Genomic DNA, 54,924 nt, shown 5'->3' with positions numbered 1-54,924 from the left:
CAGTTCAGCACCGTTAGGCCGGCCGGCCGGCCTTCGAACGCGTCGTGGGTGATGAAACGCGCCGCGGTGAACCCGGCCCAGAGGATCACCGCCGTGATCAGGCTGTTCGCCAGGAAGTTGCCGCCATAGAAGTGCTGCGAGATGGCGGCGGACCCTGCCAGCACCCAGGCGGTGACAAAGCTGACCACGAGGGTGATCAGGATGGGCTTGACGGCGGCCTTGGAATCCCCGCCCGGCGTGACTTTGGCGACGCGCATCCAGTAGTTGCCGAACACCTTCGGCGTGTACCAGGCGGACCCGACCACCATGCTGGACAAGGTGGCCACCAGCACGCCCCAGAAGTTGATCTCCGGAATCATTGTGTTCTCCTCAGTCGGTGAAGTCGCCGGCGTTGCGGCGGAAAGTTCCCAGGATCCGGATCAGCTCGTCAACGTCCTGCTCCGCGAACCCGGACCGGCCAAAGACCTCGGAGTTCAGCACCGCGGTGGCACTCTTGGCCAGGGTGCGGCCCTCCGGGGTGAGCTCGATCAGCGTGGTCCGCCCGTCGGTGGGGTGCGGGGAGCGGAGCACCAGCCCGGCGTCCTGCAGCCGGTCGACGGCGTTGGTCACCGAGGTGGGATGGACCTGCAGCAGCGCACTCGCTTTGTTCATCGGCAGCGCGCCGCTGCGGGCGAAACTCAGCAGGGCCAGCAGTTCATACCGGGCGAACGTCAGGCCGAACGGCCGGAGCGCGCCCTCGATCCGGGCCAGCAGGATCTGCTGGGTCCGCATGATGGCCGTGATGGCGGCCATCGGGGCGGCGACGCCGGACCAGCCGTGACGCTCCCAGTTCAGCCGGGCATCCGCGATCGGATCGCGCGGCAGCGGCGTGCCCACAGCTACCCCTGGCCCTTGAGGCCGGGGAAATCGGCCTCCGAGTATTCGGTCCCGAGTCCGGCCGGAACCGTTCCGCCGCCGTGGCGTACTTCCTCGCTGTGCCGCAGCTCCACGCGCCGGATCTTGCCGGAAATCGTCTTGGGCAGCTCGGCGAACTCCAGCCGGCGGATCCGCTTGAACGGGGCCAGGTGGTCGCGGCAATATCGCAGGATTTCCTCGGCCAGCTCCGGGCCGGGCTGATGCCCGGCCGCCAGGACCACAAACGCCTTGGGGACCGAGAGTTTCATCGGATCGGGGGAAGGCACGACGGCGGCTTCCGCCACCGCCGGGTGTTCAATCAGCACGCTCTCCAGCTCGAAGGGGGAGAGCCGGTAGTCGGAGGACTTGAAGACGTCGTCGCCGCGGCCCACGTAGGTGATGATGCCGCGCTCGTCCCGGCTCGCCATGTCCCCGGTGTGGTAATAGCCGTCGCGGAAGGCCTCCGCGGTCTTCTCCGGGTCACCGTAGTAGGCCTTCATCAGCCCGACGGGCCGGGGGTCCAGGCGCAGGCACAGCTCGCCGTCGTCGGACTCTTCGCCGGTGGCGGGGTCCACGAGGACGACGTCGTAGCCCGGCAGCGGCTTGCCCATGGCGCCGATCTTGATCGGCTGGCCCGGGGTGTTGGCGATCTGGACCGTGGATTCGGTCTGGCCGAAGCCGTCCCGGATGGTCTGGCCCCAGGCGTGGTGGACCTGGTCGATCACCTCGGCGTTGAGCGGCTCACCGGCGGAGACCACCTTGGTGGGCGGGTTCTTCAGCAGGGTCAGGTCGGCCTGGATCAGCATCCGCCACACGGTGGGCGGCGCGCAGAAGCTCGTCACGGACTCGCGGTCCATCTGTTCCATCATGGCCTTGGCGTCGAAACGCTCGTAGTTGTAGATGAACACGCAGGCCTCGGCGATCCACGGTGTGAACACATTGGACCAGGCATGCTTCGCCCAGCCCGGCGAGGCCACGTTGAGGTGCACATCGCCCGGTTCCAGCCCGATCCAGAACATCGTGGACAGGTGGCCCACCGGGTAGGACGTATGCGTGTGTTCCACGAGCTTGGCCTTGGAGGTGGTGCCCGAGGTGAAGTAGAGCAGCAGGGTCTCATCCGCCAGCGTCGGCCCGTCCGGAGTGAAGGCCGCGTCGGCGTCCTGGGAATCGGTGTACTGCAGCGCGCCGGTGCTGCTGCTCCCGCCGGCGCCGACCTCAATCAGGGTGTAGCGGCCCGGGACGTCCGCGAACTTGCCGATATTGGCGCTTCCTACGGCGGCCCAGTCCGCCTCGCCGCGCTCCACCCGGTCCTGCAGGTCAGCGGCGCCCATCAGCGTGGTGGTGGGAATCATCACGATGCCGAGTTTGATACCGGCCAGCATCAGCTCCCAGAGCTCCACCTGGTTGCCGAGCATGATGATCATCCGGTCGCCGCGCCGCACGCCCTGGCTGCGCAGCCAGTTGGCCACCTGGGCGGAGCCGCGGGAGAGGTCCGAGAAGCTGCGCCGCGTCGCGGAACCGTCCTGCTCGACGATCACGAGGGCGGGCCTGTCAGCCTTGGCCGGATCCGCGGCGATCTGGTCAAACCAGTCAAGGGCGAAGTTGAACTCCTCGAACCGTGGCCACTGGAATTCGCTGCGCGCTGCGCCGTAGTCCTTGCGGAGGTCAAGCAGGTGGTCGCGTGCGGCGCGGAACGCCTCAGTGACTGTCATGGTGCACCCTTCGAAGTCCGGTGGCGCGGCCGTCCGGGCCCGGCGCCGTTGCCCCGGGGACCACCAGTCGCCTAGTGATCCCCATCACTTTGCAATATACTAGGACATCCAAGGGTTTGGAAGAGCGACGCTGCTCCAGAAGCGGCACATGACGAAGGGATACCTGCCCGTGCAGCCACAACGACGTGCCAGCGGAGCGACCACCGAGAGCAAGGCCAATACCGGTCTCGCCGCGGAGATAGTGCTGGCGCCGCCGTTCCCGGACGCCGACCTGATGTACATCGTGGATCTCTTGCCCCCGGCGGAGCGGGCCCGGTACCAGGAGGTGCGCGATTTCCTGCAGTCCCGCATCCGGGCGGCCTCGATCGATTACTGGAACCGCGAGGAATTCCCCTTCGGCCTGCTCGCCGAACTCGGCAAATACGGCCTCGGCGGCCTGCAGACCGACGGTACGTCCAAGCTGTTCAAGGGGCTGATGTATGTCGAGGTGGCGCGTGCCGACGTCTCGCTCTCGGCGCTGGTGGGGATCCACAATGAGCTGATCGTCGGGATGATCGACCAGCTCGGCTCGGAAGAGCAGAAAGCGCGCTGGCTGCCGGGGCTCACGGCCTTTACCCGGCTTGGCGCCTTTGCCCTCACCGAACCGGACCACGGCTCGGACATCGCCGGCGGGCTGGCCACCACCGCGCGGCTCGAGGACGGGGAGTGGGTCATCAACGGCGCCAAACGCTGGATCGGCGCCGGCACCATCGCGGACTTCGCCCTGGTCTGGGCACGGGACGTCGCGGACCAGCAGATCAAGGGCTTCATCGTGGAGACGGACCGTCCCGGGTACACGGCCACGAAGATCGCGAACAAGATCGGGCTGCGGATCATGCAGAACGCGGACATCGTCCTCGACGACGTGCGGATCCCCGCGTCCAACATGCTGCCGGGGGCCACCGACTTCTCCAGGGCGAACGAGCTCCTGCGGGATTCGCGCGCCTGGGTGGGCTGGCAAGGTGCCGGGATCCAGCTGGCGGCGTTCGACGTCGCGCGCGCCTACTCGCTGCAGCGCAAGCAGTTCGGCAAGGAGCTGGCGCGCTTCCAGCTCATCCAGCAGCAGCTGGCCGAGATCCTCGGCAATGCCACCGCCTCGCTGGCGCTTATGGCGCAGCTGGCCAGGATCCAGGAGGAGGGCAAGCTGGAGATGGTCCAGGCGGCGATGGCCAAGTCCACCACCACCCGGCTTGCCCGGGCGTCGGTGGCCATGGGCCGGTCCCTGATGGGCGGCAACGGCATCAGCAGTGACTACGAGATGGGCAAGCTCTTCGGCGACGCCGAAATCCTCTACACCTACGAGGGCAGCTACGAGATTAACTCGCTGATCGTGGCCCGGGCGGTGACGGGGAAGTCGGCCTTCGTCTAGGCCGTTCCGTCAGGTTTTCGGGACAGCTGTGAGCATGACCCCGCCGGCCGGGTAGCCGTACCTCAGGGTCCGGTTGCGCCCGCCGTTCTTGGCCGCGTACAGCGCCCGGTCCGCGCAGGCCAGCAGCGTGTCCGGCCCCGCGTCCCGTAAGTCGCAGACTCCGGCCGAGACGGTCAGGTAGCCGGCGTCGCCGAAGGGCTCGGACGCGATGGCCGCGCGCGCCCGCTCCGCGGCCTGCAGTGCCTCGGCGCCGTCGGTGCCGGGGAGGAGCCAGACGAACTCCTCGCCGCCGAAGCGGGCGATGACCTCCGTCTGCCGGGCCACCTCCCGGAGCCGGGCCGCAACCTCGGCCAGGACCACGTCGCCCATCAGGTGGCCGAAGGTGTCGTTGACCTTCTTGAAGTGGTCGATGTCCAGGACGACGGCGCTCAGGCTCGTCCCGCGGCTCCTGGCCAGCTCCGTCTGGTGGCTGAGGTGGTATTCCAGTGCGCGCCGGTTGGGCAGGCCGCTCAGGGCGTCGGTGGTGGCCTGCAGTTCCAGGCTCGCCCTGGCCTCGGTGTTGCCGATGGCGATCTCCACGAGCTCGGCGAACTGGGTCAGCCGCACCAGCATGTCGCTGGTGACGCCGGTCCGGGACTTCGACGTCAGGCTGACCGCGCCCCACAGGCTGCCCCCGACCCGGACGGGCGCCGCGGCTGCGGACTGGAACCCGCCGGCCCGCATCTGTTCCGCGGCTGTGCCGCCGGCCGGTCCGTAGACGACCAGGGCGGGCTTGCCGGTCACGGCGACCCGGACGTTGGCAGATTCGTCAGTCGGGGAAAAAATGTGTTTGCGGCTCAGGGTCGGAGGCATGGCTGGTGCCATGGCAATGACCTCCGCCGACGTCGGGCCGGTAAAGCGGACGACGGCGGCGGAGTCCACGGCGAACAGCTCGCGAACTATGACGGCGACCTGCTCGGAGATGGCAGCGGGGGCCTCGTTGCGGGCGACTGCGGTGGCTATCTGGTGCAGTGCCTCCCAGATCTGCTGCTGCTGCAGCCGTTCGGTGACGTCCACGGCCACCACCATGCCCGCCGTCGCGTCGTCGTCGGAGTAAACGGGTCCGGCCGTCAGCCGGTAGGTGCGGTGACCGATCCGGCGGCTCCATTCCGACTTGGATCCGGCCAGGGCGGCGCGGTACCGGGGCTCCAGCTCGTTGGCCAGGGAGTCGTCCAGGACCTCGTGGATACGCCGGCCCTCCAGCTCGCCCGAGCGGTAGCCAAAGGCCTCGAGCTCCTGGCCTTCGGCAATGAGGTAGCGCAGGTCGGCGTCGAAGAGGAGGACAAAGACGCCCGGCACGCTGCGCGCGAGTGCACGGTACCGGTCCAGGTCGCGTTGCTGCCGCCGTTCCGCCTGCACTTTTTCGGTGACATCGGTGACAATGACGAAGAAGCCCCGGAGCTCACCGTCCCGCGTGTCCGGCCGGTAGGAGACCTCGGTATGGCGCGCCGTGCCGTCAGCGTCCACCAGGGTCCGCTCGAACGTCTGCGGCTCGCCGTTGAGGACCTTGGCCAGGTAGGGGCGGTTCTCGCTGAAGACGGACTCGCCCAGCAGCTCGCGGAGGTGCATGCCCCGCAGTTCCCCGGCAGCGACCCCAAACCAGGCGCAGTAGGGCTCGTTGGCCATCCGGTTGCGGAGCTCCGGATCCCAGTAGGCCACCATCGCCGGAATGCCGTTGAGGATTGCGCGCATCTGCGCAGAAAGCTCCTCCACCTGCGGCAGCAGTGCGTCGTCCTCGTCCGGGACCCTGCGAATCGTCATGGCCCAAGTATCCACGGCGCGGGGGACAGGGAAAACTGTCAGGGCCGGAAGCGGTAGCCGATCCCGGCCTCGGTGATCAGGTGGCGGGGGTTGGCGCTGTCCGGCTCCAGCTTGCGCCGCAGCTGCGCCATGTAGACCCGGAGGTAGTTGGTTTCCTTGGCGTAGGCCGGTCCCCAGACCTCGGAGAGCAGCTGCTGCTGGGTGACGAGCTTTTCGGGGTTCCGGACCAGCACTTCGAGCATGTGCCATTCGGTGGGGGTCAGGCGGACCTCCTGGCCGTCTCGCTGTACCGTGCGCTTGCCAAGGTCCACGGTGAACGCGTCCGCGGTGATGACCGGGGACTGCTCCGGATCGATGCTGCGGCGCAGCAGCGCCCGAAGGCGGGCCAGGAGCTCATCGAGTCCGAAGGGTTTGGTGATGTAGTCATCTGCGCCGGCGTCCAGGGCCTGCACCTTGTCCTCGGAGCCGTGCCGCGCGGAGAGCACGAGGATCGGGACCTCGCTCCAGCTCCGCAGCTCCCGGATGACGCTGGTGCCATCCATGTCCGGAAGGCCCAGGTCCAGGATCACCACTGCCGGGGCGTTCTGTCTGGCGGCGAGCAGCGAGGAGCGTCCGTCCGCGGCCGTGCTGACGGCGTAGCCGTGGGCCTGCAGGGTGATCCGCAGGGCGCGCAGGAGGTACGGGTCATCATCAATCACCAGCACGGCAGTCACGGCGTGTCCGTCCCGGAGCTGAGGATCGGCGGGGCGTGGTGGCGCCGCAGAATGGCCGATTGCGGCTCCAGCGGGGCCTGTTCCGGCGGCGCGTCGAACGGTACGCCTGAGGACAGCGGGAGGCTGATGGCCATGGTCAGGCCGCCGCCGGGGGTGGGTTCCGCGGTCAGCCTGCCGCCCATCGCCTCGGTAAACCCCTTTGCCACGGCCAGGCCCAGCCCGACGCCGGCGGCCGGCGAGGCGTCGTCGAGACGTTGGAACGGCCGGAACATTTCGACGACCCGCTCCGCGGGGACGCCCGCGCCGTGATCGATGATGCGCAGCTCGCCGACCGGACGGCCGGCCAGGGTGGCCTGGCTCAGGCCGCCGGCGGCACCGGCCAGGACGACGTCGGAACCGGGGGCGTACTTCACGGCGTTTTCGACGATGTTCGCAATGACGCGCTCCAGCATCCCCGGGTCCGCGTCGACCTCGGGCATGTTGGCGGGCAGCTCGGCGCGCACCCGGTCCGGGGCGACACCGTGCAGGCCGCCGGGGATGACTTCCTGCCAGCGCACCGGCCGCAGCAGCGGCACGATGGCATCGGACGTGATCCGGGACATGTCCAACAGGTTCCCCACCAGCACGTCCAGCCGGTCCGAGCACTCCTCGATGGTTGCCAGGAGTTCCTGCTCTTCCTCGGCGGTATAGCTGACGCCCTGCTGGCGCAGGCCGCCCACGGCAAGTTTGATTCCGGCCAGGGGCGTGCGGAGATCGTGCGAGACGGCGCGGAGGATCGAGGTCCGCATGGTGTTGCTCTCGGCCAGTCGCTGGACTTCGTTGCGGCTGGCCAGCAGCCGCTGGCGTTCCAGCTGCGCCACCAGGTGCACGCCGAAGGCCCCGAGCAGACGTCGGTCGCTCGCCGGCAGGACCCGCCCGGAGAGGACCAGGCATGTGGTGGCGTCGATCTGTTCCACGTTGTCGCCCTGGATGCCTGCGGTGCCGGGGGCGCCGCCGGGCCCGGCCGCGGTCGACGGAATCTCGCCGGCGCTTGCCACCAGGCGCCAGCCGGGCCGGGAACCGTCAGTACGGGTGCCGCCGCCCTCACTTTCGACGTCGTCGGGCAGGCTGAACAGCGCCGCGCCCCGGACCTGGAACACATCCACGGCCTGTTCCAGCAACCCGACGACGGTGTCCTCCGCGTCGGCCGCGCCGCGGGAGAGGTCCGCCAGGGTGGTGGCTTCGGCGCGGGCCAGAGCGGCTTCCTTGGACCGCCGGGCCGAGACGTCAACTACGGTGGCTACCGCGGCTGATACTCCTACAAAGACGAGCAGGGCGAGCACATTCTCCGAATCGCTGATGGCCAGGTTCCCCAGCGGCGGCGTGGAGAAGTAGTTCACCAGCAGGCTGCTCCAGAGCGCCGCGAGGATTGCCGGCCACAGCCCGCCGATGAGCGCCACGGTGACGGAGCCCGTGAGCTGGACGAGGACGGACGTGGCCAGGTTCTTTTCGGGGCTGTCCGCGAGGACCCACTGCAGGAGCGCCGGCAGGAAAATGGCCAGCGCAAATCCGACGGTGACCCGGGCCCGGCCCAGGTCCTGTCGGCGGCGCAGGCCGCCTGCGCCGCCGTCGCCGAGCGGATGGGACACCATATGGACATCGACGTCGCCGGAGTTCCGGGCCACCCTGGCACCCGTGGCACCGCCGCGGAGCCCCTTCAGGAGCCCGTGGACCTTGCCCTGCCGGGAGATGCCGAGGACGATCTGGCTGGCGTTGACGCTCCGGGCGAAGTCCAGCAGGGCGGCGGCCGGGTCCTCCCCGGCCACCACGTGGTAGCTGCCGCCGAGATCCTGGACCAGACGCCGTTGGGCTTCCAGGGCTTGCGGGGACTCGCCGGCGACGCCCTCCGTCGCCCGGACATGCACGGCCAGCAGGTCACCGCCGTTGACCCGGTTGAGGATCCTCGCCCCACGGCGGATCAAGGCCTCCCCTTCCGGGCCGCCTTTCAGCCCGACGACGATGCGCTCGCGGGCCAGCCAGCTGTCATCGATCCCGTTTCCCTCCCGGTAGCTGGCCAGGCTCTCGTCCACCCGGTCCGCGAGCCACAGCAGTGCGAGTTCGCGCAGTGCCGCCAGGTTCCCCGGCCGGAAGTAGTTGGACAGGGCCGCGTCGATCCTGTCCGCCGCGACGATCTTGCCGTCCGCGAGCCGCTGGCGGAGGACGTCGGGGGAGATGTCCACGAGCTGGATCTGATCGGCGCGCCGGGCGACCTCATCCGGAACGCTCTGGGCGGGGCGGACCCGGGTGATGGCGCTGACGACGTCGCTGAGGGAGGCGAGGTGCTGGACGTCCAGGGTGGAGAGGACGTTGATCCCGGCGTCCAGCATCTCGTCGATGTCCTGCCAGCGGTGCGGATTCCGGCTGCCGGGGACGTTCTGGTGCGCGTACTCATCCACCATTGCGGTGACGGGGGAGCGCTGAAGCACCGCGTCCAGGTCCATGCCTTCGACCAGAACCCCGTCAATCAGCACCTGGGAGACCGGGATCGGCTCGAGTCCTTCCAGCAGCTCCCGGGTTTCCCTGCGGCCGCGGTCCCTGGCTGCGGCCACCACCACGTCCTCGCCGTGGCTGCGCAGCCGGTGCCCCTCACGGAGCATCGCGTAGGTCTTGCCGACGCCGGGTGCTGACCCCAGGAAGATACGCAGCGTTCCACGTGCCATGCAGTCATTCTTCCAGTTTCCGCACTGTGCGTCCGGCCACATCGGCGTCAAGGATTCGTCAAGATGGGCGCCCGGCAGGGGTCAGCGGCGCCAGCCGCTGCTAGCTTCGCAAATAGGAGCAATGCGGCGCACGGCGTCGCGGGGAAAGGAAGATATGACCACGCTGAGCAGGCCACCGGCCGATCCTTCGGCTGTCCGGCCGCCGCGGAACACTTTGAAGAACTGGCTGCTGTTCGGCTTGCAGGACAGCAGGGGGAGCCACCAAGGCCCAGGCGGAGTGCCGGCAGCCCAGGAGAAGAAGCATCCCTGGTGGCAGGTCATGTGCCTCACCGGTGTGGACTACTTCTCCACGCTCGGTTACCAGCCCGCGATCGCGGCGCTCGCCGCCGGAGTGATTTCGCCGCTGGCAACCCTGGTCCTTGTGGCCATCACGCTCCTCGGCGCACTGCCCGTCTACCGCCGTGTGGCGGGGGAGAGCCACCGCGGCGAGGGCTCCATCGCCATGCTGGAGCGGCTGATGCCACGGTGGGGCGGCAAACTCTTTGTCCTCGTGCTGCTGGGCTTCGCCGCAACGGACTTCATGATCACCATGACGCTGTCGGCAGCGGACGCCACCGCGCATCTGGTCCAGAACCCGATGGCGCCCGGCTGGCTGCAGGGCCAGAGCGTGCCGGTCACGCTGTTCCTGCTCGCACTGCTGGGGGCTGTCTTCCTGCGCGGCTTCAAGGAGGCCATCGGCATCGCCGTCGTGCTGGTCGCCGTCTACCTGGGACTGAACCTCGTGGTGGTCGCCGCGTCCCTCTTCGAAGTGTTCACGCATCCGCTGGCCGTGGGCAACTGGTGGCAGGCGATCTCCACCTCGCACGGGAATCCGCTCCTGGCCGTCGGTTTTGCCCTGCTCGTCTTTCCCAAACTGGCCCTCGGCCTGTCGGGGTTCGAGACAGGCGTGGCCGTCATGCCGCAGATCCGCGGCCATGCCAGCGACACCGAAGAGCACCCCGCAGGCCGCATCCAGGGCGCGCGCAAGCTCTTGACGACGGCCGCGCTGATCATGAGCAGCTTCCTCATCGTCACTAGTTTCACCACCGTGGTCCTCATCCCGGAGCACGAATTCCAGCCCGGCGGGCAGGCGAACGGGCGCGCGCTGGCCTTCCTGGCCCATGAATATCTCGGGAACGGCTTCGGCACCGTCTATGACCTCAGCACCATCGCCATCCTCTGGTTCGCCGGCGCCTCTGCCATGGCGGGCCTGTTGAACCTGGTGCCGCGCTACCTTCCCCGCTATGGGATGGCCCCGGGCTGGGCCCGGGCCGTGCGCCCGCTGGTGCTCGTCTTCACCCTGGTCGGGTTCCTGATCACGTGGCTCTTCGACGCCGACGTCGACGCCCAGGGCGGCGCGTATGCCACCGGCGTCCTGGTGCTGATGACCTCCGCGGCGGTCGCCGTCACGCTGTCGGCCCGCCGCCGGAAGCAGCGCAAACGCTCCTTCGGCTTCGGCACCATCGCCGTGGTCTTCATCTACACGACTGTCGTGAACATCATTGAACGGCCCGAAGGCATCCGGATCGCCTCGGTCTTTATCCTGGGCATCATCGTCATCTCGCTGCTCTCGCGGGTCCGGCGCTCCTTCGAGCTGCATGCCACCCACGTGCATCTGGACCGGGAAGCCCTGGAGTTCATGTCGGATGAAATGGACGGGCCCCTGCGGATCATTGCCCACGAGCCCCTCCGGCTCAGTGAAGAGGCCTATCGGCAGAAACTGGACTCCGCTATCGAGGTCAGCCATCTGCCGCTCGACTACCAGGCGCTCTTCCTCGAAGTGGTGGTTGACGATTCCTCGGACTTCGAGACGGAACTGCAGGTCCGCGGCATCACCCGGCACGGCTACCGGATCCTTGAGGTGCACGGCCCCGTGGTCCCCAACACGATCGCCTCGGTCCTGTTCCATATCCGCGACGTGACGGGCCTGATGCCGCATATCTATTTCCGCTGGACCGAGGGCAACCCGGTCACCAATCTCCTGCGCTTCCTGGCCTTCGGCGAAGGCGAGATCGCCCCGGTCACCCGAGAAGTGCTGCGCGAAGCGGAACCGGACATCACGAAGCGCCCGTGGGTCCACGTCGGCTGAGCGCGTAGGGCGGGCGGCGCACACCACAAACGCCCCTCCGGAGGAATCCGGAGGGGCGTTTGTGGCGTTCACGGAAAGCGTCCCGGCGTGGCCGGTGCTGCCTTCCTAAGTCATTAGAGCGGTCGGATGTTCTCGGCCTGCGGGCCCTTCGGACCCTGGGTGACGTCGAACTCGACCTTCTGGTTCTCGTCCAGTGAGCGGTAGCCGCTGCTGGCGATTGCCGAGTAGTGGGCGAAAACGTCGGCTGACCCGTCATCCGGGGCAATGAAGCCAAAACCCTTTTCGGCGTTGAACCATTTAACTGTGCCTGTAGCCATGCCATATCCTTCTGAAATGCTGCTGATCTCCGGCGGCCATGAGGCCAACGGCTGCGGAGACATTCGTCCGCTGTCCCCCAACGTACGGGGCGGCGGGCCGTGGTGCAAGGGGCAAATGGGCCCATTTCCGTCATCCGGCGCCGGCGTAGAGGGCGATCAGGTCCCTGCTCATCTGGTGGGGCGAGGTTTCACTGGGGCTGTGCCCACCCCGGTACACAGCAATCTTCGCGCCGATCGACTGCGCGAAGCGGCGGTGCAACGCGAGCGGCCAAAGGTCGTGTTCCCGGACGGCGACAAATTTCGGCAGCGACGCCGCGGCCAGGACCGGCCTGAGATCGGGCGCGTGCCGCATCAGCCCGATGATGTCGCGCACTGACTCCCGGCGGGTGAGACTGAACCGCTGGTTCACAAAGCGCATCCGGTTCGGCGGCACGCGGATGACGTTGCTTCGGATGCCCCAGATCATCAGCGCTGCACCGAGCCGGCCGTCGACCCACTTGCTTAACCGTCCCACCCGTTGGACGCTGCGGAAGCACTGGCCGGGCCCCGGCGGGCAGCTGAGCAACGTGAGGCTCCGGAACAGTTCCGGCCGCTGCGAAGCGCGGCATCCAGCCGGGCGGCCTCATCGATCAGCCCCGGGCCGAACACCCCGGGGTCCGGCTCCGGAACCCCCGGGGCGTTGTGGCCTGTAGACACCAAGGACTTAACATAAGCCCGATCGCCGGCCCGCGGGGAGGGCCCGCCGGATTCCGGATCCGCCTGGCACAGCTGTGCTAACTCCGTGCTGGACGGGCAACCGTGACTGTGCCGGCGGAGCCGTCCACCGTGACGGTCTGGCCGGTGTGCAGCCGGGTGGTGGCGTCCGGCAGGCCCACGACGGCGGGGATGCCGTATTCGCGGGCCACGACGGCTCCGTGCGAGATGACCCCGCCCATTTCCATGACCAAGGCCCCTGCGGTCATGAACAACGGGGTCCAGCCCGGATCGGTGGAGGGCGCCACCAGGATTTCGCCGGGCTCAAGCCGGGCGCCCACGGGGTCCAGGATCACCCGCACCTTTCCCGTGGCGGAGCCGGCCGAAGCCGGGGTGCCGGACAAGCCGTCGGAGGCGCCGGACTTGGCCATCATGGCCGCCTCGACGTCTGTGCCGTCGGACAGCAAGAGCCGGGGGATATGCCGCCGTCGCAATTCCAGGTCATAGAGCCGCCGGCGGTCCGCGACCACGGCCCACAAGCCGGCGCCGCGCAGGCCGACGCGGATCTCGTCGAAGTCCAGGAAGAAGACGTCGTCCCGGCTCGCGATGCAGCCGGTCCGGGCCAGTTCGGCGCCCACCCCGGCGAGCTGCCGGTGCATTTCCGCCAGCACCATCACGATGTAGAACTTGGGCAGTTCCCGCAGCCCGGACAGTTCCCGGGCCCGGCGCAGGCACAGCCGAACGAGCCGCGCCCGCCAGCGGCCACGTGCCGCCGCCCGCTCCACGAGGCTGCGGATCCGGGCTTCGGCGTGTTCCGCCGCGCGGGCGAACTGCCGGTCGGGAGCCTGCTCGGGGTCCTCGACGTGCAGATAGTTGGTGATCATGCCGAGGATGTGGTCCGGTTCCTCGGACCACCGCGGCATGCCGGGGTCGATCTCCGCCACGGCCCGGTGGCCGTACTGCGTGAGGAAGGTCCGGACGCCGGCCTGTGCCGGCGCGGGCAGGGCGCCGGCGCGGAACCGGCGGGCGAGTTCCTCCGGGCGTTGCCGCAGGAACGCCCCGCGGGACGCCGGGTCACGGCCGACGGCGACTGCGAGGTCCCAGAGTTTCAGGTCCATCTCGGTGGTCACGTTGTGTGGCAGTCCGCGCAGTACTGCTTCCAGCTCGCGTGGCTGGGCAATACCGCGAAGCAGCCGTCAGGCCCCGGCCAGCATGATGTAGCCGACGACGGGTGCGGGCAGGGTGGCCTGGATCAGCCCGTCGACCATCCGGTCCATGCTGCGCTCGGCGTAGTCCAGCCGTTGCAACGCGGTCGCGGGTGACGGCAGCGCCAGTTCAGCTTCGAGCCGCTTCCCGAACGCCTTGGCCCGTCGCAGTTCCGCCTCGGGCCGGAACGCAGCCCGGAGCAGCGCGCGCAGCAACGCGAGCATCCGGCGCAGGCCGGCCGTCGTCCCGGGACCCCGTCCTGCCGCCTTGTCCGCAGGGTTTTTGTCCGCAGGCTTCGGTTTGGACGGGAATTTTCGGGACCGCCTGATCACCCGGAATCTTGGGTCAGCCAGGAGCACCGGAATTACGCTCGCGGACCGACCGTCCACCAGGGGCAGGAACCGGAGCAGATAGCGTCGGCCGAATCTGCTGCGCAAAGCGGGGGTTAAATCGACGTACATGCGCAGCCCGGGATTGAAGTACTTCCAGGTCCCCTTCCCGTTGCGCATTCCACCGAGGACCGAGAGTCCCAGCGGCGTGATCGGGCGGGTGAGGCCCTGAAGCAGGGTGCCGCAGAGGTAAACACGCGTTCCGTCGGCCTCCGATGCCATGGCCGTCGGATCGCTGGAGAGCGGGTCTTCCAGCGGATAGAGCGTGGTGATCGGCCGCGACTGGGTCAGCCAGAGCTTGCCCGACGCGTCGATGAGCCACTCCACATCCTGCGGGCAGCCGAAGAGGCTCTGGACGGCGTCGCCTGAGGACGTGAGCCGGCTCAGCTGCGCATTGCTGAGGCTTGGTTTGCGGCCGGGTTCCGGTCCGCCGGGGGCACGGAGCAGGACCCAGGCCGTGGCCGTGTCCAGCACAAAGTGGTCGGGGTTGACCGCCCCGGAGACGACCGCCAGCCCTGGGCCGGGGCTGGCGTCGATGACTGTCTCTGTGCGTGTTCCGGTGACGGGGTTGGCCGTGAAGAGGACGCCGGCGGTCCCGGCGCCGACAAACCGTTGGACCACGACGGCGAGGCCGACGTCGTGGTGGCTGATTCCATTGGCTGACCGGTATGCGACCGCCCGCCCGCTCGCTCCAGAGCGAGGCCCAGCACTGCCGGACGGAGTCGATCACGGCTTCGGCGCCGACAACGTCCAGGTAGGAGTCCTGCTGGCCGGCGAAACTGGCGAACGGCAGGTCTTCCGCAGTGGCTGACGACCGTACAGCGACCGCGGGTTCGTCGCCCGGTTCGTCGCCCGGTGCGTCGCCGAGCGCGGCGTAGGCCGTGCGGAGCGCCGCCGCCACGTCCGGCGGGACCGGCGATGCTGCAACCAGCTCCCGGGCGCGCTGGGCATATGAGCGCGACGCGGCACTTTGCGGTGCGGCCCCGTCATTCTCCGCATCGAGTTCGGCCGCGATGGTGCCGAGGCCTGCCTGGGCTGCCAGTTCGTAGGCATTCGTGGTCAGGCAGAAACCGGCCGGGACGGGGAAACCGGCCGCCAGCAGCTTGCCGAGGTTCAGGGCCTTGCCGCCCACGAGGCCCGGCGGAGCCGACCCGGCCTCCTTGAGGTCCATGACGAGGGGCGCGGCCGACGTGCGCCTGACCGGGGGAGTACGGTCTGCAGCAACCACGGTCCCGCTCCTAGGAATGCTCCGCGGCGCCGCCGGTGTCCTCCCATATGACGTCCAGATTGCGGAAGACAGGAGGGCCGTCGCACAGGGCGGCCATCTTCGCGGCGAAGTCCGACGTTTCCGGCCGGCCGGAATTCTCCATGGCCGACTCGTAGGACTCGAACTCGACGATCGTGAAGTACGTTCCGGGACGATCGCGGTCCGCGGTGGCAACGATGCGGCCGAACGTGGGGGCCGTGCTTCCGTCCGTCCTGGAGGGGCGGCCGAGCTCTTCAATTTCCTCGATGCGGGAGGTCTGAAATTCGATGATCTGCACAAACCTGGCCATGATGGCTCCTCGACGGCGGCGGACGCTGATGCTGATGCGCATCACGGTAGACCCGCCGTGTTGGCAGTGCAAGAGCCGGTGCAACAGCTCCCGCAAAAGCCGGCCGCCGCCGTCGTGAGCGCCCGGCTAGGGGGTCAGCAGGACCTTGATCGCGCGCCGTTCGTCCATGGCCCGGTACGCCTCGGGCGCTTCCTCCAGCGGCATGACGACGTCGAAGACCCGGCCCGGATTGATGGTGCCGTCGAGCACGTCCGCCAGCAGCTCCGGGATATAGGTCCTGGCCGGAGCCATGCCGCCCGCGATCGAGATGTTGGTGTCGAAGAGGTAGCGCAGCGGGGCTTCGGCGCCGCCGGTCGGGACGCCGACAAAGCCCAGGGCGCCGCCGGGACGCACGCTGTGGAGGGCCTGCTCCATGGATTCCTTGGTTCCGACGCACTCCAGCACGGAGTCGGCAAGTACTCCGCCGAGGAGTTCGCGGACCTTGGCGACGCCGTCCTCGCCGCGTTCGGCCACGATGTCGGTCGCGCCGAACTCGCGGGCGATCGCCTGCCGGTCGGCGTGCCGGGACATGGCGATGATCCGTTCCGCCCCGAGGCGCTTTGCCGCCAGCACGCCGCAGAGCCCCACCGCGCCGTCGCCGACTACGACGACGGTCCGGCCGGGGCCGGCCTTCGCGGCGAGGGCCGCATGGTGGCCGGTGGCCATCACATCGGAGAGGGTCAGCAGGCTGGCGCGCAGGGCGTCGTCCGGCTCGGTGACGCCGGGGACCTTGACCAGGGTGGACTCGGCCAGAGGCACACGGACTGCCTGGCCCTGGCCGCCGTCGATCGCGAGGCCGGTGTCGTCCTTGCCGCCCCAGCCGGCGAGGTGGTCGCAGGCCACCGTGACGCCGTCCAGGCATTGCGGGCATGCGCCGCAGCTGACCACGAAGGGCGCGATCACGAGGTCGCCGACGGCCAGTTCGGTCACGTCGTCGCCGACGCTCTCCACCAGGCCGATGAACTCGTGCCCGATCGCCGACGGCTTGCGGGTGGGCTTGACGCCGCGGTACGGCCAGAGGTCGGACCCGCAGACGCAGGACGCGGTCACCTTGACCACGACGTCGGTGGGCAGCTGCACGGCGGGGTAGTCCCGGTCTTCCACCCGGATGTCTCCGGGGCCGTGGATGATGGTTGCGCGCATGGAAACTCCTTGAAAGATGGGTGCTGGGCTCGATTCGAGTCTAGTCCCGGGGGCAGCACCCACGTCCTCCTAGCGCATCCCTTCCCGCCGGATGGCCGTGGCGATCGCGGCGGCCCGGGTTTCCACACCGAGCTTGGCGTAGATGTGTGCCAGGTGGGTCTTGACGGTGGCCTCCGAAATGAACAGCCGTTTGCCGAGCTCGCGGTTGCTCAACCCTTGGATCAGGAGGCTGAGGAGTTCGGCCTCGCGCGGGGTGAGGACCTCATCAGGGTTGCGCAGTTGCTGGAACAGCCTGCTGGCCACGGGGGCGCTCATGACGCTTCTGCCCTGTATCGCGCCCCGGACGGCCGCGAAAATCTCCTCGGGTGCCGCGTCCTTGAGCAAATAGCCCATGGCCCCGGCGTCGACGGCACGCACAATGTCCGCGTCGGAATCGTAGGTGGTGAATACCAGGATGGCCTGTTTGCTGTTGCGCCGGCGGAGCCGCTTGATGGCTTCGATGCCGTCCATGCCTGCGCCCATGGCGAGGTCCATCATGACGACGGCGGGGGAGAACTCGTCCACCGCAACGAGCGCTTCCTCGCCGGAGGCGGCCTCCGCGACGACGGCGATGTCCGGCTGGGTGCCGAGCAGCGCCTTGAGTCCGCTGCGGACCACCAGATGGTCGTCCACGAGCAGCACGGAAATGGGATTCATGCAGTCTCCTCGCCACGGACGGGAGGCAGCGGCAGCTGGGCGGCCACGATGGTTCCCTCGCCGGGGGAGCTTTCCACCGAAAAGACGCCGCCCAGCTGCTCCACCCGCTGCCGCATGGCCCGTAGGCCGTACCCGCCCTTGTCAGAGGGTGCCGGTACTGTCCCGGGATCAAAGCCGCGGCCGTCGTCGAACACGTCCAGCGTCACCGCATCCGGGAGGAACCCCAGCGTCAAGCTTGCCTGCTCCGCCCGGGCGTGCAGGTTGATGTTGGCCGCCGCGCTCTGGGTCACGCGCAGCAGGGCGTGGCGGATCTCGGCGGGAAGCTCGCGGGGGACACCTGTGACCTGCAGGCGGACGTCGTCGAGGTAGAGGAGCGCGGTTTGACGCAGGGCCTCGGGCAGCGGGCCGCTTTCCAGGCCCGGGGCGGAGAGTTCGTGGACCAGGCTGCGGGTATCGGCCAGGTTCTGCCGCAGCAGGCTGCCCGCTTTCTGGACCTCCAGCTTCGCGCCGGCGTCGGGCCAGGAGCGTTGGGCGGCCTCTAAGAGGAGCAGGCTGCTGGCCAGGCCCTGGGTGATGGTGTCGTGGATTTCGCGTGACACGCGCTCGCGCTCGGCGGCAATCCCGGCGGCGCGTTCACTGGCTGCAAGACGCTCCTGGGCCTGCGAGACCTCGGCGTACAGCCGGCGCTGGAGAGCGGCGTCGTGCTCGATCCTGTCGTAGATCAGCGTCAGCAGGATGCCGGCGGCGATCGGGCCAAGCAGCATGGCGACGTCGGTGTCCCCGCTGAGCCGGTAGAGCCCGACGGCGGTGGCCACCGTTGTCACGCCCCCCGCCAGGTAGGCCGCCCAGCCGCGGAAGGCCGCGCGGGACAGGAAAAAGAGGGCGAACGAACACCAGGCGAAACTCGGTGCCGCGATGACCAGTGCGGCCCAGGCGGCCACGAGCGCGAACATCCACAGCAGCCAGGGCTGGCCCCGCTTCGCGAGCACCGCCACCACGCCGTAGAGGACGCACACGGCACCGGCCAGGGCCACGGTCCAGAGATTGTCCGCGGGACTGTGCCGCAAAACGTACCGCACTCCGGATGCCACCATCAGCACACCGAAACTCAAGTGCACGACGGCGTCGATCCGGCCCATCCCGGGCCGGTCTGCGGCGGGGGTGCCCTCGGCGGTTCTGTCTGCGGAGGGGCTGCCCACGGTCCCGCTCGGCGTTGCTGGCATGTTGTTCCTGTCCGGTGTGTGGCGCTCCCCTAATGCTAGGCGCCCTGCCGATGCTGGTCTCTCAACCTTTTGGCTGATGCCCCAAGCGGAACGGATGAGGGGCGGCGAGGCGTTGGACCGATCCCCTTCTGCGCGGGGACCGGGAGCATGGAACCGTACGAACAGACGGACTCATAGAAGGAAGCACCATGAAGAAATCCACCAAGATCTACGCCACCGCCGCGGCCGGAGCGTTGCTCCTGACGGGCGTGGCCACGGCTGCCGCCAATGCCGTTGCCCCCGAAGCGGTCGCGGCCTCCAAGTCAAGCACCGCCACGGATGTCCAGCCGGTGCCCGAGACCGTGGTGTCCCAGAACCGGATTACCGTGGGCGCCTCGGGCAAGGCCGTGAATGCTGCCCTGGCCAAGTGCCAGGCTGACAAGCTCCCGTTCGTCACCGTGGCGCTGGTGGACCGCTTCGGCACAGTCCAGGCACTCCTCCGCGGGGACAACGCCGCTGAGCACACCATCGAGGCGGCCAGACAGAAGGCCTACACCGCGGCGGCGTTCGGTGCACCCACCAGTGAACTTGCCAAGCGCGTCAACGGCAACGGACCGTCGATTGCCGACCTCCCGGGCACCCTGTTCCTGCCCGGCGGCGTGCCGTTGAAGGTCAACGGCGTTTCCGTGGCCGGCATCGGTGTCGGTGGCGCCCCGGACGGCATGATGGATGAAGCCTGCGCGGCGGCCGGTGCCGAGGCGATCGCCGGAACAGCGAAGTAGTCTTCCAGTATGACCGGTCTCTGGAAGGCTGTGCTGATCAGCGCGGCGATGGTGGGCCTAACTGCTTGCAGTCCGGAAATCGAAAGGCCCCTCCGCCTGGAGTCATCGCCGCCAATGGTCCAGGTGACTCCCGGACACGGCGCGTCGTCGCCGGCGGCTGCAGCAACCTCTGCGCAGCCGTCGCCGTCCACGCGAGCGGCACTGTCTGCGGAGGCGCAAGCCGAACTGGACCAGGCGCTGATCCGGGCCGCCAAGGCCAACGATCTTGCGCTGGTCGGGGAGCTGATCAGGGCCGGAGGCAACGTCAACGCCAAGGACGCAATCGAGGACTCGGCGTTCCTGTATGCCGGCGCGGAAGGATTCAACGAGATCCTGCAGCTGACGCTCGCTCACGGTGCCGATGTTGCCAGTACCAACCGCTACGCCGGCACGGCACTGATTCCGGCGAGTGAACACGGCCACGTGGAAACGGTCCGGATCCTGATCGCGGCGGGGGTCCCCGTCAACCATGTCAACAGGCTGGGCTGGACCGCGATGCAGGAAGCAATCCTGCTCAATAACGGAGGTCCCCGACAGCAGGAGGTGGTGCGGCAGCTCCTGGAGGCCGGCGCGGACCCCGGCATCCGCGATCCCCAGGGCCGCACGGCCCTGGAGAACGCCGAGCGGCTGGGCTTCGGCGGGATTGCCGCCCTCATCCGGGCCCGCGGCTGACCCCCGCTCCGGGCCGCGGGCTGGTTCAGCTGACTTAGACGGCTTCGAGCACGCTGACGTAGTTGGCGATCCCGACGCCGCCCATGTTCTGCACCGCGGCGCGGCGGGGGGTGCCCAGCTGCATGTCCCCCGCGGTGCCGGTGAGCTGCATCGCGGCGATGACGTGCTGCGAGACGCCGGTGGCGCCGACGGGGTGGCCCTTGGCCTTGAGGCCGCCGGAGACGTTGACGGGGAGCTTGCCGTCCTTGAAGACCCAGCCTTCCTCGAGCGCCCGGGCGCCCTGGCCGGGTTCGGTCAGGCCCATGGCCTCGTACATCAGCAGTTCGGCGATGGTGAAGCAGTCGTGGACCTCCGCGAAGTCGAGGTCGTCGAGCCCGACGCCGGCCATCCCCAGCGCGCGCTGCCAGGAGACCCGAGTCGCGGCGAAGGCGGTGGGATCGCGGCGCTCGGCCGGGAAGAAGTCGCTCGCCTGGCCGAAACCTGCCAGCCGGACCGGGGCGGTTGCCCCGCCCGTCGGCGCGACGCTCAGCACCACTGCGGCGGCGCCGTCGGACACGGGAGAGCAGTCGGTGCGGCGCAGCGGATCGGCCACCATCGGGTTCTTGTCCGAGACGGTGCGGCAGAACTCTTCGCCGAGGTCCTTGCGGAGCTGGGCGTAGGGGTTGTCCACGCCGTTGCGGTGGTTCTTCGCCGCGATGGTGCCCAGGACGTCGCCGAGACTTCGGGCGCCGGCCCGGTAGCGCTTCTCGTAGTGCTTGGCCACGTCGGCGAACAGCCCCGTGAAACCTGTTGTGGAGGCCTTGCCGGCCATGTCGTAGTCGGCGCCCAGCAAGGCCGCGCCCACGACGTCGGCCCCGGCGTGGGTCATCTTTTCGGCGCCGATCACGAGGACGGTCTTGGCGGTGCCGGCCAGGAGGGACTTGGTGCCCTGCTGGAAGGCGGCCGAGCCGGAGGCACAGGCGTTCTCGACCCGGGTGGACGGTACGTTGGCGAGCTGCTCCGAGACCTGCAGCGCCAGCGAGGACGGGAAGGCCAGCGGCATCATGCCGGAGTTGAACTGGCCGAGGTAGATCTCGTCGATCTGGCCGGGCTCGATGCCGGCGTTGCCGATCGCCTCCGTGGCGACCTGCACGATCAGGGATTCGAGGGTCTCGTCCGTGAGTTTGCCGAAGGGGCTGTGTCCCCAGCCGGTCAGCAGGACGTCCTTGCCGAACTTTTCACGCAGGCTCATGCCGGTGCTCCTTCGAGCTCGGGTGCTGCTTCCGGGGTGTCCTCGAGGGCGACGTCGAACTCCGCCTCGGTCTTCTCGCGGATCTCCTCCACGGTGACGCCCGGGGCCAGACGCGTGAGCGTGAGCCGCCGGCCGCCGCTTGTTTCCTGTTCCTGCTTCACAAGGTCGAAGACAGCGAGGTCACTGATGATGCGGTCCACGCAGCTCAGCCCGGTCAGCGGGAGGGTGCATTCGGTGACGATCTTGGCCGTGCCGTCCTTGGCGTTGTGTTCGGTCAGCACCACAACGCGCGGAGTGCCGGCGACGAGGTCCATGGCGCCGCCCATGCCCTTGACCATCTTGCCGGGGATGGTCCAGTTGGCGAGGTCGCCGTTGCCGGAGACCTGCATGGCGCCGAGGATGGCAACCTTCACGTGACCGCCGCGGATCATGCCGAAGGACATGGACGAGTCAAAGATGCTGCCGCCGGGAAGCACGGTGACCGTCTGCTTGCCGGCGTTGATGAGGTCGGCGTCCTCCTCGCCCTCATAGGGGAAGGGGCCCATGCCGAGCAGGCCGTTCTCGCTCTGCAGGACGACGCGGACGCCCTCGCGCAGATTGTTGGCGACCAGCGTGGGGATGCCGATGCCGAGGTTGACGTAGTCGCCGTCGTTCAGTTCTTCGGCCGCGATCGCAGCCATTTCGTTCCGGGTCCAAGCCATGATGTTTCTCCTGAAAAATTGTGGGGGCGGCGCGGGTGCCGAATTAGACGGTGACGGCGGCGGACGCTGCGTCGGCCGTTGCCGGGCGGGGGCGCACGGTGCGTTGTTCGATGTCCTTCTCGCGGCCGCTGGCCTGCACGATGCGCTGGACGAAGACCCCGGGAGTGATGATGTGGTTCGGGTCGAGATCGCCGGGTTCCACGATTACCTCGGCCTCCGCGACGGTCACGGCACCGGCGGCTGCCACCACGGGGTTGAAGTTCTGCGCGGTGTAGCGGTAGATCAGGTTCCCGTCGGTGTCCGCAGTGTGTGCGTGGACAAGGGCGACGTCGGCCTTGATGGCCCGCTCCTGGACGAAAGTCTCGCCGTCGAATTCGGCCAGCGGCTTGCCTTCGGCGACGAGGGTTCCGACGCCGGTCTTGGTGTAGAAAGCGGGGATGCCGGCGCCGCCGGCGCGGAGGCGCTCGGCGAGGGTGCCCTGCGGGGTGAACTCGACCTCGAGCTGGCCGGCGAGGTACTGCTCGGCGAAGAGCTTGTTCTCGCCCACATAGGACGCGATGACCTTGCGGACCTGGCCTGCCTCGATCAGTACCCCCAGGCCCTTGCCGTCCACGCCCATGTTGTTGGAAACGACCGTGAGGTCCCTGACGCCGGAATCTCGCACGGCCTCGATCAGGTCCGCGGGAATGCCGCTGAGGCCAAAGCCGCCGACGGCGAGCGTCATGCCGTCACGCAGCACGTCCTGCAGCGCAGCGGCCGCACTGGATTTCATCTTTGACATTTGCTTCTCCTCATTGAGCTCTCGCCACCAATCCACGTTGTGGACTGTTCGTCTGAAGAAGGAGCCTATGGTGTGTCGCTGACCACTGTCAACGCCGTCATTCCGCTACATCTTCTGCATTTTTACAGTGTGGACGCTACGATGGGCAGTGTCCATAATATGGATACTATTGAGGAATCCAGAGGTGAAAGATGAACTCCGCACCCGTCCAGGGCGCCCAAGTGGTCAGCCGGGTCGCGGCGCTGCTGCGCATTGTCGGACGCAAGCCCGAAGGCTCCCCGCTCGTGGAACTGGTCCGCGAATCCGGGCTCACCCGGCCCACCGCGCACCGGCTGCTGAGCTCGCTCGCGGCCGAAGGCCTGCTGGACCAGGAACCGCGCAGCGGCAACTGGGTGCTGGGGCCCGAGATCCTCTTGATGGGTTCGGTGGCCTCGGCGCGGTTCCCGCTTGAGGACATCGCCCGGCCCAGCCTCCGGCGGCTGGCCGAGGAGACCGGCGAAAGCGCGTTCTTCTCCATCCGCCGCGGCGCCGAGACGGTGTGCCTGTTGCGCGAGGAAGGGAGCTTTCCGGTGCGTTCCTTCGTCCTGCACGAGGGAGTCCGTTTCCCGCTGGGAGTGGCCTCCGCCGGCACCGCCATCATGGCGTTCCTCCCCGCGGAAGAACAGGACCAGTTCCTGGCGGACTGGGCCGCGCACGCCGGCAGCTTCGCCGCGGCCCACACCCAGGCGGTGGTCCGGAAAAACCTGGCGGCGACGCGCGAGGCCGGCTACTCGGTCAATCCGGGGCTGGTGCTGGAAGGGAGCTGGGGGATGGGCGCCGCGGTGTTCGACCAGCGCGGCCGGCCCGCCTGGGCGCTGTCCCTGACCGGTATCGAGCCGCGCTTCCGGGAGGAGCGGCGCGAGTTCCTGGGCCGCCTGCTGATGGACGAGGCGCACCGGATCTCAACCCTGCTGCAGGGCGCCCGGTAGGCGGCCCGGCACGCGGCCGCCGTCCGGGGGCACATTGGCGCGGACACTCCGGACCCTGGCGCCGAGGCGGTCCAGCCAGGGCTCGAAAGTGCCCCCGGAGGGAGTGTTTCCTTGGCCCGGCTACTTCCACCACGTATCGCCGATGGTGACCGGGACGGTGCGCTTGTGCCGGGTCCGGAGATACTTCTGTTCGATCCGTTCAGCCACGTCGTCCGGGACGTCGCGGCCCTCGAGGTAATCGTCGATCTCGTCGTATTTCAGGCCGAGTTCATCCTCATCGGTGCGGCCCGGCTTGCCGTCGAGCAGGTCGGCGGTGGGCACCTTGTCCCAGATCCTCGCCGGAGCGCCCAGTTCGGCCAGCAGGGCCCGGTTCTGGCGCTTGTTGAGCCCGAACAGCGGCAGCACGTCCGCGCCGCCGTCGCCGAATTTGGTGAAGAACCCGGTCACGGACTCGGCGCCGTGGTCCGTGCCGATCACGAGATAGTTGTGCTCGCCGGCGAGGGCGTACTGCGCAATCATGCGGGAACGGGCCTTCATGTTGCCCTTGGTGAAGTCGGAGACCTCCTCGCCGGTGGTCTTCTCGAACTCCTGCTCGAAGCCGTCCACGGCGGGAGCGATGTTGAACGTCCATTCCGTTTCCGCGCCGATGAAGTCCAGGGCGGCCTGGGCGTCGTGCTCGTCATGCTGCACGCCGTAGGGCAGCCGGACGGCCACGAAGTTCGCGTCCACCCCTTCGGCTTCCAGCTCGTTGACTGCCAGCTGGGCCAGGCGCCCGGCCAGGGACGAATCGAGGCCACCGGAGACTCCCAGCACGAACCCCTTGGTGTGGGTCGCCTTGAGGTACTCCTTCAGGAACGTGACGCGTTTGCGCACCTCCCCGGCGGGGTCGATCCGGGGCTGCACGCCCATTTCTTCAATGATGATCGCCTGGAGTTCACGCATGACTCAAAGCCTAGCCAGCGGTGTCAATTGGACTCAACTGCGTCCGCCGGATGGCGTCACGGACAGCGAAGGGCGCTACGCGCAAAACGAATGGCGCTGCGCAAAATACCCTGGGCTACGCGAATCCGCGCAGCGCACGGTATTTTGCGCAGCGCCGGGCCGAATCCGCCGCGAAAACCTTGCCGAAAACCGCTCCCGTCCGGCGCCGCAGCGGCGTACCGTGGGGCCATGGAGAAGACCGGATGCGCGGTGGTCGGCGGCGGACCGGCCGGCATGATGCTGGGACTGCTGCTGGCGCGGGCCGGTGTGCAGGTGACAGTGCTGGAGAAGCACGCCGATTTCTTCCGGGACTTCCGGGGCGACACCGTCCATGCGTCCACCATCCGGCTGATCGACGAGCTCGGCCTGGGCGAGGAGTTCCGCCGGCTGCCGCAGAGCAAACTGAGCAACGTCGCCTTCCCCGTGCCGGGAGGTCCGCCCGTGACAATGGGCAACTTCGATTCGCTGCCCCCGCCCTACAACTACGTCGCCATGATGCCGCAATGGGACTTCCTGAACTTCCTGGCCGCCGCGGCCGCGCAGGAACCGTCCTTCACTTTACTGATGGGCCACAAAGCCACCGCCCTGATCCGCAACGGCGGCCGGGTCCGGGGGGTCCGGTACCGCACCTCGACCGGCGACGAGGGCGAACTGCTGGCCGATCTGGTGGTCGCCACGGACGGCCGGCATTCAGCGCTGCGCCGCGCAGCCGGGCTGGCGCCGAAAGAGTATCCCGTGCCCTTTGACGCCTGGTGGTTCCGGCTGCCCCGCTACGCCTCCGAGCACGGCGAAGTGGCGGGCATCGTGCCGGCATTCGGCCGGGGCGAGGCCCTCCTGGCCCTGTTCCGGGACGACTACTTCCAGATGGGTTACCTCGCCCCCAAGGGTACGGATGTGCGGATCACGGCAGAAGGCATCGAGGGGTTCCGGCGGCGGGTTGCGGCGCTGCGTCCCGACCTTGCCGACAGGGTGGACTCCATCGCCTCACTGGAGGACCTGCACTGGCTGGACGTGCGCCTGGACCGGCTGCGCGAATGGCACATTAACGGACTGCTCTGCATCGGAGACGCCGCCCACGCGATGTCCCCGGCGGGTGGGGTGGGCATCAACCTGGCCATCCAGGACGCTGTTGCCGCGGCGGACTGCCTTGCCCCGGCGCTGCTCCGCGGGCGGGTGTCCCGGGCGGAGCTGGCAAAAGTCGAACGACGACGGCGGCCCCCGACCGTCGTCGTGCAGACGGTCCAGCGGGTCATGCACCGTGTGGTGTTCGGGCCCATCATGACCGGACAGCGGTCCGGCGCTCCGGCCGTGCTGCTGTTCCTGGCCCGCCGGATCCCGGCGGTCGGCAGGCTTGTGCCGCGTTTCGTCGCGTTCGGGCCCCGCCCCGAGCATGCGCCGGCCTTCGCCCGGCGCGCCCCGCAACACCTGTGAGCAAGGAGCGAGCAACCGATCATGGGTCAACTGGTGGTCCAGGAATTTGTGACGGCCGACGGGTTCGCCGCCAATATCGACAACGAATTCACCGCCTACGAACTGCTCCAAGGCGGCACCGCCGAGTTCGACCAAAGCCAGCAGGAGTGGCTGGCCACCGTCGAGGCGGTGGTGCTCGGGGCAGCCACCTACCGGATGTTCGTTGAATTCTGGCCGACTCCCGCATCCGACGGCGAGATCATTGCGCCCGCACTCAACGCGCTCCGCCGCTACGTGTCTTCCCGGCAGCTCCAGAGGGCGCCGTGGGGCGGACTGGCCGAGGCAACCATTGAATCGGGCGACGCGGTCGAGGCGATCCGACGCATCAAAAGGGAGGTCGCGGGCACCATCGTGCTGTGGGGCAGCCTGACCCTGAGCGAAGCGTTTTTTGCGGCCGGCGAAGTGGACGCCATGCGCCTCGTTGTCATGCCGGTGGCGATCGGCGCGGGGCGCGGCGTGTTTCCGGCCGGCCAGGACCCGACCCTGTTGAAGCTGCTGAGAGGGAGACGTACGACGCCGGGCTGGTCGAACTCGAATACGCGCTTGATGCCCGCCGTCCCCCGGAAGCCCCGGTCCGCACCTGAGCGCCAGCCGGCCCTGCGTGGTGCGGCGGGCCTGGGCCCCTGCGTCGTCATCTGGGCGTCCGTCTGGATTCCCGTTGCGCGCCGCCCACTAAACTGGGTCCCATGACTGCCACCCTTGACTCTGCCTCTGACACTTCCGCTGCCCGTGCCCGCCTGCTGGAACTGATCAAGGAACTGGCCGTGGTCCGCGGCCAGGTAATCCTCTCCAGCGGGGCGGAAGCCGACTACTACATCGACCTGCGCCGCATCACCCTGCACCACGAGGCGTCCAAGCTGGTCGGGCAGGTCATGCTCTCGCTGCTGGCCGACGCCGGGATCGACTTTGAGTGCGCCGGCGGACTCACCATGGGCGCAGACCCCGTGGGCACCGCCGTGATGCACGCCGCCGTCGACGCGGGCCGCCCCATCGACGCGTTTGTGGTCCGCAAGGCGCAGAAGTCCTACGGCATGGGCCGGCAGGTGGAGGGCCCCTCCGTCGAGGGCCGCCAGGTGCTGGTCCTGGAGGACACCTCCACCACGGGCGGCTCCGCGCTGACCGCCGTCGAGGGCGTCCGGAAGGCCGGCGGCAACGTCGTGGCCGTCGCCGTGATCGTGGACCGCGACACCGGCGCCAAGGAAAAGATCGAAGCCGAAGCCGGGGTTCCCTACCTCTTCGCGTTCGGCAAGGACGAGCTCGGCCTCGACTAGGGACGCCGCCGGGCGGGCCGGGGCATGTGGACGGGCACAGGGGGGTGACTTATCATTTCTTAACTAACACCCAGTACCCGCCCCTTGGAGAACACGCGCCATGCTCCCGTCCGAACATCCCCTGAGTCCCGGCATGTCCCCGGGTGCTGACCTTGAGTTGAGCAGTGTCGACCAGATCCAGAACCTCATTCTGGACAGCGCGGACTTCGAGGTGTTCCTCAACGAACTCGCGCGGTTCTCCGCGCACCAGGTGGCGGGCTCCGGCGATGATGCACTGTGCGGAATCACTCTCCTGCGGGACCGGAAGGCCGCCACGATCGGCTGGAGCAGTGACTCCGCCCGCGAAGTGGACGAGATCCAGTACTCACTGTCGCAGGGCCCCTGCCTGACCGCGGCAAAGGAAGAGCGCGAAGTCTACGTCCCGGACCTCTTTGAAGAAGACCGCTGGGGACCCGACTACGCCGACGCCGTCGCCTCGCACGGGCTGCGTTCGGTGCTGTCCGTGCCCTTCCACCTACAGGGCGACGCCCAGGCGGCACTGAACCTGTACTCGGACGTGCCGCGCAAGTTCGACGGCGACGTCGCTGCCCGGGCTCGCGGTTACACCCGCGAGATCTCCCAGGCACTCCGGCTGGCGGTCCGCTTCTCCCTGCACACGGACAGCGCCACGAACCTCCGGGCCACCCTCGAATCCCGCACAGTCATCGACATGGCCGTCGGGATTGTCATGGCGCAGAACCGCTGCAACCAGGAGACCGCCGTCCGGATCCTCACCGACGCGTCCAGCAACGGCAACGTCAAACTGCGTGACATCGCGAGCTCGCTGGTGCAGTCGGTTGGCGGCGCCGCGACCCGCACCCACTTCGAAGAGCCCGGCCGGAAAGAGGCAGTCTGACCCTGCCGCTCATCCGGTAGTGGCGTATGACTTGTGCCCGGTCCCTGCTGCCGTTACGCTGAATGAGGTTGAGCCGTCGGCCATAGACACCCTTTTTTGGAGTACCTATGGACCAGAATCTCAACGCCCACGTCAAACTCGACATCGCCTCGGATGTTGTCCGGATCGACGTCCGAGGGAGCCTCACGCAGGCATCGCGACCATTTCTCCTGCAGATCATCCAGCGCGTCCGCCAAATGGGCATCAGCTCCCACATCCGCGTTGACCTCGGCCGTGCCGGATTCGTTGAATCTGTGGCCCTCGCCGGTCTGCGGAACGACCTCAACACGATCGACGGCGGCGCGGCCCGGCCGGACGTGGCGGGCGCCGTTTCGGCGGCCACCGGAGTCTCGCTGGACCTGAACCCTGACCGCGAGGACCCCGCCGCCGTGCTGCGCTCCATCGATATCTCGGGCGATTTCACGGCGTCCCTCGACTCCTCGGGAACGCGCACGCTGACCGGCTTCACCGACGATGAACTCCTGGCCGCGAGCGACTCCGTGTTCGGCAGGCTCGATGACCCCGCCGACATGGCCAGCTCGGAACTCCTGGCCTCCTACGACGAGATCGGCCTCGAAATCAGCCGGCGCGAGGTCGGCCGCGAGCCCGAACCCGCCTAGGCCCGGCTGCGTCCCCGGAGACCGTGGCTGAGCTGTTATCCGGCCCGGTTACGGATCCGCGATCGGCAGTGGATACGGTAGGGGTGTGCCGCGTGAGAGCGAAGAAAACGATGCGTGCGGCCCCGGTTCCGCCGGGGCCCGCATACTCCGGCACGCCGCAGAACTGAAGCGTTTCTCGCGCCGGAATTTCCTCATCGGCACCGGTACCGCGTCGGTCCTGGCCGCGGACATGCTGCTCACCCGCCGCGTCCAGACAGCCCGGCGGGTGAACGACATTCTCACCGTTCCGGACGAGACCGCCGAAAAGTACTTCCCCAAGGCCAGCTGGATCCTGTTTCCCGGCTACAAAACCAGCTGGGAGGAAGCCCAGTGGATCCTCAACGCCCTCCGTGGTGCCCTGAACAAGCGTGGCCAGCTGGCCGCCGTCGGCTATTCGAACGTGGGCCTGGACATCGACCAGATCGTGATCGCCGTGATTGAATTCGTGCGTGCCCGGAACCTCACCACGCTGTATTTCTACGGCCACAGTTTCGGCGGCATGGTGGCCACGCAGGTCGCGGCCCGGCTCCGGGAACTGCACGGATTCGAAGTGGCGTTCATACTGCTCGATTCCAGCCCCAACAGCAGACACGACGTGCTGGACCAGAGCTGGTTCGAGGGGGTGGTGTTCCTCTATGAGACCGGATTCCGGTTCCCCTCTGTGCTGCGCGGCGGGTACGAACTTGGTGAGCGGATGCTGCACAAGGACGAACGCAGCTGGGGTCAGGTCCTGGACCAGACGCTGGAGCAGCTCTCGCCGATTGCCCCTTCCAGCGTCCTGATCCAGTCGGAGTCCGCCTACATCTACCACTACGATGCCAGCCGCTTCGCCGGGAAGCTCGGGGATACGCGGATGGCGTTCATCGGGAACCCGCGCGACCGCACCGTGGACTACGAGACCGCACGGGATGCGTGGATGCTGACCTTCAAGGCCAACATGGTTTCCGACGAGCTGCGCACCGACGGCGCCCGGCCGGCGCACGCCAGCCCGGGGTGGAATCCCGCCGTCTACCGCCCCCTGATCGAGGAGCTGCAGGACGAACTGTTCCCGCTGCCCTCCGGCGGAGGCAAAAAGACGGCGTTCTAGGGCCCTCCCCGGCGCAGCACGGCTAGATCTGGTTCTTCAGGTCCGCCACGGAGTTCAGGATCTGGTTGGGCCGGAACGGGTAGGCCGCGATGTCGTCGCGCTGCGTGATGCCGCTGAGGACCAGGACCGTGTGCAGCCCGGCTTCCATGCCGGCGATGATGTCGGTGTCCATCCGGTCACCGATCATCGCCGTGGTTTCGGAGTGCGCATCGATCTGGTTCATCGCGGAGCGGAACATCATCGGGTTCGGCTTGCCGACGATATAGGGCTCGCGGCCGGTTGCCTTGGTGATCAGCGCGGCGATGGCGCCGGTGGCCGGCATCGGTCCATCCTTCGAGGGCCCGGTAGCGTCCGGGTTGGTGGCGATGAACCGGGCGCCCCCCAGGATCAGGCGGATGGCCATCGTGATCGCTTCAAAGGAGTACGTGCGCGTTTCGCCCAGCACCACGAAGTCCGGGTCCTGGTCGGTGAGGATGAAGCCGGCCTCGTGCAACGCCGTCGTGAGTCCTGCTTCGCCGATGGTGTAGGCGCGGTTGCCGGAGTCCGAGCCGCGCACTTGGTCCTTGAGGAACTGGGCCGTCGCCAGGGCGGAGGTCCAGATATTCTCCTCCGGGATTTCCAGGCCGGAACTCTTCAGCCGCGCCGCCAGGTCCCGCGGCGTGAAGATGGAGTTGTTGGTCAGGACCAGGAACCGCCTGGAGGTGTCCACCCAGCGCTGGATCAGTTCCGCGGCGCCGGGGATGGGCTGGTTCTCGTGCACCAGGACGCCGTCCATGTCCGTCAGCCAGCACTCGATGTCCTGGCCGCTGCGGTACTTCGACGCCGTTGAGCGCACCTCGTCCGGATCTGTTCTTTCGTGTGTCCGCTGGTCCGCCATGGTGCCCTCCGCCGATAGTGTGCCGCTTCCTGTGTCCCAGTCTAATGTTGAGTGGTGACTGAACCCGAGACCTCCAGCGAACCCACTCCCGGCCCTGCGTCCGCGACAGAATCCGGGGGAGTAGCCGAGCCGGAAGCCGGGGCGGAATCCAAGGCGGAGGTCGGTGTCGGGCCGTGGGAGGGCGAGCTGCCGCCGGGGGACCACTGGGACCCTGACCTCCTGGCCGACGGGGACCGCCGCAACGTCGTCGACAAATACCGCTACTGGAAGCACGAGGCGATCGTGGCGGATCTCGACTCCCGGCGTCACAATTTCCACATCGCGATCGAGAACTGGCAGCACGACCTCAACATCGGCACCGTGGTCCGGACCGCCAACGCCTTCCTCGCCAAGGAAGTCCACATCATCGGACGACGCCGGTGGAACCGCCGCGGGGCCATGGTCACCGACCGCTACCAGCACGTCCGCCACCACCCCACCGTGGACGACTTTGTGGCCTGGGCGCAGGGGGAGGGGCTGGCGATCATCGGGATCGACATCTTCCCGGACTCCGTCCCGCTGGAGACCTACGAGCTCCCCAGGGACTGCGTGCTGGTGTTCGGCCAGGAGGGCCCGGGGCTGACGCCGGAGGTCCACGATGCCGCCCTCGCCACTCTCTCGATCGAGCAGTTCGGTTCCACCCGGTCCATGAACGCCGCTTCCGCCGCGGCCATCGCGATGCACGCGTGGATCCGCCGGCACGTGTTCGGCCAACTCCCGGGGTAGGGACGTTCGCCCAACACTGCCGCGATCTGCCGTCTGGGCCGGGGCCACAGGCGGGTGAGGGGTAGGCGGAGCCGCCGGGGCGCGAGTATTACACGGGCGCAGTGACCGCAGACACGGCCCCGGCGCAGGAATGACTAGGATGGTTCCTAGCCGACGAGGTTCCCTCCAGGATCACCAGCCCGTAGACGAAATTCACTTTAGGAGTCAGCATGCCCATTGCAACCCCAGAGATCTACTCCGAGATGATCGACCGCGCCAAGGCGGACGGCTTCGCGTTCCCGGCTGTCAACGTCACCTCCTCCCAGACCCTGAACGCCGCCCTCCGCGGCTTCGCCGAGGCCGAGTCCGACGGCATCGTCCAGGTCTCCACCGGCGGCGCTGCCTACTGGTCCGGCGCCTCCACCAAGGACATGGTTGCCGGTTCGCTGGGCTTCGCCGCGTTCGCCCGCGAAGTTGCCAAGAACTACGGCGTCAACATCGCCCTGCACACGGACCACTGCCCCAAGGACAAGCTCGAGGGCTTCGTCCTGCCGCTGCTGGCTGCCTCCGAGGCTGAGGTCAAGGCCGGCCGCAACCCGATCTTCAACTCGCACATGTGGGATGGCTCCGCCGAGACCCTGCAGGAGAACCTGCGGATCGCCCGTGAACTCCTCGAGCGCACCGCATCCGCCAAGATGATCCTCGAGGTCGAGATCGGCACCGTCGGCGGCGAGGAAGACGGCGTCGAGAACGCCATCAACGACAAGCTTTACACCACCGTCGAGGACGCCCTTGCCACCATCGAGGCCCTCGGTTCCGGCGAAAACGGCCGCTACATCACCGCGCTGACCTTCGGCAACGTGCACGGCGTCTACAAGCCCGGCGGCGTCAAGCTTCGCCCGGAGATCCTCAAGGACATCCAGGAGCAGGTGGGCGCCAAGATCGGCAAGGCCAACCCGTTCGACCTCGTTTTCCACGGCGGTTCCGGCTCCTCCGAGAAGGAGATCGCCGACGCCGTCTCCTACGGAACCATCAAGATGAACATCGACACCGACACGCAGTACGCCTACACCCGCCCCGTTGTGGACCACATGCTCCGCAACTACGACGGTGTGCTGAAGGTTGACGGCGAGGTCGGCAACAAGAAGCTCTACGATCCCCGAGTCTGGGGCGCGTCGGCCGAAGCCGGCCTCGCGGCCCGCGTCGTCGAGGCAGCCCAGCAGCTCGGCTCGACCGGCAAGTCGCTCAAGTAATGTCCGACGAGTTCCGCAAGAACCTGATGGGCCCCGAGCCCACGCTCCTGCCCGCTGAGACCGAGGTCTACGCGGCGCTGGACGCGGGCCAGGAAGCGCTGGATCTGGTGGAGAAGCACCCGACGTCCTCGCTCCTGTGGGCCGTCCTGGCCGAGGAAGCCTGGAGCGAGGGCCGGACCATCGATTCCTACGCCTATTCCCGCGTCGGCTACCACCGCGGCCTGGACTCGCTGCGCCGCAACGGCTGGCGCGGCGTCGGGCCCATCCCGTGGGAGCACGAACCCAACCGCGGTTTCCTGCGCGCCCTGTATTCGCTGGGCCGCGCCTCCGCGGCGATCGGCGAAGCCGAGGAACCGGAACGGATCCAGAAATTCCTCAACGACTCCGATCCCGCGGCCAAGGCAGCGATCGAAGCAAAGTAACTGCCTTAACGACGACGGCGGCTGCCACCGGAAGGTGGACAGCCGCCGTTTTCGTGGGGTGGGCCCACGCCCGCAGGGTGCGGGTGGGGACTAGTTGGTCTTGGTCAGGCCGGTGCGCGCCATGGCATCCAGGTAGACAGTGTGCATCTCTTCGAGGTACTGCTCCTGGCGGGCCGGGGTCCCGGCGAACGCGCGGCCGCTCAGCGAGCGCACCTTGTAGGTCTTCAGGCCGCGGCGCCAGATCATGGGCACCTCGGTCTTGAGCAGCAGGTTGGCGAGCCGGTTGGCCTCCGTGCCGTGGGCCACGATCACCGAGGCGCGGGGAACGACGGCCAGGAACTTCAGCAGCGGCTTGAGCCCGGCAGAAATCTGGTCCGGCGTGAACTTGCCGTTGGGCTCGCCGGGAACGTGCCACGGGTGGACGTTCCAGGGCATCACGAACTCGGGACGCAGGCCCAGCTTCCACTGGACACCGAGCATCCGGGTGGCGGCTTCCTCGTCGCCCGCGGTGATGAAGCCGGACGGGTCATCGGTGCCGATATTGGAGAAGAGGCTGATGATGCGGCACTCGTCGATGTCGTGCATGGGGTCCACGTAAGGGACAGTGGTGCCAGCTTTGGTGGCCTGCAGCGTGTCGCACAGCTCGTTGACGGCTGCGACGCTAGGTTCGTAGCGGCGGCTCAGGAGCTGCTCGCGGAAATTTTCAGTGGCCAAGGCTGTCATATGTTGCTGTGTCTCCTGCGGGATTGGTAAAGCTGCCATACCGGACGCGGGCACGCCAAATACAGGGCACGCTGGATCCGGTGTGGTTTGAAAATGTGGTGTGGACCGATTCCTGGTCGGTCCTAATCAGTCTATCAAGCCCAGCGAAATGCTGGACCGCGGCCGGGGTGATGCTGTCCCCGTCCCGACTAATGGCGGCCCGGTGCCGGCCTGGTGGATGATGCAGCTATGACGAACGCTATGAAGAAGAAGGAATCCTCCGCCGCCGCCGTCGTGTCCTTCGAAGGAGTGGCAGCGGACCTGGCCGGGGCCGGCGTCGTCCTCGGCCAGACGTTTGGGGCGCGGGCCCTTGTGGTGAACCGCAAGGCCATCGCCTGCCTGAACGGCGATGAGATGGCGTTCAAGCTGGGCCGGGACTCGCCGGGGCCGCCCTGGCGTTCACCGCAGCCTAGCGGGCCGCCGCCATGCACCGCCGGCAAGTCCATTGGGCGGTCGAATGAGTGACCGGCACGGTGATCGGCTAAACTTGGGTGGTAAGAGCCCCGGACTCTGGCGTTGATGGTAAGAGCACAGCGGTAGATTCGGGGCATTCTCATGAACGGCGCTGACCTCCGGCGACCCACCTTGGTGAACCAGGCACGGTGGATGAAACGGGAGTCGGCCCGAACGAATGGGGGAGGATCCCATGCCAGCAATCGTGATCGTCGGAGCCCAATGGGGCGACGAAGGCAAAGGTAAGGCCACTGACCTGCTTGGCGGCCGCGTCGACTACGTCGTCAAGCCCAACGGCGGCAACAACGCCGGACACACGGTCGTCGTGGGCGGTGAGAAGTATGAGCTTAAGCTCCTTCCGGCCGGCATCCTGAGCCCCAACGCGGTTCCGATCATCGGCAACGGCTGCGTGGTGAACCTGGAAGCCCTGTTCCAGGAGATCGACGGCCTGGAAGCCCGCGGCGCGGACACCTCCAAGCTCCGCGTCTCCGCCAACGCCCACCTCGTGGCGCCCTACCACCAGGTCCTGGACAAGGTCACCGAGCGTTTCCTCGGCTCCCGCGCCATCGGCACCACCGGACGCGGCATCGGCCCGGCCTACATGGACAAGGTGGCCCGCCTCGGCATCCGCGTGCAGGACGTCTTTGACGCCTCGATCCTGCGCCAGAAGGTCGAAGGCTCGCTGCGCCAGAAGAACGAGCTCCTGGTCAAGGTCTACAACCGCCGCGACATCGAGGTGGACGAGATCGTGGAGTACTTCCTGTCCTTCGCCGAGCGCCTCCGCCCGCTGGTCATCGACAGCACCTACGTCCTGAACACCGCCCTGGACGAGGGCAAGGTGGTCCTCATGGAGGGCGGCCAGGCCACTTTCCTGGACGTTGACCACGGCACCTACCCGTTCGTGACGTCCTCAAACCCGACGGCCGGCGGCGCCTCCGTGGGCTCAGGCATCGGCCCCACCCGGATCTCGCGTTCCATCGGCATCATCAAGGCGTACACCACCCGCGTGGGCGCCGGGCCGTTCCCCACGGAGCTCTTCGATGAGATGGGCATGTACCTGCAGAAGACCGGCGGCGAATTCGGCGTCAACACCGGCCGTCCCCGCCGCTGCGGCTGGTACGACGCCGTGCTGGCCCGCCACGCCTCCCGCGTCAACGGCTTCACGGACTACTTCGTGACCAAGCTGGACGTGCTGACGGGCATCGAGCAGATCCCGGTCTGCGTGGCCTACGACGTCGACGGTGTCCGGCACGAGGAAATGCCGATGACGCAGACCGAATTCCACCACGCCAAGCCGATTTTCGAGTTCTTCGACGGCTGGACCGAGGACATCACGACCGCCCGCACGCTGGAGGACCTGCCGGAAAACGCCAGGAACTACGTGCTGGCACTGGAAAAGCTTTCCGGCACGCGTTTCTCCGCGATCGGCGTCGGCCCGGACCGCGACCAGACCATCGTGATCAACGACCTGATCCATGACTGACACTGACTGACTGAACTACGACGGCGGCGGGTCACCTGGAAAGGTGGCCCGCCGCCGTCGTCGTGGTTAAGCAAACCCGACCGTCAGCCGGGACTACTCCGCGGACGTGAAAGCCAGCGAAAGCCAGTTCTCGCGGCACAAACGGGCGGCCGCTTCGGCGTCGCCGAGGCGGGCGAGCCTGATGATTTCGGCGTGCTGCGCCACCGAACCCCGGGCGGCGAAGGAACCGAAGCGCATCCGCTCCACCCGGCGCAGCACCGGCGTGGTCTGCTCAAGGAGCCCGTGGAGCACCGGGTTGCCGCTGACCGTGACAAAGACGGCGTGGAATTCGTCGTCGGCCCGGAGCGCCGACTCGACATCCGCATCCTGCAGGGCCTGTTCGAAGCGTGAGTTGGCCTCGGCCATGGCGGTAAGGTGATCCTCCGTCAGGAGCGGGACGGCCAGGCGCGCGGCCAGCTCGTGCAGCCCGGCCACCACCTGCTGCGTGCTGACGGTCGACGCCTGGTCGTAGGGGGCGACGATGGTTGCCTTGCCCGGCAGCGCCATCACCAGGCCGGCGCGTTCCAGCCGCAGCAGGGCCTCCCGGATGGGGGTCCGGCTGACGCCCAGCCACGCTTCCAGCTCCGTGTCTTTCAGCCGTTCGCCGGGCACGAACGTGCCGTCGACGATCGCGGTCAGGATCGATTCGAAGACGTTGTCCCGGAGCAGGGGCCGCTTGTGGACTCCGGAGAGCGAGGGGACAGGCATGCAACATATCGTATATCGCCCTTGTTCTCCCGGGACGCGTATCGGACAATGCAATATATTGCATATTGAACTGCAGATGCCGTTTCCCACCACGAGCGAAGGACCGTCGATGGCCATCACCGATTTCGAACGCTACCCCCTGATGTTTGGACCGAGCCCCGTCCACCCGCTCCCGCGGCTCAGCGCGCACCTCGGCGGTGCCCGGATCTGGGCGAAACGGGAGGACGTCAACAGCGGCCTCGCGTTTGGCGGCAACAAGACCCGCAAGCTGGAGTACTTCGTCCCGGAGGCCCTGGCGCAGGGCGCCGACACGCTGGTCTCCATTGGCGGCTATCAGTCCAACCACACCCGCCAGGTCGCGGCCGTAGCCGCGAAACTCGGCCTCAAAGCCCGGCTGGTCCAGGAAAACTGGGTCGACTGGCCGGATCCGCTGTCCGACCGCGTGGGCAACATCCTGCTCTCGCGCATCATGGGGGCCGACGTCAGGCTGGACAGTGCGGGCTTTGACATCGGCATCCGCAGCAGCTGGGAAAGCGCCATCGAAGAGGTCAAGGCCGCCGGCGGCAAGCCGTACGCCATCCCGGCCGGCGGGTCCGACCACAGGCTGGGCGGGCTGGGCTTCGCCAACTGGGCCTTCGAGGTGGAAGAGCAGGAACGCGAGCTCGGCATTTTCTTCGACACGATCGTCGTCTGCACGGTCACGGGGTCCACCCACGCCGGGATGATCGCGGGTTTTGCCGGCCAGGACAAACCGCGCCGCGTGATCGGCATCGATGCCTCGGCCACACTGCAGAAGACCCGCGACCAGGTTGAACGCATAGCCCGGAACACTGCCGGGCTGATCGGCCTCGGCCGGGAGCTCCGGGACGACGAAATCAACGTCTTGGAAGGCTGGGCCGGGGACCGCTACGGCATCCCCGTCGAGTCCACCCTGGAAGCCATCCGCCTGGGCGCCTCACTCGAGGCCATGATCACGGACCCCGTCTATGAGGGCAAGTCCCTCGCAGGGCTGATCGACCTCGTGGAAAGCCGGGAGATTCCGGCCGGCAGCAATGTCCTCTACGCCCACCTGGGCGGCCAAATCGCCCTCAACGCCTACAGCGGGCTCTTCCGTTCCTGACACGGCGCCCACCGTCCCGGGCAGGGATCCGCCGGCGATCCCGGAAGTTCTTGACCATGGAGCCAGTCCGAGCCACCATGAGAAAAAGCAGTACTCCCGGCAAATCCATGGCCCCCGATGCAGACCTCCGGGAAGCCGTCTGGGGAAGTGTCCGGGGAAGCCACACGAAAGGACGCGACATGAGCGAAACGCCTGAGGGATTCGAACGCCGACACAGCGAGGCGCCGGCCGAAGGAGATCCGACGGCTGACGTGTCCGAGATCCGGGTCCATTCCCAAGAGCCCGCCGAGGGCGCAGACTTCCCGGACGCCACCCCTGACACTTCCCCGGCAGCCGGGCGCGCCGGGGAGGAGGACGCCAGCCCGGCCCCGGAGCCTTAGGCGAGGACCTGCCGCTTGGAGGAAATCACCCCGGTGTCGAACCCGGCGAGGTGCAGGCCGCCGTGAAAGCGGGCATGCTCAATTTTCACGCAGCGGTCCATCACAACGTCGAGTCCGGCCGCTTCCGCCTCCTTGGCAACGTCCTCGTGCCACGAGCCCAATTGCAGCCACAGCGTTTTGGCGCCGGCCGCGATGGCCTCGTCCAGGACACCCGGCAGGTCATCATGCTTGCGGAACACGTCCACAATGTCCGGGCTCTCCGGCAGATCCGCCAGCGACGCGTACGTCGGCTGGCCCAGGATCTCCTTCACCACCGGGTTGACGAAGTACACCTTGTACCGTGTCGAGGACTGCAGGTAGGTGGCCACGAAGTAGCTGGCCCGGGACGGCTTGTCCGAGGCGCCCACAATCGCGATCGACTTCGCCTGCCGCAGCAGATTCAGGCGTTCCGGCGCTGACGGCCCGGCCCAGGTTCGTGCTTCCGTGCTCATGCGCGTGCTCCGATCGTGCAGGTGTCGGCCGGCAGCACATCCGCGGAGGACTCTACGTCTGCTCCCTCCGACGCGGCGTCCAGTGCCTGGTCGAGGTCCCAGAGGATGTCGTCGATGTCTTCGAGCCCGATGGAGATCCGGACGAGGTCCTCGGGGACCCCGGCGGACTCGAGCTGCTCGGGGCTGAGCTGCTGGTGGGTCGTGGAACCCGGGTGGATCACGAGGGTCCGGGAGTCGCCAACATTGGCCAGATGCGAGGCCAGCTGCAGGGACTCGATGAACTTCTGGCCCGCGGCACGCCCGCCCTTGACGCCGAACGAGAAAACCGAGCCCGGACCCAGCGGCAGGTACTTCTTCGCCCGCTCGAAGTGCGGGTGGGAGGGCAAGCCGGAGAAGTTCACGTAGGCCACGCGCTCGTCCGCCTCGAGCCATTCGGCGACGGCCTGCGCGTTCTTCAAGTGCTCGTCCAACCGCTGGGGGAGCGTTTCGACGCCCTGCAGCAGCTGGAAGGCCGACTGCGGGGAGAGCGCCGGGCCGATGTCGCGCAGCTGCTCGCAGCGCAGTTTGGTCAGGAAGCCGTACTCGCCGAAGTTGCCCCACCAGGACACATTCCCGTAGGAGGCCACCGGCTCGGTCATGGTCGGGAACTTGCCGTTGCCCCAGTTGAAGCGGCCGCTTTCCACGATCACACCGCCCAGGGTGGTGCCGTGGCCGCCGAGGAATTTGGTGGCGGAGTGGATCACGATGTCCGCCCCGTGCTCGATCGGCCGCACGAGGTACGGCGTGCTCAAGGTGGCGTCGACGACGAGCGGGATGCCGGCGTCGCGCGCGACTTTGGCGAGCCCCTCGAGGTCCTGGACTTCCGAGGACGGGTTGGCCACCACCTCGACGAAGATCGCCTTGGTGTTCTCCCGGACCGCGGCGGCGTAGTCCGCCGGGTCGGTGCCGGGGACGAAGGTGGTGTCCACGCCGAAGCGGCGCAGCGTGACGTCGAGCTGAGTCACCGTGCCGCCGTAGAGCTGGGAGGCGGCCACGATGTGGTCGCCGGCCTGGGTCAGCGCGGCGAACGTGATGAACTCCGCGGCCATGCCCGAGGACGTGGCCACGGCACCGATTCCGCCCTCCAGGGAGGCGATGCGCTCCTCGAACGCGGCCACCGTGGGGTTGCCGATCCGGGAGTAGATGTTGCCGTACTTCTGCAGGGCGAAGAGGTTGGCGGCGTCCTGGGTGTCCTTGAACACGAACGACGTGGTCTGGTAGATCGGCACGGCCCGGGCGCCGTGCTCGGCGTCGGGCGTGCCGCCGGCGTGCAGGGCGCGGGTGCGGAATCCGAATTTGCGGTCGGCCATTACGCTGCCACCTCCACGTTGGCGACCGGGGTTCCGGAGAGGTCCAGCTCGGTGCCGTTCTTGCGTGCCAGGTCCGCCTCGAGTTCGCGGACGATCGGCAGGATGTCGCGGCCGAACCCGGCGACTTCCTCCTGGAAGTGCAGGTACCCGGTGAGGAACAGGTTCACGCCGATCCGTTTGTACTCCACGATCCGTTCGGCGATCTGCTCCGGCGTGCCAATCAGCTGGGTCTTGAAGCCGTCGTTGTACTGGACCAGGTCCTCGAAGCTCGAGTCGGCCCACATGCCCTTGCCGTCCTTGGTGGATGCGCCGGCTTCCTGGACTGCGTCGCGGAACCCCTGGACCGCCGGTTTGTGCGCCTTGGCGACGATCTCGCGGAGCGTCTCGCGGGCTTCCTTCTCGGAATCCCGGGCGATGACGAAGCCGTTGAGGCCAAACTTGGGGGAAGCCAGGGAGCCGCTGCGCCCGCGCCCGCTTTCTCCTCCGGCGGCCACGACGCCGGCGATGTTCTCCTTGAAACCGTCAAGGTCCTTGCCGTTGGAGAAGTACCAGTCAGCCACGCGACCGGCGGTGGCCTGGGCCGCTGTGGAGTTGCCGCCGAAGAAAATTTCCGGGTGCGCCCGGCCCGGCACGTCGACCGGCGCTGGCTGCAGGGTGAAGTTGTTGATGTTGTAGTACTTGCCGGACTGGCTGTATTCCTGCTCCGTCCAGAGCCCGCGGAGGACCTTGATGAATTCCTCGGTGCGGACGTACCGTTCGTCGTGCTCCAGCCATTCGAGGCCGAAATTGGTGAACTCGTCCTTGAGCCAGCCGGAGACGATGTTCACGGCGGCGCGGCCGTTGGAGATGTGGTCTGCCGTGATGATGAACTTCGCCAGCACGCCGGGGTGCCACATGCCGGGATGGACGGCGGAGATCACCTTGAGCCGCTCGGTGGCGGCCAGCAGCGCCAGGCTGAACGAGGTGGCCTCGTGTTGCTTGTCCGCCCCGTAGGAGGCGGCGTAGCGGGTCTGGGTCAGGGCGTATTCGAAGCCGGAGTTCTCCGCGATCCGGGCGAGTTTCTTGTTGTAGTCGAAGTCCCAGCCGGTGCGCTGTTCGATGGTGGAGACCACCAGGCCACCGGAAACGTTCGGCACCCAGTACGCGAACTTCAGGGGGTCGGCAAGACGGGCGATGTTGCTGATCTCAGTCATGGTGTTCCTTCACTTCCGGGCGTAACGGTTCCGCAGGACATCCTGGATGTCCGCGATGGATGGTTCGTTCTGGAGCGAGGTGGTGTCCCCGAGCGCTGTTCCTTCGAACAACTGGGTGAGCAGCCTGCGCATGATCTTGCCGCTGCGGGTCTTCGGCACATCGGGTACGACGACGACGTCCCGCGGCTTCGCGATCGGGCCGATCTCCTTCGCGACGTGCGCCTTGAGCCGGTCCTGGATTCCGTCGGCGCCGGCGGTCCGCTTGAGTACGACAAACGCGACGACTGCGTGCCCCGTTTTGGCATCGGTGACAGGGCAGACGCCGGCCTCCACGACGTCGGGGTGCGACACGAGCGCCGACTCGATCTCGATCGTGGAGAGCAGGTGTCCGGAGACGTTGAGGGTGTCATCCACCCGCCCGAGGATCCAGATGTCGCCGTCGGCATCGTACTTGGCGCCGTCGCCGGCGAGGAACCAGCCCTGCCCGGCGTATTTGCGCCAGTACGAATCGAAGTAGCGGCGCGGGTTCCCCCACACGGTGCGGGCGATCGCGGGGCCGGGGGAGTCCACCACGATGAAGCCCTGCACGCCGGGCGGAACTGTGTTGCCGGCGTCGTCCACGATGCGGGTGCTGACGCCGGGCAGCGGCCGGGCCGCGCAACCGGGTTTGAACTCGGTGTCCGTCGGCGCGGGGGAGAGGATGGTGGCGCCTGTCTCGGACTGCCACCAGGTGTCCACCACGGGGGCCGTGCCGGCGCCGACGTTGTTCCGCAGCCAGCGCCAGGCTTCGGGGTTGACGGCTTCGCCGACGGTGCCGAGCATCCTGATGGAGGAGAGGTCGTAGGTGTCCGGGACCCCGTCCGGGAACCAGCCCATGAGGGACCGGACCAGCGTGGGGGCCGTGTAATACTGCGTGACCCCGTAGCGTTCGATGATTTCGAAATGCCGGCCCGGATGCGGGGTGTTCGGAGTGCCCTCGAAGATCACCTGCGTGACGCCGTTCGAGAGCGGGCCGTAGATCTCGTAGGTGTGGGCAGTGACCCAGGCCAGGTCAGCGGTGCACCAGTGCACGTCCTGGTCCCGGAGGTTCGGGTCCGGGTGGCTGAAGAGGTGCTCGAAGCTCCACGATGCCTGCGTCAGGTAGCCGCCGGAGGTGTGCACCAGGCCCTTGGGCTTGCCGGTGGTGCCGGAGGTGTACATGATGAACAGCGGCGTCTCGGCGTCGAACGCCTCGGGGGTGTGGAGGCCGGAGGCCTGCCCGACGGCGTCGTGCCACCACACGTCGCGGCCTTCGGTCATGGGCGCGGTCTCGAGCTCGTCCGCCGGAGTGGTCCTGTTGACCACCAGGACGTGTTCGATGAAGTTGTCTCCGGACACGGCTGCGTCCGCGTTGTCCTTGACCGGCACGGCGGTGCCGCGGCGGAACTGGCCGTCGGTGGTGACGAGCAGCTTCGCGCCGGTGTCCTCGACCCGGAACTTGAGTGCCTCGGCGGAGAAACCGCCGAAGACCAGCGAGTGGATGGCGCCGATGCGGGCAACAGCCAGCGTGATGATGACGGTTTCGGGGATGACCGGGAGGTAGATGACCACGCGGTCGCCCTTGGTGATGCCGAGGGCCAGCAGGGCATTGGCGGCCTTGGACACCTCGCGCTGGAGTTCGGCGTACGTGATGGAGCGGCGGTCGCCGGGTTCACCTTCGAAGTGGAGGGCCACTTTCTCGCCCCGGCCGGCGTCGACATGGCGGTCCACGCAGTTGTGGGCCACGTTGAGCTTGCCGCCTTCGAACCACGTGATGTCCGGGCCGGTGCCGGCTTCAAGGTCGGCCGGCACGCGCCGGTGCGCGGTGTGCCAGGGCTTGCCGCCGTACGAATGGCCCGTGGGCACCTCCGCCCAGTCCAGGCGGAGGGCCTGTTCTTCCCAGAACGCAACTGTGTCTGTGCCTGGGTCTGCGCCTGCGGCTGGGTCTGCGCCCGCGCCCGCGCCTGCGCCTGCGGCCGCGGGGGTGGTGCTGCGGTGACGCGCCGGTCCGCCGGTGGGGACGCCGTGCACTGCGCCGTCCGTGGGCTCTGTCAGGGACCATCCCGAAGAGCCGCGAGAGGAGCCGGGCGCGTCACGCAGCCCTGCTTCGTTCGCCGTCGCGTCCGAAGTGGTTTGTGGGGATGCCTCGGACGGAGTCCGGGCAAAGGTGGGCAGGGCGGAAGAATTCTCAGGGGTCATTGTGGCACTCCATCGGTCCTGGCAGTAGCACCCTGGTTCCTCCAGTTCCCTCGAATTCATCGAAAGAGAGAGGAACAGTTCCGTGGGAATGGTCGTCTCACGTCACCGGGGGTTGCTGCGGCTTCATCGATCCAGGTCTCTCGGCCGCTCGGGATGGTCAGTACCAACTAGACCCGAGATGCACGAATCCGCAAAATCCGGGTCTTCCGCGCTGTAATATTCGTTCATTGCGGCACCGGATGCCGATGTTTCATTCATTTGTTCGGAGATTATGCCGAAACTCCGCAGGAGTAGGCTTGATGCATGACTCATGTAAACGATCCGGCAGTCATTGACCGGCTCATGCGAACCAAGGGCCTGTGGGCGATCGTCGGACTCACCACCAACGAGTGGCGCTCGGCCTACGACGTCTCCCTCTTCGTCCGGGACCGCCTGGGCATGCAGATTGTCCCGGTCAACCTGCCCGGGGACGACGTCCACGGCGAGAAGGGGTACCGCTCGCTGGCCGAGATCCCCGCGGAGAAGCACCCGATCGACGTCGTGGACTGCTTCGTCAACTCGCACAGGGTGGGGGCCGTCATCGACCAGGCCATAGCGGTCGGCGCGAAAGCCGTCTGGCTGCAGCTGGGCGTCTTCGACGATGCCGCAGTGGAGCGCGCCAAGGCGGCCGGACTGGACGTTGTCGTGAACGCGTGCCCCGCCCGCGAAGGCTGGCGCGTGGACAGCTAGCAGCAGTCGAGAAGCTACAGGATCAGGAAAGCCGGTTACAAAATGTGACCGGCTTTTTCCGTATCCGCTGCCCAGCCGTGTCAGATGGAGTCGTAACCATCCCGAGCGGCTGAGAGATCTGGCTCCGTGACGCCGCAGCAACCCCCTCTTTGAGGACGGTGCTACCGCCAGGACCGATGGAGAACCGATGTGTTCTTAGGCTCGGGGCTTCGCTAAGCGCAGCCCGGAGCCGGGGCTCAGGGCCTTCCTCGGGCGATCCCGGAGGAAACCATGAACACGCAGACAGCGGTCGCGGCGCGGCCCCGAGCAGGTGATGACCTGTGATCGACATCCAGAACGTCAGTACGACATTCGATTCGTCCGGCGGCCGATTCACGGCCGTGGATGATGTCAGCCTGCATATCAGGCGGGGCACCATCCAGGGCATCATCGGGTTCTCCGGGGCCGGGAAGTCCACCCTGCTGCGGAACATCAACCTCCTCGAGCGCCCGACGTCGGGACGCGTCCTGGTGGACGGCGTCGACCTCGTGACCCTGTCCGACGCCGAGCTCCGGACCAAGCGGCACGACATCGGGATGGTTTTCCAGCACTTCAATCTGCTCAACAACCTCACGGCCCAGGAAAATGTGGAGTTGTCGCTGAAGTTCGCCGGCGTGGGCAAGGCAGAACGCCGCCGGCGGGCAGCCGAAACCCTGGAAATCGTGGACCTCGCCGACAAGGCCACAACGTATCCGGCCAAGCTCTCAGGCGGCCAGAAACAGCGTGTGGCGATCGCCCGCGCCCTCGCCACCGGGCCCAAGGTGCTGCTCTGCGACGAGCCGACGTCCGCCGTCGACCCCCGGACGACAGCATCCGTCCTGCAGTACCTGGCCGACGTCAACGCCGAATTCGGCATCACCATCGTGGTGGTCACCCACGAGATGAACGTCATCAAGGCCATTGCCGACAACGTTGCGGTCATGGAAGAGGGCCGGGTGGTGGAGCAGTTCGATCTCACCGAACTCCAGCGCCACGGCTTCCACCCGGCGACGTCGATCGGCCGTTACCTGATCTCCGATGAGATCCAGCTGGACCGCTCCGGGAAGGGCGCCCACACCACAGCCACTTCGGAGGGCCTGATCAATGTTTGACCGCATCCTGGAAGTCCTGCCCGAAATCGGCGTCGCCATGGGGCAGACCCTCACCATGCTGCTGGTGGCCATCCCGCTGGCGGTGCTCCTCGGCACGCCCCTGGGTGTGCTGCTCTACACGATCGGTCCCAACGGGCTGAAGCACAAACCGAAGCTGCACCGCGTCCTGGACGGGTTGGTCAACCTGGTCCGCTCGTTCCCGTTCCTGATCCTGCTGATCGCGATCATTCCGGTGACCAGGTTCATTGTCGGCACCACCATCGGCACGGCCGCCGTCATTGTCCCGCTGGCCCTCAACGCCATCCCGTACTTTGCCCGCTTTGTGGAACAGAACCTCAGCCAACTGGGCGGCGGCGTGGTCGAGGCGGCACGGTCCATGGGAGCCAGCCGGTCCCAGATCGTCCGGGATGTCCTGATCGTGGAGGCGAAGCCCGGACTCGTCAGCTCCATCACGATTATGACCGTCAGCTTCATCTCCTACTCGGCGATGGCCGGCCTGGTGGGCGGCGGCGGAATCGGCGACTTTGCCATCCGGTACGGCTACTACCGCTACGAGACGCCGCTCATGATCACGGCCATTGTCCTGATGATCCTGCTGGTCACCATCGTCCAGCTGGGCGGCTCCCGCCTCGCCCGACGCCTGGACAAGCGGCTCTGACCGCCCGCAGCACCCCGGCCCATCACACCTCCCACAGCGGAAAGCACCCCCATGACTTCAACAGCCAGTACCCGCTTCAACGGACCCCGCCCCCGCCTTCTCATCAGCGCCTTCGTGATGAACACGTCCAGCCACATCATGGGCGGCCAGTGGCGGCGCCCGGAAGCGCAGCAGCACCGGTTCAACGAACTCCAGCTCTGGATCGACCTGGCCCGCCAGCTCGAAGACGCCAAGTTTGATGCGATCTTCTTCGCCGACGTCGTCGGTCTCTACGGCGACTACGACGGCGGGTGGGCATCGCTGCTGAAAAAGGGCCTGCAGGTGCCGTCCAACGATCCCCTCATCCTGCTGTCCGCGCTCGCCACCGGAACGCGGGACATCGGACTGGCCGCGACGTCGTCGGTGATTCAAAGCCACCCCTTCCAGTTTGCCCGGCAGATGTCCACCCTGGACCACATCAGCAACGGACGGGTGGCCTGGAACATCGTCACCAGCGTGCTGGAAAACGCGCACCGGAACTTCAACGCCACCGAGCTCACCAAGCACGACGAACGCTACGACTGGGCGGACGAATACGTCGAGGCCGCCTATAAGTTGTGGGAAGGCTCGTGGGAGGACGACGCGCTGCTCCGGGACAAGGAGACCGGAGTCCACGCCGACCCGGAGAAAGTCAGCAAGATCTACCATCGCGGGCCCCGGTATTCGATCGACGGTCCGCACCTCGCGGCGCCTTCGCCGCAGCGCACCCCGGTGCTCTTCCAGGCCGGGAGCTCCGGCCGCGGCCAGCAGTTCTGCGCCGCCAACGCCGAGGCCACCTTCACCCTGGCGCCGAACACCGAGGTTGCCGCGAAGTACACGGCGGCCGTCCGTGAACAGGCCACCGCCGCCGGCCGCCACCCGGACGACGTGAAGTTCCTCCAGGGCATGCACTTCGTGGTCGGCGGCACCGAAGCCGAAGCGGAACGCAAGGCCGGGGAGTTGGAGGACAGCCTGGACATCGAGGCCCTGCTGGCCCACGTGGGCGGCGGATTCGGCGTCGACCTCGGCGGCCTGCCGCTGGACACCCCGCTCGGTGACCTTGAGACGGAAGGCAGCCAGGGCCACCTCACCGCCATCCGCGCCTCCGTCCGCGGGGGCAACCCCACCCTCCGCGACATTGCGCTGTACCGCAGCCGGGCCAACCGCGTGGTGGGAACCCCCGCGCAGATTGCCGACCGCCTCGAGGAGTGGCAGGACGCCGGGATCGACGGCATCAACATCATCAACCAGACCATCCCCGGCTCGTACACCGACTTCATCGAGGGTGTGCTGCCGGAACTGCGGAGCCGCGGGCTGGCCCAGGACAGCTACGCGCCGGGAACCCTGCGGGAGAAGCTCTTCGGGGCCGGGCCGCGGCTCAACGGCCGCCATCCCGCCGCGGCCTTCCGGGGGGCCTTCAAGGAATTCTCCGCGGCTGCCGAAAACCAGCCCGCCACCGTCACCGCCTAGCGCGGACCACCACAAAGGACCAAGAACATGCAGCGTAGAAATTTCCTCAAGTACGCCCTCGCGGGCGCCGGCGCAGCCGCCGTTTCGGCACTGACAGGCTGCGGCCTCGTCAATCCCGGGGGTGCCGGCGCCAGCGGCGGAAAGACGATCAAGATCATCGTCACGGAGTCGGCCCCGTACCAGGAACCCACCAAGCTCGCCCAGAAGCTGCTCGAGGCCAAGGGATGGACCCTGGAGCCGACGTACGTCACGGACATCATCCAGCCCAACCTGGCAGTGGCCAACGGCGAATTCGACGCCAACTTCTTCCAGCACAACGCCTACCTGAAGCAGTTCAACCAGGACAAGGGCCTGGACAACGTGGGACTCTTCTACGTTTACAGCGCGCCGGGCGGCATCTGGTCCGACAAGTACAAGACCCTGGACGAGCTTCCGGACGGCGCGAAGATCGGCATCCCCGTGGACCCGGCCAACAACGGCCGTGCCCTGTTCATGCTCCGGGACGCGGGCCTGCTGGAGCTTTCCGAAGCAACAGTGATCCACACGTCGCAGAAGAACATCACCGCAAACCCGAAGAAGCTGCAGTTCGTGGAGGTGGACCAGCAATCCCTTGCCAAGACCCTTCCCGACGTCGACGCCGGCTTCCTGATCGCCCGGATGGCCGCCGATGCCGGGCACACCAAGGAGGACGCGCTGGCCTTCGAAGCGGATGCGGACCAGGTTCCGTTCCGGATCGTGGTTGCGGGCCGGAAGGACTTTGCCGGCTCGGAGAAGGCCAAAGCCCTCAAAGCGGCGTTCCAGTCCCCGGAGGTCAAAGCCTGGTTCGCCGGCTACCAGAAGGGCATCCTGCCCACCCCCTGGGACCAGGATCCCGTTGCCGACGTCACGAAGCTCTAGCTGGCTATAGGTCATGTCAAGTCCGTGTCCGGGGCACGGCGGTGCACGCCTCGGGCGGTCCGGGGCGGGGCTCGTGAGTGGGGTGACGGCTGACGGTTTGTTGGCTGGACCGGCGTGGTTCCGGGTCGCGCCCACGCTGACTTGTCCGACCTCGGTCATTCACCGGGTCATCTGGCGTCGTTCGGGCTGCGGCCGGAGGGCGAAGGGCCGGGCGCCAAGCTAGAAGCGGCGTAACGCGTGAGCGTCCGCCATAGCCCGGTCGGCGTCTGGTCCGGCCCTTCGTCGGTTCCAGCGTCTCACCGTCGTCCGGAGTTGTGAAGTGGTTTTGGGGGCGCACCTCCTTGAATCCGGGAACTGGCGGCTTTCCCGGCTGGCCGTATGGTGTGCCGCCGGCTTGTTGCGGTCAACGTCGTTCGTCCTCGCTGCGCTGCGGGCGCTCCACGGCCCGGCTGGGCGGGTCAGTCAACCACAGACCCATGCCGAGATCGATCAGGGCCCGTCGCAGCGCCACGCTGCCTTCCCTGCTGATGGTCCCGTCGCGTCGTTTTCCAGCCGACTCGTATTGAGTGGGTGAGAGCCCGAGGCCCGGTAGATCTGTGAAGGTCCGGGCCAGCGCTGCGGGTCGCCCAGCGCCCCGGCATAGATGCCGGCCCTCCGCCCACCGCGAGCTCGGCACCTGCGGGTGCCCGGGGACTCCGCGGCGCCGGCTCCACGCCGAAGGCCCGTCTTGCAGGGAGGCCGCGGCAGGATGGGCTCCATCATGGACAGGCGGTAGCGGTGCGCCCGGACGCCGAATGGGTGCTGATGTACCGGCTCGGACTGAGCCGGCAACGCATCGCTGCCCTCGTCCGCGCCGAACCTGCCACCGTCGGGTACCACCTGGTCATCGCCCGCCACCAGGATCCGGGCCTCGAACCCGCATACCGGGCCGCCGCCGCGGCCAAAGCCGGCCCCAACGGACCTTGCCCGGATGGAGGAGATCATCGCCTGGATGACGGCTGAGGGCCGCTTCCCCCGTGACCGCTCGAAGGATAAAGGTGAGCGGTCGATGGCTCGGTGGCTCTCGAATCGTCGGCGCGAAGCAGCAAACGGCACCCTTCACCCGGTGTACCGGGACAGCCTCGCCCGGGTCCCCGGTTGGGAAGGAAACCCCAGGGCATCAGCGGATGAGGCCAGGTGGCATGAACGACTCGCCCAGCTCGTGGACTTCCGTACCGAGGGCAACGACTGGCCCCGCCACCACACTACTCCTCAGAGCGGGAGCACACCCTCGGGGTATTGATCCACACCCAGCGGTACAAACACCGCCGCGGCGACCTCGACCCGGAAAAGGTCAAGCTCCTGGACGCCGCCGCGCCCGGGTGGCAGGCCGGACGGACCCGCGGCCGCCCACCCCGCAGGTAAACGCAGGTTCAGCGCCATGCCGGCGAAGCCACTCATGAATGGCCTGCCGGCCGGTAAACTCATTGAGGCTCTCCAGTCCCCCCAGCTTGGAGAGCCGGGAGCCTCCACGCTTGAGTCCTTGATTCGCGCGGAGGCTTCCTCATACCCCCGACAAAGGCCCGCGGCCGCACATCCGGTCAGTACAGCGCACCGTTCGGCCGGGTTGCGCCCATTGGGGTGAGGTGGAGCCCTCCGCGCAGCTCAAAGCTGTCCCCACTGGCGTGCAACCCGGCCCCCGCCGGCGGCCGATCCCACCGGTCGATGGGTCTTCTGTCGGTGGCGAGCGGTATGCTTATTCGAAGATATATTCGAATAAAAGGTGTGTTGTGGGCGTTGTTGTTGGTCCCCGCGTGATAGATGCGGGTGCGTCGTTGTTGTCGGTGCTGATCTCTCCGGTCGCTGTCGCGGCCGGGTATCCCTCGCCCGCGCAGGACTACTTTGACGGGCGGATCGACCTCAATGAGCACCTCATCAAGGACGTTACGTCCACCTATGTGGTGCGGGTGTCCGGGGACTCCATGACCGGCGCCGGGATCAGCGACGGTGATGAGCTGATCGTGAACCGCGCCCTGGAACCGGTGGACGGGTCCGTGGTCGTCGCGGTCCTGGACGGGGAACTGACCATCAAACGGCTGCGGATCACGGGTACCGGGGTCGTGCTGCAGGCAGAGAACCCCGCGTACCCGGACATCCGGGTACCATCCTTATCCGATCTGGTGGTGTGGGGCGTAGCGACCCGATGCCTCCATTACATTTAGGGCCCGGCCTGTGTCCAAGCCGGGTCTCATGCGGCGGATGCCGCAGATCGCGCACGTGGATGTGAACTGCTTCTACGCCTCGGCCGAGCGGGCCTTCAACCCCGCTCTGGAGGGCCGGCCCGTCATCGTGCTCTCCAACAACGACGGCTGCGCCGTCACCCGGTCCCCGGAAGCCAAAGCCCTCGGCATCGCCATGGGAGAGCCCTGGTTCAAACTCGCACCCCGGGCCAGGGAATGGGGACTCGTGGCCCTCTCGAGTAACTACGAGCTCTACGGCGACATCAGCGCCCGCGTCATGGAGCTGCTGGGCCGGTACTCGGCCTGGCTCGAGGTCTACAGCATCGACGAGGCATTCCTCGGCGTCAAAGGCACCCCGGAGGAGCTCCTGGCCCTGGGCCGGGACATGAAAGCCGCCGTGCGGCGCAACGTCGGCGTGCCCGTCTGCGTCGGCATCGGACCGACAAAGACCTTGGCGAAACTGGCGAACAAATGGGCCAAGAACAACCCGGCCTTCGACGGCGTCTGCCACTGGGACTCCGTGCCCGCAGCCGACCGGGAATCCCTGATGCGGCGTCTGTCCGTGATCGAGATCTGGGGTGTCGCCACCCGGCTGACCAAACGCCTCAATGCCCTGGGGATTCACTCCACCCTTGACCTGTCCCGGGCGGATCCGGTGATGATCCGGGACCGGTTCTCCGTGGTCATGATGCGCACCGTCCTGGAACTCCAGGAAACCCCCTGCATCCCGATGGAGGAAGAACGGACCGGCCGGGACCAGCTCATCTTCTCCCGCTCCTTCGCCACCCCCATCACCACCGCGGCCGGGATCCGGCAGGTCATGAGCGTCTACGGCCAGCAAGCCTCGGCCCGGCTGGCCAAACACGGCCTCCAGGCCAAAGTCCTCACCGCCTTCGCCGGCACCTCACACTTCAACCCGAAAGACACCTCCTACCCCTCCGTCAGCGTGGCCCTGCCGATGCCAACCGCCGACCCGGTGCTGCTCACCAAAGCCGCCCACGCTCTCCTGCCCCGCATCTGCGAGGGCATCCGGTACGCCCGGGCCGGGATCATGGTCACCGACCTCCGCCCCACCGGCAAACAGGCACCCCTGTCCCTGTTCGAAAACCCACACGAGGAACGCCACATCGGAACCCTCCTCGAAGACATCACCCGCCGCTACGGCCGCGGCTCCATCGGCCTCGGCCACGGAGGCATCCGCGGCGGACCCGACTGGACCATGAAACGGGACATGCTCTCCCCCCGCTACACCACCCACTGGGACGAACTCCCCGTCGTCAAAGCCGCCTAAACCCCGCACGACAGCACCACGAAAGAACCACACCGCATGAGCACCATCACCGACACCGCACCACAGACCCACGACCTGCAGGTCCGGACCGACCCGGCCGGCAAACCCCCCGCCATCCGCCACGACGGAACCATCTGGCTGGTCGATCCCAACACCGACTCCCATGTCCAGGTACGCCTTATCTACCCTCCGCTGGGGTTCCCAGCCACGTGAGTTGTGGACTAGGGTCGTCTCGAAACGCACGAATTATCTCCCCCTTCGAGGTTCGTTCGTAAAGCGCAAAACCTGACCCCGCTGACCCCACACGACGCTTCACGGTGGAACCCGTTCGGTGTCACGCACAGAACCGACGGACCCTCCTGGACCGTCGTCGATGCTGACAGCTGCGATCTGCATTCCGCAGCCAGCTGGTACCTTCACTATCTTCTGGGCTGGCCGGCTTGTGAGGGGCCGCGCCGTCGTTTCTCTTCGCTAGCGTTTCTCTTCGCTATCGCTGCAATCGAGGCCATGGTACGTTCAGCGTGATCACGATGTCCTAACGCGGTCCCTCTCCAATCCGGCTCCTGACGCAACTTCAGAAAGCAGAGGCAACGATGCCAACAATAATGATCTTCCACGAGGTCGACGACGTTGAGCACTGGCTCAGCTCACCAAAACGGGAAGAAATCTTCGGGCCTCTGGGCATCACGGTTCGAACGTTCATCGACCCGGCGAAGACTCACCGTGTCGGCCTAATCGTCCAAGTCCCCGACATGGATACGTTCCAGCGAATGATGGAGTCCGAAGCTGCAGCCGATGCGATGAAATCCGACGGCGTCCGCCCGGAAACAATCCTGACGCTCGTCGAGTCCTAGACACCACCGGGCCGTTGACCCTGAAATCGGATCCTCCCAGTGGTTCAGCCGCTGGGGCTGGTGGGCGGCGACATCCCCGCGGCTGGCCGCCTGACCGCTTCGGTGACTCGTCCACACCCCATCCGGACGCAGCCAACGTGCCTTGTATTGTCCTTCGGTGCTGACCCGCGTTAACACTGTTTGAGGGGGAGATAAACCGGGTCGGCACTTCAAGCTCGGCCCTTCGGACGTTCACGCTGCGCCGGAACCCGCTCTCCACCCAGTGGCTGCTGGAAAGCATCAGCGACTAGGCCACAGTGACTCCTCAAACGATCAGCGATCAGACCTGGGCCGGGATCCGGACCGAGTTCACGCTGCCGCCCTCGCACAGGTGCACCGCCGGCTCTCAGAACTGATGGAAGACCGGGAACCGGTCATGCGGCAGCTCGTCCGCGTCTTCATTGACGACGGGACCTTCTGCCCGGGATTCCAGTTCCTCCCCGGCGGCCAGCTCCAGCCAACCGTCACAGCACTCTTCCGCAGAGCCATGGAGCCGGACATCCCGCACAACTACTTCACCGTCTGGATGGTCACACCGTCCCGGGACCTGGCCGGGACCCGCCCCGTCGATCACCTGAAGACGAACCCCGCGCCCCTGCTCCGGGCGCTGGAATCCTGCCGCTGGCGTTAGCAGCCGGCGGGGGAACTCTTGGTGGGACACCCGACGCACAGCAGCCGTCGGCAGCGGCGACCTGGTCAGCCAAGAATACTGGCAGGTTCAGGTACGCCTAGGGACCTCTGACTCCGCGCCGCGGACTTTCACGCTGCGCCGGAACCCGCTCTCCACCCAGTGGCTGCTCCTAGATGAGTAAGACCTAATCCGGTGTGTTGTAGAACAGACCCCGGGCGCTTTCGCACCCGGGGTCTGTTAATTGCTGGCGGAGGGTGTTAAACCCTTGGTGTGAACAATGAACTCAACACCCTCCTGACCACACTCTATGTCTTCCTCACCGACCGTGTCCTGCCGGATCTGGGGTACACCCGGTCCGGCCGGCCGGGCAGAAAGGTCCGGCTCGATGATGCCGAACTGCTGTGCCTGGTCGTGGCCCAGCAACTGCTTCACGGTTCATCCTCGGAGTCCCGGTGGATCCGCTACGCCAGGGCGCATCTGCGCGGGCATTTCCCGAATATCCCGCACCAGTCCGGCTATACAAGCGGGTCCCCGCGGCAGGACCGCTCATCGCCGCGGCCATCACGGCCATAGCCCGGGATACACCGTCCTGGCAAGAGATCCTGCGGCTTCTCGACTCCACCCCGGTGCCCTGCGGCATGTCCCGCGAAACAGTCAAACGCTCCGATCTGGCCGGGCACGCCGGCTACGGGTACTGCGCTTCCCACTCCCGCTATTTCTGGGGTTTCCGGCTCTACCTGATCAGCACCCCTGAGGGCATGCCCGCGATCTGGGGGCTGGCAAACCCGAAGCTGGGGGAACGTGAAGTCACCCAGGCACTACTCACCAACGACCACCGGTTGATCCGTGCCGGACAGGTCATCCTCGGCTTCGCGGGCCGGGACTTCGAACGGTTCATCACCGAGGACCTCGGCGCCACGCTGGTCCGACCGGACCGCAAGGACGAAAAACCCCGCTTCGGCCGGTTCGGAGGAATCCGCCAGTGGATCGAGTCCGTCTTCGACACCCTCAAAGGCCAGCTCGGCCTCGAACACCACGGCGGACGCACCCTCGAAGGCGTCTACGCCCGCGTCGCCTCCAAACTCCTCGCACTCGCAGCCGGAATCTGGCACAACTGGCACACCAACACACACCGCAAGCGCTCGCTCACCGCCTACGAGGTCAAGTCCATTTGCGTGGTGTAACGGGGTTGCTGCGTGATTCTTGGGTTGGTTAGGCGCTGAGCGCCAGTTCGGGGTTGGTGTCCTCCTGTTCTGTCGTGGTTGCGGGCGTGGTCCCGACGGTTTGTGATTGTTGGATGAGCTCGAGGCTGAGGTAGCGGCGGGC

The 54,924-nt window shown here is 67.3% G+C and carries 56 protein-coding genes, 2 pseudogenes and 1 riboswitch (1 of these 59 only partly in view); of the genes and pseudogenes, 31 read left to right on the top strand and 27 right to left on the bottom strand.

Translation table 11 applies throughout. The features are described 5' to 3' along the window. The 3 genes in view from ABIB51_RS02225 to ABIB51_RS02215 are tightly spaced (at most 10 nt apart) and all read right to left on the bottom strand, a layout consistent with a single transcriptional unit that may run on beyond the window. On the bottom strand, positions 1-359 hold the 5' portion of the coding sequence (locus tag ABIB51_RS02225; RefSeq protein ID WP_354185044.1) for a DUF1761 domain-containing protein. It extends 70 nt beyond the left edge of the window; only the first 359 of its 429 coding nucleotides appear in the window; the start codon lies at positions 357-359; its stop codon lies beyond the left edge, outside the window. A gap of 10 nt (positions 360-369) precedes the next feature. Further along, complete coding sequence (locus tag ABIB51_RS02220; protein ID WP_354185042.1) at positions 370-876, bottom strand: MarR family winged helix-turn-helix transcriptional regulator; 507 nt, start codon at positions 874-876, stop codon at positions 370-372. A gap of 2 nt (positions 877-878) precedes the next feature. Next, entirely contained in the window at positions 879-2,606 is a 1,728-nt protein-coding gene (locus tag ABIB51_RS02215) for an AMP-binding protein (RefSeq protein WP_354185040.1), read from the bottom strand. Between the two features lie 274 nt (positions 2,607-2,880). Between ABIB51_RS02215 and ABIB51_RS02210 the strand changes: the two genes are divergently transcribed. Beyond that, complete coding sequence (locus ABIB51_RS02210; RefSeq protein ID WP_354185558.1) at positions 2,881-4,014, top strand: acyl-CoA dehydrogenase family protein; 1,134 nt, start codon at positions 2,881-2,883, stop codon at positions 4,012-4,014. Between the two features lie 9 nt (positions 4,015-4,023). Here ABIB51_RS02210 and ABIB51_RS02205 read toward each other — a convergent pair whose 3' ends face one another. From ABIB51_RS02205 to ABIB51_RS02195, 3 genes are read right to left on the bottom strand one after another with little or no spacing between them, the layout of a single operon-like run. Then, on the bottom strand, positions 4,024-5,814 hold the full coding sequence (locus ABIB51_RS02205; protein WP_354185038.1) for a sensor domain-containing diguanylate cyclase: 1,791 nt from the start codon (positions 5,812-5,814) through the stop codon (positions 4,024-4,026). A gap of 38 nt (positions 5,815-5,852) precedes the next feature. After that, entirely contained in the window at positions 5,853-6,527 is a 675-nt protein-coding gene (locus ABIB51_RS02200; protein WP_354185036.1) for a response regulator, read from the bottom strand. Beyond that, a complete protein-coding gene (locus ABIB51_RS02195) occupies positions 6,524-9,226 on the bottom strand; it encodes a DUF4118 domain-containing protein (protein ID WP_354185034.1) in 2,703 nt (900 codons plus the stop codon). The genes ABIB51_RS02200 and ABIB51_RS02195 overlap by 4 nt, the downstream gene beginning before the upstream one ends. 154 nt (positions 9,227-9,380) lie before the next feature. Here ABIB51_RS02195 and ABIB51_RS02190 point away from each other — a divergent pair, with 154 nt between their 5' ends. After that, complete coding sequence (locus tag ABIB51_RS02190; RefSeq protein WP_354185032.1) at positions 9,381-11,354, top strand: APC family permease; 1,974 nt, start codon at positions 9,381-9,383, stop codon at positions 11,352-11,354. A gap of 113 nt (positions 11,355-11,467) precedes the next feature. On the opposite strand, the gene ABIB51_RS02185 is transcribed toward ABIB51_RS02190, so the two are convergent. The 9 genes and pseudogenes from ABIB51_RS02185 to ABIB51_RS02145 form a co-directional block, all read right to left on the bottom strand. Then, positions 11,468-11,671 carry a cold-shock protein gene (locus ABIB51_RS02185; protein WP_013599688.1) on the bottom strand — a complete coding sequence of 68 codons (204 nt, stop codon included), beginning with the start codon at positions 11,669-11,671 and terminating at the stop codon, positions 11,468-11,470. Between the two features lie 130 nt (positions 11,672-11,801). Beyond that, positions 11,802-12,185 carry a hypothetical protein gene (locus ABIB51_RS02180; RefSeq protein WP_354185030.1) on the bottom strand — a complete coding sequence of 128 codons (384 nt, stop codon included), beginning with the start codon at positions 12,183-12,185 and terminating at the stop codon, positions 11,802-11,804. Between the two features lie 259 nt (positions 12,186-12,444). Further along, positions 12,445-13,506, bottom strand: a complete 1,062-nt coding sequence (locus ABIB51_RS02175) for a PEP-utilizing enzyme (RefSeq protein WP_502916066.1) — start codon at positions 13,504-13,506, stop codon at positions 12,445-12,447. 54 nt (positions 13,507-13,560) lie between these two features. After that, complete coding sequence (locus ABIB51_RS02170; RefSeq protein WP_354185556.1) at positions 13,561-14,610, bottom strand: PEP/pyruvate-binding domain-containing protein; 1,050 nt, start codon at positions 14,608-14,610, stop codon at positions 13,561-13,563. A 103-nt stretch (positions 14,611-14,713) separates the two neighbouring features. Further along, positions 14,714-15,130: pseudogene (locus tag ABIB51_RS02165) on the bottom strand (PEP/pyruvate-binding domain-containing protein); the annotation flags it as partial. A gap of 67 nt (positions 15,131-15,197) precedes the next feature. Continuing rightward, positions 15,198-15,515 carry a hypothetical protein gene (locus ABIB51_RS02160; protein ID WP_354185026.1) on the bottom strand — a complete coding sequence of 106 codons (318 nt, stop codon included), beginning with the start codon at positions 15,513-15,515 and terminating at the stop codon, positions 15,198-15,200. Between the two features lie 126 nt (positions 15,516-15,641). Continuing rightward, on the bottom strand, positions 15,642-16,697 hold the full coding sequence (locus ABIB51_RS02155; protein WP_354185024.1) for a zinc-dependent alcohol dehydrogenase family protein: 1,056 nt from the start codon (positions 16,695-16,697) through the stop codon (positions 15,642-15,644). A gap of 69 nt (positions 16,698-16,766) precedes the next feature. Beyond that, the gene (locus ABIB51_RS02150) at positions 16,767-17,393 is read right to left on the bottom strand and encodes a response regulator (protein ID WP_354185022.1); all 627 of its coding nucleotides are present in this window, start codon (positions 17,391-17,393) and stop codon (positions 16,767-16,769) included. Further along, positions 17,390-18,616 (bottom strand): sensor histidine kinase, encoded by a 1,227-nt coding sequence (locus ABIB51_RS02145; protein ID WP_502916059.1) that lies wholly within the window; start codon positions 18,614-18,616, stop codon positions 17,390-17,392. Before ABIB51_RS02145 ends, ABIB51_RS02150 begins: the two co-directional genes overlap by 4 nt. A gap of 188 nt (positions 18,617-18,804) precedes the next feature. Between ABIB51_RS02145 and ABIB51_RS02140 the strand changes: the two genes are divergently transcribed. Beyond that, positions 18,805-19,377 (top strand): GlcG/HbpS family heme-binding protein, encoded by a 573-nt coding sequence (locus ABIB51_RS02140; RefSeq protein ID WP_354185020.1) that lies wholly within the window; start codon positions 18,805-18,807, stop codon positions 19,375-19,377. 9 nt (positions 19,378-19,386) lie between these two features. Further along, a complete protein-coding gene (locus ABIB51_RS02135) occupies positions 19,387-20,088 on the top strand; it encodes an ankyrin repeat domain-containing protein (RefSeq protein WP_502916058.1) in 702 nt (233 codons plus the stop codon). Positions 20,089-20,122: 34 nt separating this feature from the next. On the opposite strand, the gene ABIB51_RS02130 is transcribed toward ABIB51_RS02135, so the two are convergent. From ABIB51_RS02130 to ABIB51_RS02120, 3 genes are read right to left on the bottom strand one after another with little or no spacing between them, the layout of a single operon-like run. Next, positions 20,123-21,319, bottom strand: coding sequence for an acetyl-CoA acetyltransferase (locus ABIB51_RS02130; RefSeq protein WP_354185018.1), 1,197 nt, complete (start codon positions 21,317-21,319; stop codon positions 20,123-20,125). Then, positions 21,316-22,020, bottom strand: a complete 705-nt coding sequence (locus tag ABIB51_RS02125) for a CoA transferase subunit B (protein ID WP_354185016.1) — start codon at positions 22,018-22,020, stop codon at positions 21,316-21,318. Before ABIB51_RS02125 ends, ABIB51_RS02130 begins: the two co-directional genes overlap by 4 nt. 43 nt (positions 22,021-22,063) lie before the next feature. After that, positions 22,064-22,801 carry a CoA transferase subunit A gene (locus tag ABIB51_RS02120; RefSeq protein WP_354185014.1) on the bottom strand — a complete coding sequence of 246 codons (738 nt, stop codon included), beginning with the start codon at positions 22,799-22,801 and terminating at the stop codon, positions 22,064-22,066. A gap of 191 nt (positions 22,802-22,992) precedes the next feature. Here ABIB51_RS02120 and ABIB51_RS02115 point away from each other — a divergent pair, with 191 nt between their 5' ends. Then, on the top strand, positions 22,993-23,769 hold the full coding sequence (locus ABIB51_RS02115) for an IclR family transcriptional regulator (protein WP_354185012.1): 777 nt from the start codon (positions 22,993-22,995) through the stop codon (positions 23,767-23,769). A 120-nt stretch (positions 23,770-23,889) separates the two neighbouring features. On the opposite strand, the gene nadE is transcribed toward ABIB51_RS02115, so the two are convergent. After that, positions 23,890-24,711: an NAD(+) synthase gene (gene nadE / locus ABIB51_RS02110; protein WP_354185010.1), complete on the bottom strand. Its 822-nt coding sequence runs from the start codon at positions 24,709-24,711 to the stop codon at positions 23,890-23,892. Between the two features lie 228 nt (positions 24,712-24,939). Here nadE and ABIB51_RS02105 point away from each other — a divergent pair, with 228 nt between their 5' ends. The 6 genes from ABIB51_RS02105 (at position 24,940) to ABIB51_RS02080 (ending at position 30,171) form a co-directional block, all read left to right on the top strand. Next, positions 24,940-26,181 carry an FAD-dependent oxidoreductase gene (locus ABIB51_RS02105; RefSeq protein WP_354185008.1) on the top strand — a complete coding sequence of 414 codons (1,242 nt, stop codon included), beginning with the start codon at positions 24,940-24,942 and terminating at the stop codon, positions 26,179-26,181. A gap of 33 nt (positions 26,182-26,214) precedes the next feature. Further along, positions 26,215-26,910, top strand: a complete 696-nt coding sequence (locus tag ABIB51_RS02100) for a dihydrofolate reductase family protein (protein ID WP_354185006.1) — start codon at positions 26,215-26,217, stop codon at positions 26,908-26,910. Then, the gene (gene pyrE, locus ABIB51_RS02095; protein ID WP_354185004.1) at positions 26,907-27,491 is read left to right on the top strand and encodes an orotate phosphoribosyltransferase; all 585 of its coding nucleotides are present in this window, start codon (positions 26,907-26,909) and stop codon (positions 27,489-27,491) included. Before ABIB51_RS02100 ends, pyrE begins: the two co-directional genes overlap by 4 nt. 133 nt (positions 27,492-27,624) lie before the next feature. Further along, positions 27,625-28,386, top strand: coding sequence for a GAF and ANTAR domain-containing protein (locus tag ABIB51_RS02090; protein ID WP_354185002.1), 762 nt, complete (start codon positions 27,625-27,627; stop codon positions 28,384-28,386). 107 nt (positions 28,387-28,493) lie between these two features. Further along, positions 28,494-29,045 carry a hypothetical protein gene (locus tag ABIB51_RS02085; protein WP_354185000.1) on the top strand — a complete coding sequence of 184 codons (552 nt, stop codon included), beginning with the start codon at positions 28,494-28,496 and terminating at the stop codon, positions 29,043-29,045. A gap of 85 nt (positions 29,046-29,130) precedes the next feature. After that, complete coding sequence (locus tag ABIB51_RS02080) at positions 29,131-30,171, top strand: thioesterase domain-containing protein (RefSeq protein ID WP_354184998.1); 1,041 nt, start codon at positions 29,131-29,133, stop codon at positions 30,169-30,171. 22 nt (positions 30,172-30,193) lie between these two features. Here the strand turns inward: ABIB51_RS02080 and ABIB51_RS02075 are convergent, their stop codons facing one another. Next, a complete protein-coding gene (locus tag ABIB51_RS02075; RefSeq protein ID WP_354184996.1) occupies positions 30,194-31,048 on the bottom strand; it encodes an HAD-IIA family hydrolase in 855 nt (284 codons plus the stop codon). 54 nt (positions 31,049-31,102) lie between these two features. On the opposite strand from ABIB51_RS02075, the gene ABIB51_RS02070 reads away from it, so the two are divergent. The 3 genes from ABIB51_RS02070 (at position 31,103) to ABIB51_RS02060 (ending at position 33,467) form a co-directional block, all read left to right on the top strand. Continuing rightward, positions 31,103-31,813, top strand: a complete 711-nt coding sequence (locus ABIB51_RS02070) for a TrmH family RNA methyltransferase (RefSeq protein WP_502916057.1) — start codon at positions 31,103-31,105, stop codon at positions 31,811-31,813. 209 nt (positions 31,814-32,022) lie between these two features. Beyond that, positions 32,023-33,045 (top strand): class II fructose-bisphosphate aldolase, encoded by a 1,023-nt coding sequence (fbaA, locus tag ABIB51_RS02065; protein WP_354184994.1) that lies wholly within the window; start codon positions 32,023-32,025, stop codon positions 33,043-33,045. Beyond that, a complete protein-coding gene (locus ABIB51_RS02060; RefSeq protein ID WP_354184992.1) occupies positions 33,045-33,467 on the top strand; it encodes a DUF3151 domain-containing protein in 423 nt (140 codons plus the stop codon). Before fbaA ends, ABIB51_RS02060 begins: the two co-directional genes overlap by 1 nt. 90 nt (positions 33,468-33,557) lie before the next feature. Here the strand turns inward: ABIB51_RS02060 and ABIB51_RS02055 are convergent, their stop codons facing one another. After that, complete coding sequence (locus tag ABIB51_RS02055; RefSeq protein ID WP_354184990.1) at positions 33,558-34,190, bottom strand: uracil-DNA glycosylase family protein; 633 nt, start codon at positions 34,188-34,190, stop codon at positions 33,558-33,560. Positions 34,191-34,418: 228 nt separating this feature from the next. Between ABIB51_RS02055 and ABIB51_RS02050 the strand changes: the two genes are divergently transcribed. Together ABIB51_RS02050 and ABIB51_RS02045 are read left to right on the top strand one after the other, a co-directional pair. After that, positions 34,419-34,694: a hypothetical protein gene (locus ABIB51_RS02050; protein ID WP_354184988.1), complete on the top strand. Its 276-nt coding sequence runs from the start codon at positions 34,419-34,421 to the stop codon at positions 34,692-34,694. Positions 34,695-34,875: 181 nt separating this feature from the next. Then, positions 34,876-36,165, top strand: a complete 1,290-nt coding sequence (locus ABIB51_RS02045) for an adenylosuccinate synthase (RefSeq protein WP_354184986.1) — start codon at positions 34,876-34,878, stop codon at positions 36,163-36,165. Positions 36,166-36,258: 93 nt separating this feature from the next. Here the strand turns inward: ABIB51_RS02045 and ABIB51_RS02040 are convergent, their stop codons facing one another. Next, positions 36,259-36,912 (bottom strand): GntR family transcriptional regulator, encoded by a 654-nt coding sequence (locus tag ABIB51_RS02040; RefSeq protein WP_354184984.1) that lies wholly within the window; start codon positions 36,910-36,912, stop codon positions 36,259-36,261. Between the two features lie 109 nt (positions 36,913-37,021). Here ABIB51_RS02040 and ABIB51_RS02035 point away from each other — a divergent pair, with 109 nt between their 5' ends. Next, the gene (locus tag ABIB51_RS02035) at positions 37,022-38,032 is read left to right on the top strand and encodes a 1-aminocyclopropane-1-carboxylate deaminase (protein ID WP_354184982.1); all 1,011 of its coding nucleotides are present in this window, start codon (positions 37,022-37,024) and stop codon (positions 38,030-38,032) included. A 179-nt stretch (positions 38,033-38,211) separates the two neighbouring features. Continuing rightward, the gene (locus tag ABIB51_RS02030) at positions 38,212-38,412 is read left to right on the top strand and encodes a hypothetical protein (RefSeq protein WP_354184980.1); all 201 of its coding nucleotides are present in this window, start codon (positions 38,212-38,214) and stop codon (positions 38,410-38,412) included. Here ABIB51_RS02030 and ABIB51_RS02025 read toward each other — a convergent pair. The 4 genes from ABIB51_RS02025 to acs are packed head-to-tail and all read right to left on the bottom strand — an operon-like array spanning position 38,409 to position 43,662. Then, positions 38,409-38,903: a CoA-binding protein gene (locus ABIB51_RS02025; RefSeq protein ID WP_354184978.1), complete on the bottom strand. Its 495-nt coding sequence runs from the start codon at positions 38,901-38,903 to the stop codon at positions 38,409-38,411. The two genes, ABIB51_RS02030 and ABIB51_RS02025, sit on opposite strands and share 4 nt — an antisense overlap. Continuing rightward, the gene (locus ABIB51_RS02020) at positions 38,900-40,252 is read right to left on the bottom strand and encodes an O-acetylhomoserine aminocarboxypropyltransferase/cysteine synthase family protein (protein WP_354184976.1); all 1,353 of its coding nucleotides are present in this window, start codon (positions 40,250-40,252) and stop codon (positions 38,900-38,902) included. Before ABIB51_RS02020 ends, ABIB51_RS02025 begins: the two co-directional genes overlap by 4 nt. Then, the gene (gene sfnG / locus ABIB51_RS02015; protein WP_354184974.1) at positions 40,252-41,445 is read right to left on the bottom strand and encodes a dimethylsulfone monooxygenase SfnG; all 1,194 of its coding nucleotides are present in this window, start codon (positions 41,443-41,445) and stop codon (positions 40,252-40,254) included. The genes ABIB51_RS02020 and sfnG overlap by 1 nt, the downstream gene beginning before the upstream one ends. Positions 41,446-41,454: 9 nt before the next feature. Next, positions 41,455-43,662, bottom strand: coding sequence for an acetate--CoA ligase (acs, locus tag ABIB51_RS02010; RefSeq protein WP_354184972.1), 2,208 nt, complete (start codon positions 43,660-43,662; stop codon positions 41,455-41,457). A gap of 303 nt (positions 43,663-43,965) precedes the next feature. Here acs and ABIB51_RS02005 point away from each other — a divergent pair, with 303 nt between their 5' ends. The 5 genes from ABIB51_RS02005 to ABIB51_RS01985 all read left to right on the top strand — a co-directional run bounded on the left by ABIB51_RS02005 (position 43,966) and on the right by ABIB51_RS01985 (position 48,564). Beyond that, positions 43,966-44,391 carry a CoA-binding protein gene (locus tag ABIB51_RS02005; RefSeq protein ID WP_354184970.1) on the top strand — a complete coding sequence of 142 codons (426 nt, stop codon included), beginning with the start codon at positions 43,966-43,968 and terminating at the stop codon, positions 44,389-44,391. A gap of 93 nt (positions 44,392-44,484) precedes the next feature. After that, positions 44,485-44,574, top strand: a riboswitch (SAM riboswitch). A 137-nt stretch (positions 44,575-44,711) separates the two neighbouring features. After that, on the top strand, positions 44,712-45,521 hold the full coding sequence (locus ABIB51_RS02000) for a methionine ABC transporter ATP-binding protein (RefSeq protein ID WP_354184968.1): 810 nt from the start codon (positions 44,712-44,714) through the stop codon (positions 45,519-45,521). After that, entirely contained in the window at positions 45,514-46,179 is a 666-nt protein-coding gene (locus tag ABIB51_RS01995; protein ID WP_354184966.1) for a methionine ABC transporter permease, read from the top strand. Before ABIB51_RS02000 ends, ABIB51_RS01995 begins: the two co-directional genes overlap by 8 nt. A 51-nt stretch (positions 46,180-46,230) precedes the next feature. Next, complete coding sequence (locus ABIB51_RS01990) at positions 46,231-47,667, top strand: LLM class flavin-dependent oxidoreductase (protein WP_354184964.1); 1,437 nt, start codon at positions 46,231-46,233, stop codon at positions 47,665-47,667. A 27-nt stretch (positions 47,668-47,694) separates the two neighbouring features. Continuing rightward, positions 47,695-48,564, top strand: coding sequence for a MetQ/NlpA family ABC transporter substrate-binding protein (locus ABIB51_RS01985; RefSeq protein WP_354184962.1), 870 nt, complete (start codon positions 47,695-47,697; stop codon positions 48,562-48,564). 403 nt (positions 48,565-48,967) lie between these two features. Here the strand turns inward: ABIB51_RS01985 and ABIB51_RS01980 are convergent, their stop codons facing one another. After that, positions 48,968-49,240 (bottom strand): transposase, encoded by a 273-nt coding sequence (locus tag ABIB51_RS01980; protein ID WP_354184960.1) that lies wholly within the window; start codon positions 49,238-49,240, stop codon positions 48,968-48,970. A 101-nt stretch (positions 49,241-49,341) separates the two neighbouring features. On the opposite strand from ABIB51_RS01980, the gene ABIB51_RS01975 reads away from it, so the two are divergent. The 8 genes and pseudogenes from ABIB51_RS01975 (at position 49,342) to ABIB51_RS01940 (ending at position 54,782) form a co-directional block, all read left to right on the top strand. Beyond that, positions 49,342-49,566, top strand: coding sequence for a hypothetical protein (locus ABIB51_RS01975; RefSeq protein ID WP_354184958.1), 225 nt, complete (start codon positions 49,342-49,344; stop codon positions 49,564-49,566). Positions 49,567-49,842: 276 nt separating this feature from the next. Beyond that, positions 49,843-49,968, top strand: a complete 126-nt coding sequence (locus tag ABIB51_RS01970; RefSeq protein ID WP_354184956.1) for a hypothetical protein — start codon at positions 49,843-49,845, stop codon at positions 49,966-49,968. Between the two features lie 365 nt (positions 49,969-50,333). Then, on the top strand, positions 50,334-50,765 hold the full coding sequence (locus tag ABIB51_RS01965) for a LexA family protein (RefSeq protein ID WP_354184954.1): 432 nt from the start codon (positions 50,334-50,336) through the stop codon (positions 50,763-50,765). 28 nt (positions 50,766-50,793) lie between these two features. Continuing rightward, on the top strand, positions 50,794-52,074 hold the full coding sequence (locus ABIB51_RS01960; RefSeq protein ID WP_354185548.1) for a Y-family DNA polymerase: 1,281 nt from the start codon (positions 50,794-50,796) through the stop codon (positions 52,072-52,074). Positions 52,075-52,110: 36 nt separating this feature from the next. Then, complete coding sequence (locus tag ABIB51_RS01955) at positions 52,111-52,287, top strand: hypothetical protein (RefSeq protein WP_354184952.1); 177 nt, start codon at positions 52,111-52,113, stop codon at positions 52,285-52,287. 380 nt (positions 52,288-52,667) lie between these two features. Then, positions 52,668-52,928, top strand: coding sequence for a hypothetical protein (locus ABIB51_RS01950; protein WP_354184950.1), 261 nt, complete (start codon positions 52,668-52,670; stop codon positions 52,926-52,928). Positions 52,929-53,343: 415 nt separating this feature from the next. Continuing rightward, on the top strand, positions 53,344-53,598 hold the full coding sequence (locus tag ABIB51_RS01945; protein ID WP_354184948.1) for a hypothetical protein: 255 nt from the start codon (positions 53,344-53,346) through the stop codon (positions 53,596-53,598). Positions 53,599-53,868: 270 nt separating this feature from the next. Further along, positions 53,869-54,782: pseudogene (locus tag ABIB51_RS01940) on the top strand (IS982 family transposase). The last annotated feature ends 142 nt before the right edge of the window (positions 54,783-54,924 follow it).

Source organism: Arthrobacter sp. UYCu712 (assembly GCF_040547005.1).
Classification (GTDB): domain Bacteria; phylum Actinomycetota; class Actinomycetes; order Actinomycetales; family Micrococcaceae; genus Arthrobacter.
This window is presented reverse-complemented; position numbering and strand designations above follow the sequence as displayed.

Excerpts from the sequence above, each read along its gene's own strand:
- ABIB51_RS02215 (WP_354185040.1), bottom strand. The coding sequence starts at position 2,606 with ATGACAGTCACTGAGGCGTTCCGCGCCGCACGCGACCACCTGCTTGAC.
- ABIB51_RS02210 (WP_354185558.1), top strand. The coding sequence starts at position 2,881 with ATGTACATCGTGGATCTCTTGCCCCCGGCGGAGCGGGCCCGGTACCAG.
- ABIB51_RS02205 (WP_354185038.1), bottom strand. The coding sequence starts at position 5,814 with ATGACGATTCGCAGGGTCCCGGACGAGGACGACGCACTGCTGCCGCAG.
- ABIB51_RS02195 (WP_354185034.1), bottom strand. The coding sequence starts at position 9,226 with ATGGCACGTGGAACGCTGCGTATCTTCCTGGGGTCAGCACCCGGCGTC.
- ABIB51_RS02190 (WP_354185032.1), top strand. The coding sequence starts at position 9,381 with ATGACCACGCTGAGCAGGCCACCGGCCGATCCTTCGGCTGTCCGGCCG.
- ABIB51_RS02185 (WP_013599688.1), bottom strand. The coding sequence starts at position 11,671 with ATGGCTACAGGCACAGTTAAATGGTTCAACGCCGAAAAGGGTTTTGGC.
- ABIB51_RS02160 (WP_354185026.1), bottom strand. The coding sequence starts at position 15,515 with ATGGCCAGGTTTGTGCAGATCATCGAATTTCAGACCTCCCGCATCGAG.
- ABIB51_RS02155 (WP_354185024.1), bottom strand. The coding sequence starts at position 16,697 with ATGCGCGCAACCATCATCCACGGCCCCGGAGACATCCGGGTGGAAGAC.
- ABIB51_RS02150 (WP_354185022.1), bottom strand. The coding sequence starts at position 17,393 with ATGAATCCCATTTCCGTGCTGCTCGTGGACGACCATCTGGTGGTCCGC.
- ABIB51_RS02145 (WP_502916059.1), bottom strand. The coding sequence starts at position 18,616 with ATGCCAGCAACGCCGAGCGGGACCGTGGGCAGCCCCTCCGCAGACAGA.
- ABIB51_RS02140 (WP_354185020.1), top strand. The coding sequence starts at position 18,805 with ATGAAGAAATCCACCAAGATCTACGCCACCGCCGCGGCCGGAGCGTTG.
- ABIB51_RS02135 (WP_502916058.1), top strand. The coding sequence starts at position 19,387 with ATGACCGGTCTCTGGAAGGCTGTGCTGATCAGCGCGGCGATGGTGGGC.
- ABIB51_RS02130 (WP_354185018.1), bottom strand. The coding sequence starts at position 21,319 with ATGAGCCTGCGTGAAAAGTTCGGCAAGGACGTCCTGCTGACCGGCTGG.
- ABIB51_RS02125 (WP_354185016.1), bottom strand. The coding sequence starts at position 22,020 with ATGGCTTGGACCCGGAACGAAATGGCTGCGATCGCGGCCGAAGAACTG.
- ABIB51_RS02120 (WP_354185014.1), bottom strand. The coding sequence starts at position 22,801 with ATGTCAAAGATGAAATCCAGTGCGGCCGCTGCGCTGCAGGACGTGCTG.
- ABIB51_RS02115 (WP_354185012.1), top strand. The coding sequence starts at position 22,993 with ATGAACTCCGCACCCGTCCAGGGCGCCCAAGTGGTCAGCCGGGTCGCG.
- nadE (WP_354185010.1), bottom strand. The coding sequence starts at position 24,711 with ATGCGTGAACTCCAGGCGATCATCATTGAAGAAATGGGCGTGCAGCCC.
- ABIB51_RS02105 (WP_354185008.1), top strand. The coding sequence starts at position 24,940 with ATGGAGAAGACCGGATGCGCGGTGGTCGGCGGCGGACCGGCCGGCATG.
- pyrE (WP_354185004.1), top strand. The coding sequence starts at position 26,907 with ATGACTGCCACCCTTGACTCTGCCTCTGACACTTCCGCTGCCCGTGCC.
- ABIB51_RS02090 (WP_354185002.1), top strand. The coding sequence starts at position 27,625 with ATGTCCCCGGGTGCTGACCTTGAGTTGAGCAGTGTCGACCAGATCCAG.
- ABIB51_RS02085 (WP_354185000.1), top strand. The coding sequence starts at position 28,494 with ATGGACCAGAATCTCAACGCCCACGTCAAACTCGACATCGCCTCGGAT.
- ABIB51_RS02075 (WP_354184996.1), bottom strand. The coding sequence starts at position 31,048 with ATGGCGGACCAGCGGACACACGAAAGAACAGATCCGGACGAGGTGCGC.
- fbaA (WP_354184994.1), top strand. The coding sequence starts at position 32,023 with ATGCCCATTGCAACCCCAGAGATCTACTCCGAGATGATCGACCGCGCC.
- ABIB51_RS02060 (WP_354184992.1), top strand. The coding sequence starts at position 33,045 with ATGTCCGACGAGTTCCGCAAGAACCTGATGGGCCCCGAGCCCACGCTC.
- ABIB51_RS02055 (WP_354184990.1), bottom strand. The coding sequence starts at position 34,190 with ATGACAGCCTTGGCCACTGAAAATTTCCGCGAGCAGCTCCTGAGCCGC.
- ABIB51_RS02050 (WP_354184988.1), top strand. The coding sequence starts at position 34,419 with ATGACGAACGCTATGAAGAAGAAGGAATCCTCCGCCGCCGCCGTCGTG.
- ABIB51_RS02045 (WP_354184986.1), top strand. The coding sequence starts at position 34,876 with ATGCCAGCAATCGTGATCGTCGGAGCCCAATGGGGCGACGAAGGCAAA.
- ABIB51_RS02040 (WP_354184984.1), bottom strand. The coding sequence starts at position 36,912 with ATGCCTGTCCCCTCGCTCTCCGGAGTCCACAAGCGGCCCCTGCTCCGG.
- ABIB51_RS02035 (WP_354184982.1), top strand. The coding sequence starts at position 37,022 with ATGGCCATCACCGATTTCGAACGCTACCCCCTGATGTTTGGACCGAGC.
- ABIB51_RS02030 (WP_354184980.1), top strand. The coding sequence starts at position 38,212 with ATGAGCGAAACGCCTGAGGGATTCGAACGCCGACACAGCGAGGCGCCG.
- ABIB51_RS02025 (WP_354184978.1), bottom strand. The coding sequence starts at position 38,903 with ATGAGCACGGAAGCACGAACCTGGGCCGGGCCGTCAGCGCCGGAACGC.
- ABIB51_RS02020 (WP_354184976.1), bottom strand. The coding sequence starts at position 40,252 with ATGGCCGACCGCAAATTCGGATTCCGCACCCGCGCCCTGCACGCCGGC.
- sfnG (WP_354184974.1), bottom strand. The coding sequence starts at position 41,445 with ATGACTGAGATCAGCAACATCGCCCGTCTTGCCGACCCCCTGAAGTTC.
- acs (WP_354184972.1), bottom strand. The coding sequence starts at position 43,662 with ATGACCCCTGAGAATTCTTCCGCCCTGCCCACCTTTGCCCGGACTCCG.
- ABIB51_RS02005 (WP_354184970.1), top strand. The coding sequence starts at position 43,966 with ATGACTCATGTAAACGATCCGGCAGTCATTGACCGGCTCATGCGAACC.
- ABIB51_RS01995 (WP_354184966.1), top strand. The coding sequence starts at position 45,514 with ATGTTTGACCGCATCCTGGAAGTCCTGCCCGAAATCGGCGTCGCCATG.
- ABIB51_RS01990 (WP_354184964.1), top strand. The coding sequence starts at position 46,231 with ATGACTTCAACAGCCAGTACCCGCTTCAACGGACCCCGCCCCCGCCTT.
- ABIB51_RS01985 (WP_354184962.1), top strand. The coding sequence starts at position 47,695 with ATGCAGCGTAGAAATTTCCTCAAGTACGCCCTCGCGGGCGCCGGCGCA.
- ABIB51_RS01960 (WP_354185548.1), top strand. The coding sequence starts at position 50,794 with ATGCGGCGGATGCCGCAGATCGCGCACGTGGATGTGAACTGCTTCTAC.
- ABIB51_RS01955 (WP_354184952.1), top strand. The coding sequence starts at position 52,111 with ATGAGCACCATCACCGACACCGCACCACAGACCCACGACCTGCAGGTC.
- ABIB51_RS01950 (WP_354184950.1), top strand. The coding sequence starts at position 52,668 with ATGCCAACAATAATGATCTTCCACGAGGTCGACGACGTTGAGCACTGG.
- ABIB51_RS01945 (WP_354184948.1), top strand. The coding sequence starts at position 53,344 with ATGCGGCAGCTCGTCCGCGTCTTCATTGACGACGGGACCTTCTGCCCG.